The 55,689-nt window shown below is 56.5% G+C and carries 56 protein-coding genes, 1 tRNA gene and 1 pseudogene (2 of these 58 cut by a window edge); 26 read left to right on the top strand and 32 right to left on the bottom strand.

Going from position 1 to position 55,689, the window contains the following annotated elements; translation table 11 throughout:
- From hpaB to yjiA, 6 genes are all read left to right on the top strand, one after another.
- Positions 1-1,397 carry the 3' portion of a 4-hydroxyphenylacetate 3-monooxygenase, oxygenase component gene (hpaB, locus tag HV340_RS02740; protein ID WP_014168483.1) on the top strand. It extends 166 nt beyond the left edge of the window, so 1,397 of the gene's 1,563 nt are visible here — the last part of the coding sequence; its start codon lies off the left edge, out of view; the stop codon is at positions 1,395-1,397.
- Positions 1,398-1,414: 17 nt separating this feature from the next.
- Complete coding sequence (locus tag HV340_RS02735; protein WP_014168481.1) at positions 1,415-1,924, top strand: 4-hydroxyphenylacetate 3-monooxygenase reductase subunit; 510 nt, start codon at positions 1,415-1,417, stop codon at positions 1,922-1,924.
- 178 nt (positions 1,925-2,102) lie between these two features.
- Entirely contained in the window at positions 2,103-3,020 is a 918-nt protein-coding gene (locus tag HV340_RS02730) for a WYL domain-containing protein (protein ID WP_047955011.1), read from the top strand.
- A 190-nt stretch (positions 3,021-3,210) separates the two neighbouring features.
- Positions 3,211-5,364 carry a carbon starvation CstA family protein gene (locus tag HV340_RS02725; RefSeq protein WP_063925680.1) on the top strand — a complete coding sequence of 718 codons (2,154 nt, stop codon included), beginning with the start codon at positions 3,211-3,213 and terminating at the stop codon, positions 5,362-5,364.
- A gap of 96 nt (positions 5,365-5,460) precedes the next feature.
- Positions 5,461-5,664: a YbdD/YjiX family protein gene (locus HV340_RS02720; RefSeq protein WP_003856610.1), complete on the top strand. Its 204-nt coding sequence runs from the start codon at positions 5,461-5,463 to the stop codon at positions 5,662-5,664.
- A 10-nt stretch (positions 5,665-5,674) separates the two neighbouring features.
- Positions 5,675-6,628, top strand: a complete 954-nt coding sequence (gene yjiA / locus HV340_RS02715) for a GTPase (protein WP_020885316.1) — start codon at positions 5,675-5,677, stop codon at positions 6,626-6,628.
- 46 nt (positions 6,629-6,674) lie between these two features.
- Here the strand turns inward: yjiA and HV340_RS02710 are convergent, their stop codons facing one another.
- A complete protein-coding gene (locus HV340_RS02710) occupies positions 6,675-8,033 on the bottom strand; it encodes an esterase-like activity of phytase family protein (RefSeq protein WP_181216282.1) in 1,359 nt (452 codons plus the stop codon).
- 412 nt (positions 8,034-8,445) lie between these two features.
- On the opposite strand from HV340_RS02710, the gene HV340_RS02705 reads away from it, so the two are divergent.
- On the top strand, positions 8,446-8,991 hold the full coding sequence (locus HV340_RS02705; RefSeq protein ID WP_014168475.1) for a YfaZ family outer membrane protein: 546 nt from the start codon (positions 8,446-8,448) through the stop codon (positions 8,989-8,991).
- Complete coding sequence (locus tag HV340_RS02700; RefSeq protein WP_032679568.1) at positions 8,991-9,311, top strand: hypothetical protein; 321 nt, start codon at positions 8,991-8,993, stop codon at positions 9,309-9,311. Before HV340_RS02705 ends, HV340_RS02700 begins: the two co-directional genes overlap by 1 nt.
- Positions 9,312-9,355: 44 nt before the next feature.
- On the opposite strand, the gene HV340_RS02695 is transcribed toward HV340_RS02700, so the two are convergent.
- Positions 9,356-10,726, bottom strand: a complete 1,371-nt coding sequence (locus HV340_RS02695; protein WP_020885319.1) for an NAD-dependent succinate-semialdehyde dehydrogenase — start codon at positions 10,724-10,726, stop codon at positions 9,356-9,358.
- A gap of 154 nt (positions 10,727-10,880) precedes the next feature.
- On the opposite strand from HV340_RS02695, the gene HV340_RS02690 reads away from it, so the two are divergent.
- Genes HV340_RS02690 through HV340_RS02680 form a run of 3 tightly spaced genes read left to right on the top strand, consistent with a single transcriptional unit; the run spans position 10,881 to position 13,601 of the window.
- Entirely contained in the window at positions 10,881-11,633 is a 753-nt protein-coding gene (locus tag HV340_RS02690; protein ID WP_063925682.1) for an AraC family transcriptional regulator, read from the top strand.
- 39 nt (positions 11,634-11,672) lie between these two features.
- Complete coding sequence (locus HV340_RS02685; RefSeq protein ID WP_063925683.1) at positions 11,673-12,326, top strand: LysE family translocator; 654 nt, start codon at positions 11,673-11,675, stop codon at positions 12,324-12,326.
- A 3-nt stretch (positions 12,327-12,329) separates the two neighbouring features.
- Positions 12,330-13,601: a DUF445 domain-containing protein gene (locus HV340_RS02680; protein WP_063925684.1), complete on the top strand. Its 1,272-nt coding sequence runs from the start codon at positions 12,330-12,332 to the stop codon at positions 13,599-13,601.
- On the opposite strand, the gene HV340_RS02675 is transcribed toward HV340_RS02680, so the two are convergent.
- The 7 genes from HV340_RS02675 to HV340_RS02645 all read right to left on the bottom strand — a co-directional run bounded on the left by HV340_RS02675 (position 13,598) and on the right by HV340_RS02645 (position 19,239).
- The gene (locus tag HV340_RS02675) at positions 13,598-14,674 is read right to left on the bottom strand and encodes a DUF2955 domain-containing protein (RefSeq protein WP_063925685.1); all 1,077 of its coding nucleotides are present in this window, start codon (positions 14,672-14,674) and stop codon (positions 13,598-13,600) included. The genes HV340_RS02680 and HV340_RS02675 overlap by 4 nt on opposite strands.
- Entirely contained in the window at positions 14,664-15,731 is a 1,068-nt protein-coding gene (locus HV340_RS02670; RefSeq protein ID WP_086533213.1) for an HlyD family secretion protein, read from the bottom strand. The genes HV340_RS02675 and HV340_RS02670 overlap by 11 nt, the downstream gene beginning before the upstream one ends.
- Positions 15,728-16,198: a MarR family transcriptional regulator gene (locus HV340_RS02665; protein WP_025205651.1), complete on the bottom strand. Its 471-nt coding sequence runs from the start codon at positions 16,196-16,198 to the stop codon at positions 15,728-15,730. The genes HV340_RS02670 and HV340_RS02665 overlap by 4 nt, the downstream gene beginning before the upstream one ends.
- 135 nt (positions 16,199-16,333) lie before the next feature.
- A complete protein-coding gene (locus HV340_RS02660; RefSeq protein ID WP_063925686.1) occupies positions 16,334-17,029 on the bottom strand; it encodes a winged helix-turn-helix domain-containing protein in 696 nt (231 codons plus the stop codon).
- Entirely contained in the window at positions 17,022-17,399 is a 378-nt protein-coding gene (locus HV340_RS02655) for a hypothetical protein (RefSeq protein WP_041162412.1), read from the bottom strand. Before HV340_RS02655 ends, HV340_RS02660 begins: the two co-directional genes overlap by 8 nt.
- On the bottom strand, positions 17,392-17,715 hold the full coding sequence (locus HV340_RS02650) for an antibiotic biosynthesis monooxygenase (RefSeq protein WP_063925687.1): 324 nt from the start codon (positions 17,713-17,715) through the stop codon (positions 17,392-17,394). The genes HV340_RS02655 and HV340_RS02650 overlap by 8 nt, the downstream gene beginning before the upstream one ends.
- Positions 17,716-17,823: 108 nt before the next feature.
- Positions 17,824-19,239: an aldehyde dehydrogenase family protein gene (locus HV340_RS02645; RefSeq protein WP_063925688.1), complete on the bottom strand. Its 1,416-nt coding sequence runs from the start codon at positions 19,237-19,239 to the stop codon at positions 17,824-17,826.
- A gap of 100 nt (positions 19,240-19,339) precedes the next feature.
- On the opposite strand from HV340_RS02645, the gene HV340_RS02640 reads away from it, so the two are divergent.
- Positions 19,340-20,242, top strand: coding sequence for a LysR family transcriptional regulator (locus tag HV340_RS02640; RefSeq protein WP_020885327.1), 903 nt, complete (start codon positions 19,340-19,342; stop codon positions 20,240-20,242).
- Here HV340_RS02640 and HV340_RS02635 read toward each other — a convergent pair.
- On the bottom strand, positions 20,229-20,708 hold the full coding sequence (locus HV340_RS02635; protein WP_032679560.1) for a carboxymuconolactone decarboxylase family protein: 480 nt from the start codon (positions 20,706-20,708) through the stop codon (positions 20,229-20,231). The two genes, HV340_RS02640 and HV340_RS02635, sit on opposite strands and share 14 nt — an antisense overlap.
- Before the next feature lie 102 nt (positions 20,709-20,810).
- Between HV340_RS02635 and HV340_RS02630 the strand changes: the two genes are divergently transcribed.
- Complete coding sequence (locus HV340_RS02630) at positions 20,811-22,199, top strand: PLP-dependent aminotransferase family protein (RefSeq protein WP_014168459.1); 1,389 nt, start codon at positions 20,811-20,813, stop codon at positions 22,197-22,199.
- An 81-nt stretch (positions 22,200-22,280) separates the two neighbouring features.
- Positions 22,281-22,535 (top strand): DUF4282 domain-containing protein, encoded by a 255-nt coding sequence (locus HV340_RS02625; RefSeq protein ID WP_020885330.1) that lies wholly within the window; start codon positions 22,281-22,283, stop codon positions 22,533-22,535.
- 59 nt (positions 22,536-22,594) lie between these two features.
- Here the strand turns inward: HV340_RS02625 and HV340_RS02620 are convergent, their stop codons facing one another.
- Positions 22,595-22,756 carry a DUF1127 domain-containing protein gene (locus HV340_RS02620; RefSeq protein ID WP_014168457.1) on the bottom strand — a complete coding sequence of 54 codons (162 nt, stop codon included), beginning with the start codon at positions 22,754-22,756 and terminating at the stop codon, positions 22,595-22,597.
- Positions 22,757-22,932: 176 nt separating this feature from the next.
- On the opposite strand from HV340_RS02620, the gene HV340_RS02615 reads away from it, so the two are divergent.
- Positions 22,933-24,348, top strand: a complete 1,416-nt coding sequence (locus HV340_RS02615; protein ID WP_014168456.1) for a PLP-dependent aminotransferase family protein — start codon at positions 22,933-22,935, stop codon at positions 24,346-24,348.
- Positions 24,349-24,414: 66 nt separating this feature from the next.
- Here the strand turns inward: HV340_RS02615 and foxA are convergent, their stop codons facing one another.
- The 3 genes from foxA to HV340_RS02600 all read right to left on the bottom strand — a co-directional run bounded on the left by foxA (position 24,415) and on the right by HV340_RS02600 (position 27,970).
- Positions 24,415-26,523 carry a ferrioxamine B receptor FoxA gene (foxA, locus tag HV340_RS02610; protein ID WP_181216541.1) on the bottom strand — a complete coding sequence of 703 codons (2,109 nt, stop codon included), beginning with the start codon at positions 26,521-26,523 and terminating at the stop codon, positions 24,415-24,417.
- 121 nt (positions 26,524-26,644) lie between these two features.
- Entirely contained in the window at positions 26,645-27,598 is a 954-nt protein-coding gene (locus HV340_RS02605; protein ID WP_020885333.1) for an AraC family transcriptional regulator, read from the bottom strand.
- A 138-nt stretch (positions 27,599-27,736) separates the two neighbouring features.
- Positions 27,737-27,970, bottom strand: coding sequence for a DUF2171 domain-containing protein (locus HV340_RS02600; protein ID WP_020885334.1), 234 nt, complete (start codon positions 27,968-27,970; stop codon positions 27,737-27,739).
- Positions 27,971-28,199: 229 nt separating this feature from the next.
- Here HV340_RS02600 and HV340_RS02595 point away from each other — a divergent pair, with 229 nt between their 5' ends.
- Complete coding sequence (locus HV340_RS02595) at positions 28,200-28,394, top strand: DUF2767 family protein (protein ID WP_020885335.1); 195 nt, start codon at positions 28,200-28,202, stop codon at positions 28,392-28,394.
- A gap of 38 nt (positions 28,395-28,432) precedes the next feature.
- Here the strand turns inward: HV340_RS02595 and HV340_RS02590 are convergent, their stop codons facing one another.
- The 3 genes from HV340_RS02590 to HV340_RS02580 form a co-directional block, all read right to left on the bottom strand.
- A complete protein-coding gene (locus HV340_RS02590; protein WP_032679556.1) occupies positions 28,433-29,554 on the bottom strand; it encodes a cupin domain-containing protein in 1,122 nt (373 codons plus the stop codon).
- Between the two features lie 115 nt (positions 29,555-29,669).
- A complete protein-coding gene (locus tag HV340_RS02585; RefSeq protein ID WP_014168451.1) occupies positions 29,670-30,272 on the bottom strand; it encodes an ATP-dependent Clp protease proteolytic subunit in 603 nt (200 codons plus the stop codon).
- Between the two features lie 63 nt (positions 30,273-30,335).
- On the bottom strand, positions 30,336-31,106 hold the full coding sequence (locus tag HV340_RS02580; protein ID WP_020885337.1) for a DeoR/GlpR family DNA-binding transcription regulator: 771 nt from the start codon (positions 31,104-31,106) through the stop codon (positions 30,336-30,338).
- A 93-nt stretch (positions 31,107-31,199) separates the two neighbouring features.
- On the opposite strand from HV340_RS02580, the gene HV340_RS02575 reads away from it, so the two are divergent.
- The gene (locus HV340_RS02575) at positions 31,200-31,586 is read left to right on the top strand and encodes a VOC family protein (protein ID WP_032681743.1); all 387 of its coding nucleotides are present in this window, start codon (positions 31,200-31,202) and stop codon (positions 31,584-31,586) included.
- A gap of 33 nt (positions 31,587-31,619) precedes the next feature.
- On the opposite strand, the gene HV340_RS02570 is transcribed toward HV340_RS02575, so the two are convergent.
- Positions 31,620-33,014, bottom strand: a complete 1,395-nt coding sequence (locus HV340_RS02570; protein WP_020885339.1) for an MFS transporter — start codon at positions 33,012-33,014, stop codon at positions 31,620-31,622.
- A 45-nt stretch (positions 33,015-33,059) separates the two neighbouring features.
- On the bottom strand, positions 33,060-34,148 hold the full coding sequence (locus HV340_RS02565; protein WP_151887991.1) for a cellulase family glycosylhydrolase: 1,089 nt from the start codon (positions 34,146-34,148) through the stop codon (positions 33,060-33,062).
- A 185-nt stretch (positions 34,149-34,333) separates the two neighbouring features.
- Between HV340_RS02565 and HV340_RS02560 the strand changes: the two genes are divergently transcribed.
- The gene (locus HV340_RS02560; RefSeq protein WP_073397102.1) at positions 34,334-35,341 is read left to right on the top strand and encodes a LacI family DNA-binding transcriptional regulator; all 1,008 of its coding nucleotides are present in this window, start codon (positions 34,334-34,336) and stop codon (positions 35,339-35,341) included.
- Here the strand turns inward: HV340_RS02560 and fosA are convergent.
- Positions 35,327-35,752, bottom strand: coding sequence for a FosA/FosA2 family fosfomycin resistance glutathione transferase (gene fosA, locus HV340_RS02555; RefSeq protein ID WP_073397218.1), 426 nt, complete (start codon positions 35,750-35,752; stop codon positions 35,327-35,329). The two genes, HV340_RS02560 and fosA, sit on opposite strands and share 15 nt — an antisense overlap.
- 199 nt (positions 35,753-35,951) lie before the next feature.
- Here fosA and trpS point away from each other — a divergent pair, with 199 nt between their 5' ends.
- Positions 35,952-36,953 carry a tryptophan--tRNA ligase gene (gene trpS, locus HV340_RS02550; RefSeq protein ID WP_181216281.1) on the top strand — a complete coding sequence of 334 codons (1,002 nt, stop codon included), beginning with the start codon at positions 35,952-35,954 and terminating at the stop codon, positions 36,951-36,953.
- A gap of 210 nt (positions 36,954-37,163) precedes the next feature.
- On the opposite strand, the gene HV340_RS02545 is transcribed toward trpS, so the two are convergent.
- Positions 37,164-38,114 (bottom strand): aminoimidazole riboside kinase, encoded by a 951-nt coding sequence (locus HV340_RS02545; protein WP_113656626.1) that lies wholly within the window; start codon positions 38,112-38,114, stop codon positions 37,164-37,166.
- A 108-nt stretch (positions 38,115-38,222) separates the two neighbouring features.
- Positions 38,223-38,459 (bottom strand): annotated as a pseudogene (locus HV340_RS02540) (OmpG porin family protein); the annotation flags it as partial.
- Between the two features lie 591 nt (positions 38,460-39,050).
- Here HV340_RS02540 and HV340_RS02535 point away from each other — a divergent pair.
- Positions 39,051-39,605 (top strand): hypothetical protein, encoded by a 555-nt coding sequence (locus tag HV340_RS02535; protein WP_151887284.1) that lies wholly within the window; start codon positions 39,051-39,053, stop codon positions 39,603-39,605.
- A 357-nt stretch (positions 39,606-39,962) separates the two neighbouring features.
- On the opposite strand, the gene HV340_RS02530 is transcribed toward HV340_RS02535, so the two are convergent.
- The 5 genes from HV340_RS02530 to rraB form a co-directional block, all read right to left on the bottom strand.
- Positions 39,963-41,222 carry an integrase arm-type DNA-binding domain-containing protein gene (locus HV340_RS02530; protein WP_151887285.1) on the bottom strand — a complete coding sequence of 420 codons (1,260 nt, stop codon included), beginning with the start codon at positions 41,220-41,222 and terminating at the stop codon, positions 39,963-39,965.
- Positions 41,223-41,420: 198 nt separating this feature from the next.
- Positions 41,421-41,505, bottom strand: a tRNA-Leu gene (locus HV340_RS02525).
- Positions 41,506-41,609: 104 nt separating this feature from the next.
- A complete protein-coding gene (locus HV340_RS02520; RefSeq protein ID WP_181216280.1) occupies positions 41,610-42,338 on the bottom strand; it encodes a topoisomerase II in 729 nt (242 codons plus the stop codon).
- A gap of 30 nt (positions 42,339-42,368) precedes the next feature.
- Positions 42,369-43,127 (bottom strand): tRNA isopentenyl-2-thiomethyl-A-37 hydroxylase MiaE, encoded by a 759-nt coding sequence (gene miaE / locus HV340_RS02515; protein WP_151887286.1) that lies wholly within the window; start codon positions 43,125-43,127, stop codon positions 42,369-42,371.
- 46 nt (positions 43,128-43,173) lie between these two features.
- Complete coding sequence (rraB, locus tag HV340_RS02510) at positions 43,174-43,599, bottom strand: ribonuclease E inhibitor RraB (protein ID WP_014168417.1); 426 nt, start codon at positions 43,597-43,599, stop codon at positions 43,174-43,176.
- A gap of 120 nt (positions 43,600-43,719) precedes the next feature.
- Here rraB and HV340_RS24325 point away from each other — a divergent pair, with 120 nt between their 5' ends.
- The 3 genes from HV340_RS24325 to xynR all read left to right on the top strand — a co-directional run bounded on the left by HV340_RS24325 (position 43,720) and on the right by xynR (position 45,660).
- Positions 43,720-43,794, top strand: coding sequence for a hypothetical protein (locus tag HV340_RS24325; protein WP_223399268.1), 75 nt, complete (start codon positions 43,720-43,722; stop codon positions 43,792-43,794).
- The gene (gene argF, locus HV340_RS02505) at positions 43,764-44,768 is read left to right on the top strand and encodes an ornithine carbamoyltransferase (RefSeq protein ID WP_049023681.1); all 1,005 of its coding nucleotides are present in this window, start codon (positions 43,764-43,766) and stop codon (positions 44,766-44,768) included. Before HV340_RS24325 ends, argF (HV340_RS02505) begins: the two co-directional genes overlap by 31 nt.
- A gap of 133 nt (positions 44,769-44,901) precedes the next feature.
- Complete coding sequence (gene xynR / locus HV340_RS02500; protein ID WP_049023683.1) at positions 44,902-45,660, top strand: DNA-binding transcriptional repressor XynR; 759 nt, start codon at positions 44,902-44,904, stop codon at positions 45,658-45,660.
- A 4-nt stretch (positions 45,661-45,664) separates the two neighbouring features.
- Here the strand turns inward: xynR and HV340_RS02495 are convergent, their stop codons facing one another.
- The 5 genes from HV340_RS02495 to HV340_RS02475 all read right to left on the bottom strand — a co-directional run bounded on the left by HV340_RS02495 (position 45,665) and on the right by HV340_RS02475 (position 52,575).
- Complete coding sequence (locus HV340_RS02495) at positions 45,665-47,284, bottom strand: glycoside hydrolase family 43 protein (RefSeq protein ID WP_049023684.1); 1,620 nt, start codon at positions 47,282-47,284, stop codon at positions 45,665-45,667.
- 11 nt (positions 47,285-47,295) lie between these two features.
- Positions 47,296-48,678 (bottom strand): MFS transporter, encoded by a 1,383-nt coding sequence (locus tag HV340_RS02490; RefSeq protein ID WP_072126504.1) that lies wholly within the window; start codon positions 48,676-48,678, stop codon positions 47,296-47,298.
- 335 nt (positions 48,679-49,013) lie between these two features.
- On the bottom strand, positions 49,014-50,981 hold the full coding sequence (gene yagF, locus HV340_RS02485; RefSeq protein ID WP_049023685.1) for a xylonate dehydratase YagF: 1,968 nt from the start codon (positions 50,979-50,981) through the stop codon (positions 49,014-49,016).
- Positions 50,982-50,995: 14 nt separating this feature from the next.
- Positions 50,996-51,904, bottom strand: a complete 909-nt coding sequence (yagE, locus tag HV340_RS02480) for a 2-keto-3-deoxygluconate aldolase (protein ID WP_049023686.1) — start codon at positions 51,902-51,904, stop codon at positions 50,996-50,998.
- 218 nt (positions 51,905-52,122) lie between these two features.
- Positions 52,123-52,575: a YhcH/YjgK/YiaL family protein gene (locus tag HV340_RS02475; RefSeq protein ID WP_014168409.1), complete on the bottom strand. Its 453-nt coding sequence runs from the start codon at positions 52,573-52,575 to the stop codon at positions 52,123-52,125.
- A gap of 675 nt (positions 52,576-53,250) precedes the next feature.
- Here HV340_RS02475 and arcA point away from each other — a divergent pair.
- From arcA to argF (HV340_RS02460), 3 genes are all read left to right on the top strand, one after another.
- The gene (gene arcA / locus HV340_RS02470; protein ID WP_020885388.1) at positions 53,251-54,471 is read left to right on the top strand and encodes an arginine deiminase; all 1,221 of its coding nucleotides are present in this window, start codon (positions 53,251-53,253) and stop codon (positions 54,469-54,471) included.
- Positions 54,472-54,481: 10 nt separating this feature from the next.
- On the top strand, positions 54,482-55,393 hold the full coding sequence (gene arcC / locus HV340_RS02465) for a carbamate kinase (RefSeq protein ID WP_040018496.1): 912 nt from the start codon (positions 54,482-54,484) through the stop codon (positions 55,391-55,393).
- Between the two features lie 90 nt (positions 55,394-55,483).
- A protein-coding gene (gene argF, locus HV340_RS02460; protein ID WP_047356909.1) for an ornithine carbamoyltransferase crosses the window boundary here: on the top strand, positions 55,484-55,689 show its start. It continues 799 nt past the right edge of the window; only the first 206 of its 1,005 coding nucleotides appear in the window; it begins with the start codon at positions 55,484-55,486; its stop codon lies off the right edge, out of view.

The raw sequence follows: 55,689 nt of genomic DNA, 5'->3' as shown, positions 1-55,689 counted from the left end.
ACGATGCGCTGCACAAGCCTGACATGCAGGACACGCTGTGCTGGGGCACCGATACCGGCAGCGGCGGCTACACCCATAAGTTTTTCCGCGTGGCAAAAAGTGCCGACGACCTGCGTCAGCAGCGTGACGCCATCGCCGAGTGGTCGCGCCTGAGTTACGGCTGGATGGGCCGCACCCCGGACTACAAGGCGGCGTTTGGCTGCGCGCTCGGTGCCAATCCGGCGTTCTACGGCCAGTTCGAACAGAACGCCCGCAACTGGTACACCCGTATTCAGGAAACCGGGCTTTACTTCAACCACGCCATCGTTAACCCCCCCATCGACCGTCACAAACCGGCAGACGAAGTAAAAGACGTCTACATCAAGCTGGAAAAAGAGACCGACGCCGGGATCATCGTTAGCGGCGCAAAAGTGGTGGCAACCAACTCGGCGCTGACTCACTACAACATGATCGGTTTTGGCTCCGCGCAGGTCATGGGCGAAAACCCGGACTTCGCGCTGATGTTCGTTGCGCCAATGGACGCCGAAGGCGTGAAGCTGATCTCTCGCGCCTCTTACGAAATGGTGGCAGGTGCGACCGGCTCTCCGTACGACTACCCGCTCTCCAGCCGTTTCGACGAAAACGACGCGATCCTGGTGATGGATCATGTGTTGATCCCCTGGGAAAACGTGCTGATCTACCGCGATTTCGATCGCTGCCGTCGCTGGACCATGGAAGGCGGTTTTGCCCGCATGTACCCGCTGCAGGCCTGCGTACGTCTGGCGGTGAAGCTCGATTTCATTACCGCGCTGCTGAAGAAATCGCTGGAGTGTACCGGCACCCTGGAGTTCCGCGGCGTGCAGGCGGATCTCGGGGAAGTGGTGGCCTGGCGCAACATGTTCTGGGCGCTGAGCGACTCCATGTGTTCTGAAGCCACACCGTGGGTGAATGGTGCGTATCTGCCGGATCACGCGGCGCTGCAGACCTACCGCGTCATGGCCCCGATGGCCTATGCGAAGATCAAGAACATCATCGAGCGTAACGTCACCAGCGGCCTGATCTATCTGCCGTCCAGCGCGCGAGACCTGAACAATCCGCAGATCGACCAGTATCTGGCGAAATACGTGCGCGGCTCCAACGGCATGGATCACGTGGAACGCATTAAGATTTTGAAACTGATGTGGGATGCCATCGGCAGCGAGTTTGGTGGTCGTCACGAGCTGTATGAGATCAACTACTCCGGCAGCCAGGACGAAATCCGTCTGCAGTGTCTGCGTCAGGCACAGAGCTCTGGCAACATGGACAAAATGATGGCAATGGTCGACCGCTGCATGTCCGAGTACGACCAGCATGGCTGGACGGTGCCGCACCTGCACAATAATTCCGATATCAACATGCTGGATAAGCTGCTGAAATAACGCAGCGGGAGGTTTCAATGCATACAGAACAACGCCTGCGTTTTCGCGATGCGATGGCCAGCCTGTCGGCGGCGGTTAACGTTGTCACCACCGAGGGCGATGCAGGACGCTGCGGTATCACCGCCACCGCCGTCTGTTCGGTCACGGACACCCCGCCATCGCTGATGGTCTGCATCAATGCCAACAGCGCCATGAACCCGGTTTTCCAGGGTAACGGTAAGCTGTGCGTCAACGTGCTGAACCATGAGCAGGAGATCATGGCCCGCCACTTCGCCGGGATGACCGGCATGGCAATGGACGATCGCTTTGCCCTCTCCTGCTGGCAGAAAGGTCCGCAGGGGCAACCGGTGCTGAAGGGCGCGCTGGCAAGCCTTGAAGGCGAGATTAGCCAGGTGCAAACCATCGGCACCCATCTGGTTTATCTCGTTGAAATTAAAAATATCATTCTGAGCGAAGCGGGACACGGCCTGATCTATTTTAAACGCCGTTTCCACCCCGTCATGATGGAGACTGAAGCCGCAGTATGACCCCCTCCTGCGCTGGCCGTTTCCCGGCCAGCGCCAATTTCCACAAAAATTCCTAAGGTTTCCGCTTAATCACGCCGTTATATAGCCATAAGAGAAATTTTCTGTGTCTGAATACTGACAATACATGTCAGTGCGACCCGCATCATTCAGCGCATACCCTAATATACAGGAAGACCTTATGGCTAAATCGACGCGGAGCCGCTCGGCTGAACGTCTGGTCGATATTCTGGTTGAGTTACATTTAAATGGTGTGGTAAACCGCAGTGCGCTCATGGAAAAATTTAAAATTACCGAGCGCACCGTCTACCGGGATTTAAATGCGCTTTCACCTATTGTGGAACATACCGGTAACGGACTGTATCGTCTGATCCACTCCGCACAATCTCCCGGTGGACAAGGATTACATCACACGATTGCTAACTTCCTGAATGCCGATAGCTTTTTCCCGGAAAGAAATACGGAATTCTGGCAGAAACTTGAGACACGCGTTGACGAAAATCATATTCTTATTCTTGGCAACGAAGCAGAGCACACGGTAGAACGTGATATTCGTCGCTATTTATCGAAAATCGAGAAATCGATTAAGAATCGTAATGTATGCCAGATCGTTTATAAGGGTAAAACCCGCCTGATTAATCCCTATAAACTCATTAACAATAAAAATATATGGTATTTACAAGCCACCGAGAATAGCCGGCTAAAATCCTTCTCGTTGAGTCAGATTAGCTGGTTTGATATTCAACAAAAAACCTTCACGCCGGAAGAAAATGCGCTCGAACTGCTGGAAAAAAGCCTTGATCCGTGGGTGTCGGAAGACACTTTCGAAGTGAAAATATTCATTAAAGATACTATTTCACATTACTTTATGCGCCGCGACCTGCTGCCAGAACAAGAGCTTGTCGGTGAGCAGCACAACGGCGTCACGCTGCGCTGTCAGGCGGCACACGAGAACCAGATCCTGCCGCTGCTGTTCTACTGGCTGCCGAACATTCAAATCCTGGAGCCCAACTGGCTAAAAGAGAAGCTGCTTAAAACGCTGGAAAATTATCTGGCGGTAGAGCGCACAGCAGATAACCACGTGATCTCAATCACATAATTTCTCCCGGCGGCGGCGAGACGGAACCACTCGCCGCCCTCTTTGACCGCTCACCTGGCCCTTTCAACCGCTCATTCATTTACCTGTCTTTACACGCGCGTGGTTCTGGCACGATCGCTCCAGCATTAATCAATACCTCCTCATAACGAACCCTGACCCTTTTTCATTACATAAAAAACCAGGTCTTACTATGGATACGAAAAAACTACTGAAGCACGTGCCCTGGGCGTTACTCGGGATCCTCGGCGCTTTTTGTCTGGCGGTTGTCGCACTACGCCGGGGCGAACACGTAAGCGCCCTGTGGATCGTCGTTGCGTCTGTCTCCGTCTATCTTGTTGCTTATCGCTACTACAGCTTATACATCGCGCAGAAGGTCATGAAACTCGACCCGACGCGTGCCACTCCGGCGGTCATTAATAATGACGGTCTCAACTACGTGCCCACCAACCGCTACGTGTTGTTTGGTCACCACTTTGCCGCTATCGCCGGTGCGGGTCCGCTGGTCGGCCCGGTTCTGGCCGCGCAGATGGGCTACCTGCCTGGTACCCTGTGGCTGCTCGCGGGCGTAGTGCTGGCCGGGGCGGTGCAGGACTTTATGGTGCTGTTTATCTCTTCTCGCCGTAACGGCGCCTCTCTGGGTGAGATGGTGAAAGAGGAGATGGGCCGCGTGCCGGGGACCATCGCACTGTTCGGCTGCTTCCTGATTATGATCATCATCCTCGCGGTGCTGGCGTTAATCGTGGTGAAAGCGCTGGCCGAAAGTCCGTGGGGGGTCTTCACCGTCTGCTCTACCGTGCCGATTGCGCTGTTCATGGGTATCTACATGCGCTTTATCCGCCCGGGTCGCGTGGGTGAAGTATCGGTGATTGGTATTGTGCTGCTGGTTGCATCCATCTACTTCGGTGGCGTGATTGCGCACGACCCGTACTGGGGCCCGGCGCTGACCTTCAAGGACACCACCATCACCTTCGCGCTGATTGGGTATGCGTTTGTCTCCGCTCTGCTGCCGGTCTGGCTGATCCTGGCACCGCGTGACTACCTGGCGACCTTCCTGAAAATCGGCGTTATCGTCGGTCTGGCGATCGGCATCCTGGTGATTAACCCGGATCTGAAAATGCCGGCAGTGACCCAGTACATCGACGGTACCGGTCCTCTGTGGAAAGGTGCGCTGTTCCCGTTCCTGTTTATCACCATCGCCTGCGGTGCGGTCTCTGGCTTCCACGCCCTGATTGCTTCCGGTACCACACCGAAGCTGCTGGCTAACGAAAAAGACGCGCGTCTGATTGGCTACGGCGCAATGCTGATGGAGTCTTTCGTGGCGATCATGGCGCTGGTTGCCGCGTCCATCATCGAACCGGGTCTCTACTTCGCGATGAACACCCCTCCGGCAGGCCTGGGCATTACCATGCCAAACCTGCATGAGATGGGCGGTGATAACGCGGCGCTGATCATGGCGCAGCTGAAAGATGCGAGCGCACATGCTGCCGCAACCGTCAGCTCCTGGGGCTTCGTGATTTCGCCTGAGCAGATCATGCAGACCGCGAAAGACATTGGCGAACCGTCAGTCCTGAACCGCGCCGGTGGCGCACCGACGCTGGCAGTGGGTATCGCACACGTGTTCCACAAAGTGCTGCCGTGGGCGGACATGGGCTTCTGGTACCACTTCGGTATTCTCTTTGAAGCGCTGTTCATCCTCACCGCGCTGGACGCCGGTACCCGTGCAGGACGCTTTATGCTGCAGGACCTGCTGGGTAACTTCGTGCCGTTCCTGAAGAAAACCGACTCTCTGGTGGCGGGTATTCTGGGAACCGCGGGCTGCGTGGGTCTGTGGGGCTACCTGCTGTATCAGGGCGTTGTCGACCCGCTGGGCGGCGTGAAGAGCCTGTGGCCGCTGTTCGGTATCTCTAACCAGATGCTGGCCGCTGTCGCCCTGGTTCTTGGCACCGTTGTACTGGTGAAGATGAAACGCACCAAATACATCTGGGTCACCGTGATCCCTGCGCTGTGGCTGCTGCTCTGCACCACCTGGGCGCTTGGTCTGAAACTGTTCAGCGCCAATCCGCAGCTGGAAGGCTTCTTCTTCATGGCTAACCAGTACAAAGAGAAAATTGCCGCAGGCGGCGCGGACCTCACTGCCCAGCAGATTGCCAGCATGAACCACATCGTGGTGAACAACTACACCAACGCAGGTTTGAGTATTCTGTTCCTGGTGGTGGTGTACAGCATCATCTTCTACGGCATCAAAACCTGGCTGAACGTGCGTAACGCCGAGGGTCGTACGGATAAAGAAACCCCGTATGTCCCGGTACCGGAAGGCGGCGTGAAGACCTCTTCACACCACTAATCCGCCTTCGCATCCCTCTCCCTCCGGGAGAGGGTTAGGGTGAAGGGAAACTACGCCCGGCAGCCCCTGCCGGGCTTTTTCTATCTGGAAGGCATAATGTTTGGTAACTTAGGCGAAGCGAAAAAATACCTCGGTCAGGCGGCGAAAATGCTGATTGGCATTCCGGACTATGACAACTACGTTGAGCATATGAAGACCAACCATCCGGATAAACCGTACATGACCTATACCGAATTCTTCCGCGAGCGTCAGGAAGCGCGCTACGGCGGGAGTGGAGAAGGCGGCGTACGCTGCTGCTAAAGGAGAGACCATGACCCCGATTGCCGTCACCCTGCTGACCGGTTTCCTTGGCGCCGGTAAAACCACCCTGCTGCGCCACATTCTGAACGCGCAGCACGGCTTCAAAATCGCCGTGATCGAAAACGAATTCGGCGAAGTCTCGGTCGACGATCAGCTGATTGGCGATCGCGCCACGCAGATCAAAACCCTGACTAACGGCTGCATCTGCTGCACCCGCTCGAATGAATTAGAAGACGCCCTGCTGGATCTGCTCGACAGCCGCGATCGCGGTGAAATCGATTTTGACCGCCTGGTGATTGAATGCACCGGTATGGCTGACCCCGGCCCGATTATTCAGACCTTTTTCGCCCATGAGATCCTCTGCCAGCGCTACCTGCTGGACGGCGTCATTGCGCTGGTCGATGCGGTTCATGCCGACGAACAGATGAACCAGTTCACCCTCGCCCAGTCGCAGGTGGGCTACGCCGATCGCATCCTGCTGACCAAAACCGACGTGGCGGGCGACAGCGAAAAACTGCGCGAGCGCCTGACGCGTATCAACTCGCGGGCGCCGATTTACATCGCGACGCACGGTGATATCGATCTCTCGCAGCTGTTCAACACCAACGGCTTTATGCTGGAAGAGCATGTCACCTCAACGCCGCGCTTCCACTTTATGGCAGATAAGCAAAACGACGTCTCGTCGATTGTGGTCGAGCTGGATTACCCGGTGGATATCAGTGACGTCTCCCGCGTCATGGAAAATCTGCTGCTCTCTTTTGCCGACAGGCTGCTGCGCTACAAAGGGATGCTGTGGATTGATGGCGAACCGAACCGCCTGCTGTTCCAGGGCGTACAGCGGCTGTACAGTGCGGACTGGGACAGACCGTGGGGAGATGAAACGCCGCGAAGCGTGATGGTGTTTATTGGGCTACAGCTGCCGGAAGACGAGATCCGGACAGCGTTTGCAGCACTGCGCAAATAACCGTACGAACGCAGCCCTCTCCGCAGTTGAGGAGAGGGCTGGGAGATTATTTCAGCGCGTCGGGCAGCGTCACAATCCACAGTTCGCTTTCTGACGCCGGCTTCGCCAGCGGCTTCACGGCGAGGGTGGTCGCAACCGGTTTATCATCAATAGTGAGCGCACCTTGCGAATTCACCCGATAATCCTTGAGCTTCTTGCCCTCGACCGGATTTTCCATCGCCACCTTCACGCCAAAGTCGTTATCGTTCGCGACCGCCAGCGTGTTGTTGTCAATCAGCGCTAACCCTTCGGCCTTTTCATGCTGCCAGCCAAGCGCGCGCAAATCCACGACCTGGGTTTTAGCCGCCAGCGTAATGCCGCGCTGGGCCAGCGTCTTCTCGTCATCAAACTCCGGGTATTCGCCCGGCTTATCAAAGCGTGTCAGATCGCTCGCCTTGCTGAGGTCCACCTTGTAGATGAGGTTGCGCATGCCATCGTTTTTATCGCTGCCCTGCTCAATCAGCAGCAGGTGCTGGTTATCAAGCGCCACAATATCGCCGATTTTGGCGTCATTGTTTTTGCTGTAGGCTTCGCTGTCGATGGGATAACCGTACATCGCGGTTTTCCCGGTCGCCGGGTCGAAGCTCACCAGGCGGGTAAACAGCGCCTGTTTTTTGCTTTTGCCGTCGATATCCAGCGTGCTTTGCACCGCGGCAATGATACGCCCGTCCGGCATACGGGTCAGGCCTTCAAAGCCCCGGTTTGGTTGACGCCATTTAATAATATTCGGCAAGCCGCCCGCGATGGATTTCTCGCCTTCCGCCGCCTGCGGACCGTGAATCGCCAGGATCTTGCCTTTGCTGTCGACGTTAATCAGGAACGGACCGTACTCGTCACACAGCCAGTAACCGCCTTTACCGTCCGGCGTGATACCTTCCGTATCCAGCCCGCGATTGTCGCCCTTCAGCACCTTTAACGTGTCACTGAACGCCACTTCATTGGTCGAGCCAATCACGCCGCTTTGCAGCGGCAGACCGTTGATCTCGCCTTTATCGTCATGCAGAGGGCGCGCATCGACGGCCTCCGCTTTGCCATTTTGTACGCGAATCGTCATCAGCAGCGGAGCGAAATCGGGCGTGACAAAGATTTTGGCTTCATCTTTCCCCACTTTCGGCGAATCCGCATTCGCACCGCGATCGGTCACGGTCGCAAACGTCAGGGTATCGCCCTGTTTACCGGTAAACAGCAGGCCAGAGCCAATCCCGACCGGGAGTCCCTTCGGGAACGCACCGGCAAACGCGCCGCTGTAGCTCACGCGCGTGCCTTTGGGGAAGCTGACAACATAGTGCTCGGCCGTGGGCTGCGCCGCCAGGCCAGAGAAAGAGAGCGCACAACCGATAAGCACAGGAATAATTTTTCTTTTCATATTGTTAGTATCCAGAAAGTGAAGCCAACAACGTAAAGAACAAACGTGTCAGGAAAATGACACCGCAGAGAGACGCGGGCAGGCAATTGCAGGCGCATGAACCGCAAGAAATGTAAAACTAAACCACAAAGTGTAAAATTTGAAATGTTTCTAGAAATTATTAGAAAGCCAATTAATTCATGTCAAACGGTTATCCTCTGTCTCGTTCAGTGTCTATTTAGTCAAAAAACTAAACCTGTCCTAAACGTCCAGGCAATACATATTGACCCGGCGATAACTAAACATGAAAGCAACATTTCAAAAGCCGGCCATTAACAAAAACAGCATAAAAACACGACCTTAATCACATTTGCAGTCATAAACATCGCTTGTTAAGGTGGCCTCAGATGAAATTAATGACGAGGCACAAAACATGAAAAAACTGAATGTTCTTCTTCTTTCTGCTCTGACCGTCCTGTCGGGTTCCGCACTGGCTATGGGCGGCACGATTGAGCAAGGTAAAAACTTTACTAACCTTAATCTGGAAATGGGTAAATCCTCATCCGGTGTGTACCTTGAAAGCAACTGGCTCAAAAACACCGACGACGGCACGCAAACAGGTGGCGTTGGCGCCGGTTACAACCTGGAAGTGGGCCCGGTGATGCTGAATGCCGGTGCCAAAGCAATCTACCTTGGCCCAAAAAAAGGCGATAACGGCGTGGCATTCCCCATCGGTGGCGGTATTAACGTTGCGCTGACCGACAGTATCCACGTGTTTGGCGAAGGGTATGCCGCACCAGAAGGTCTGAACAACAGCGTGAAAAATTACGTGGAAGCCAACGGCGGTGTGAGCTGGACGCCAATCACGCCTGTGACGCTGAAAGTGGGTTATCGTCACGTAAGCGTTGACGGCAAAGACGGTCGTCCTGGCCACACGCTGATCGACGGCGCATATGTAGGCGGTGGAGTCACCTTCTGATGAAACACCGCATTACCGCGCTTTGCGTTCTGAGCATCACGCTTCTGCTCACCGGTTGCGTCCAGTATAAATGGGTGAAACCGGGAGTCAGTGACGCTGAGATGAATAAAAGGCTCACGGAATGCGAAGCACAGGCCCTGATTGATCTGCCCCCGGACAATGTTGTGACCGGTTCGAGCTCGGAAAAAATGGACAAATCGAAAAAGAAAAAGGATATTTCCACGAGCTACACGGTTGAAGACGCGAATGAATATCGCCGGGATACCTTAGTCGACAGCTGCATGTTCAAAAGCGGCTGGGACAAGATTGAAGTGCAATAACCCCAAAAAAAACCTGCCGAATGGCAGGTTTTTTATTCGCGGAGTTACTTACGCACCACCACCAGCTTCTGGTTCACAAACTCTTTGATCCCCAGGTCCGACAGTTCGCGTCCGTAACCGGATCGCTTCACGCCGCCAAACGGCAGCTCTGGCGCGGTATCGGTGAGCCAGTTGATATACACCATCCCGGTCTCAATACGCGACGCCATTTTCTTCGCCCGCTCGATATCCTTGCTGAACACCGCGCCGCCCAGACCATAGTGGGAATCGTTCGCCAGTGCGACCGCTTCGTCATCATTTTTCACCACATAGATCTGCGCCACCGGGCCGAAGAACTCCTCAAAGTAGGCCGGGTTGTCGCGCGAGATATGCGTCAGGATCGTCGGCTCAAAGAAGCACCCGTCACGCTGCACCGGTTTGCCACCGTAATGCAGCGTCGCGCCGTTTTTCACCGCCTCGTTGACCTGTGTGGTCAACGTGTCCAGCGCATCCTGAGAGGACAGCGGCCCCAGGGTGGTGCTCTCGTCCAGCGGATCGCCAATCTTCACCTGCTTAAATGCCTCGGTGAATTTCGCGAGGAAGGCATCCGCAATCTTCTCATGCACGATGAAACGCTTCGCCGCCGTACAGACCTGGCCGGCGTTATTGAGTCGGGCATTCACGCCCGTCTTCACGGCCTTCTCCAGATCGGCATCATCTAGCACCACAAAGACGTCGTTACCGCCCAGCTCCAGGGTCGATTTTTTGATGTGCTTCGCCGCCTGCGCCGCGACCACGCTACCCGCTTTTTCGGAACCGGTCAGCGCGGCACCCTGTACACGATCGTCGGCGATGATGTTCGCCACCTGATCCGACGAAATAAACAGGTTGGTCCACGCCCCTTCCGGTGCACCGGCCTCACGCACCAGATGTGCAAACGTCTCTGCACAGTGCGGCACGATGCTGGCGTGTTTGGCGATCACCGGGTTACCGGCCGCCAGGTTCGGGGCGAGGACACGCATCAGCTGGTAATAAGGGAAGTTCCACGGCTCAACGGCCATCAGCACGCCAATAGGGTGGTGCTCGACCCACGCTTCCCCGAGTTCGGAGTCGTACTTCACCGGGGCGAGGAACCGTTGGGCATTATCCGCGTAGTAGCGGGCGATTTGCGCGCACAGTTTCACTTCACCGCGGCTCTGCTCAATGAGCTTCCCCATCTCCTTGCTGGCAATTTTGGCCAGATCCTCCGTACGTTCGTCGATGAGGTCCGCAAGTTTACGCAGTACCGGCAGGCGCTGGTTAATGTCGCCTTTTGCCCAGTCCGAATGGTAAAGCGCATCGGCCGCCTTCAGCGCCGCTTCAACATCCGCGTCGGTATGGGAGGGATATTCTTTGATGAGCTGGTTTGTGGCAGGATTTACTGTCTGGTAAGCCATGTCGAATCTCCTTGTTTTACCGCTTAGGGTATTAAGGGTAGACAATATGACTGGCGATGGACGTAAAGTTGGGTATATCCGGAAGGTTCTTAGCGTGGTACTGCAACATGTCGCGCGGGCATGGTATAAAAAACGTTCCTGACAGGAGTCCCCCATGACCGAGACCCGACACATCCGCCAGACCTTTCATCGCGCCTGCGGCCACGAGCTGCGCAGCACGTGGCAGAGCACCCAGGCGTATAAACGTCATTGTCACCCACAGCTCTCTATTGGCGCGATCCTGGAAGGCCAGACGTGCTGCACAGTCCATGACAGTGAGTATATCCTGACCCCTGGCGACATCATCGTCATCCCGGCGCATGCGCCCCACAGCTGCAACCCGGTGGCGGGGAAGCCACGCAGCTACCATATGCTGTATATCGACACTGACCTTTCGCTGGCACTGCAGGTCATTCGCGACCAAACGCTGTTTAATCACTATCTTGACGTGGTTGAGAACATGACCGCGGCCTCCCTGAACGCACTGCTTTGCGCCCTTCCTCCCTCTACAGGCCGTACAGATAAGCCCCATTCATTGAGTCAGCAGGTGCAAGAGGCGTTTCTGTCGAACCTCACCGCTCCGCCTTCCCTTGACGACCTTGCCCGGCGATTTTCACTGCGCAAAGAGACGTTAATCCGCACCTTTAAACAGGACACCGGCCTGACGCCAGGACGCTTTCTCAACATCTCTCGCGTGGAATACGCCAAAGCGCGACTGCGTGCGGGAGATGATCTCGCCGATGTCGGTTACCAGAGCGGGTTTGCCGACCAGAGCCATTTCCATAAAACCTTCGTCAGCTACACGGCCGCCACGCCTCGCCAGTACGCGACGGGCCGATCAATATCAGACAATAATCAGGATACGTAACGCCGTAAGGTGATCTCCGTTTTTGCTCTGGAGGTCACGATGGAACTGTTCTTCCCTTCCGCTTTTCTCGCCCTGGCGCTGGCGCATTTTGTAGCCCTGTTAAGCCCCGGTCCGGATTTCTTTTTGCTGGTCGGTTACGCCGCACGTTACCGGCTGCGCGGCAGTGCCGGGTTGTGCCTCGGTATCGCCGCGGGTAACGCGCTCTATATTGTGCTGGTGATTATCGGCTGGAGCGCCCTGCGCACGTTTTCGTGGCTGTTCACCCTTATCGAATTATCCGGCGCGCTCTACCTGCTCTGGATTGGATCGCGGCTGGCGCGCAGCCGCCCGCAGACGCTTGCGCTCAATGAGACTCATCAGCGGTGCCCCTCATTGCGTAAGCAAATCCTGCTGGGGCTCGGTTCGGCACTGTTAAACCCGAAGAATGCGCTTTTTTATCTGGCGCTCATGACGGCGCTGTTAGGGCCGGATGTCACGCTGCTTCAGCAGTCAACCTGCGGTGTCTGGATGGTAATGGTGGTGCTGGTCTGGGATTTAGCGCTGGTGTCGCTGATGGGCTTGCCCGTGGTTCAGCGGACGCTCAGCCGTTCACTCTGGCTGATTGAGCGAGCCGCTGGCGTGGTGCTGATGGCGTTTGGTGGGTGGGTCGTGTGGCGTTTTTTGCATTTTCTTCCCGCCTCCCTCTATTCTTAAGCCATGGAAAAAATAGCTGAACTTAAACGCGCCAAGCTGCTGGCGCTGTCGCTGCTGCTGATTGCCGCCGCGGCGTTTATCACCACCCTGTTCCTGCCGCAAACCTTCTGGGTGCGCGGCGTAAAGGCCATTGCCGAGGCGGCGATGGTCGGCGCGCTGGCGGACTGGTTTGCCGTCGTCGCGCTGTTTCGCCGGGTGCCCATCCCGTTTATCTCACGCCATACGGCGATCATTCCGCGCAACAAAGACCGCATTGGCGACAATCTGGGTCAGTTCGTGCAGGAAAAGTTTCTCGATACCCAGTCGCTGGTGGCATTGATCCGCCGCTATGAACCGGCACAGATGATTGGCACCTGGTTCAGCCAGCCCGACAACGCCCGGCGCGTCGGGCTGCATCTGATTCAGGTAATGAGCGGTTTTCTTGAACTGACCGACGACGGACGCATTCAGCGGCTGCTCAAACGGGCGGTGCACAAAGCCATCGACAAGGTCGATTTCACCGAAACCAGCGCGGTGATGCTGGAGAGCATGACCCGGAACAATCGCCATCAGGTGCTGCTGGACGCCATCATCAACCGCCTGATCGCGCTTATCCAGCGTGACAGCACGCGGGACTTTATCGCCGACCAGATTGTGCACTGGCTGAAGACCGAGCATCCGCGCAAGGCCATGGTGCTGCCTACCGAGTGGCTCGGCGATCAGAGTGCGGAGATGGTGTCGAATGCGGTGAATACGCTGCTGGATGATATCAGCCACGACCGCACGCACCAGATCCGCCAGGCGTTTGACCGCGCCACGCTGAAGTTTATCGACAACCTGAAAAACGATCCGGAAATGGCCGCCAAAGCCGATAACATCAAGCACTACCTGAAGAACGACGAGGCGTTTAACCGTTATCTGGGCGAGATGTGGGCCGACCTGAGTCAGTGGCTGAAAGCGGATATGCAAAGCGAGGACTCGCGCGTCAGGCAGCGCATCGCCAACGCCGGACTGTGGTTTGGCGAAACGCTGTCGAACGATGCCAGCCTGCAGGCATCGCTGAACGAGCATCTGGAGCAGGCGGCGCACCGCGTAGCACCGGATTTTGCCGCGTTCCTCACGCGGCATATCAGCGACACGGTCAAGAGCTGGGATGCCAAAGACATGTCGCGCCAGATTGAGCTTAACATCGGCAAAGACCTGCAGTTCATCCGTGTGAACGGCACACTGGTGGGCGGAACGATTGGCCTGATCCTGTTTTTACTCTCGCAATTGCCTGCCGTGCTCGCGCATTAATTCGCCTCAGGCGGCACGATCACATAGCGCGTAGGGGCAAAGCGATTGAGGATCAAATGCACCAGGAAGACCATTGTCAGGGTCGCCACCAGCGCAAAGGTCACCGAGGTAATGCGATAGAGATCGCTGAACACCAGGTCGCTGTCCGGGTGCATGTTCTGCCCGAACATAATGCCGATGGTGGTGATGCTGGAAAACCCGACCCCGGCGCCAACCTTCTCCATCACGTGCAGCCGCGCGCCAAATGCCAGCCCAAGGCCGATAAGCGGCATCATCAGCAGCATATGGCTGCTGTGATCGTAAAGGATAAGCTGGACGACCAGAATGTAGAGGCAGCCCAGCACCACGCCGACCACGCGCCAGAGGGAACTCATCACCGCGCCGCGATAGTGCATGGGAAACAGAATCAATACCCCGGCCATCAGCGCGGACAGTGAGTCGCTCAGGTCGCTTATCTGGAAGATGACGAAAATCAGGGTGGCAACGGTCCCGGAAAGCAGCGACTCGTGGCGCACACGGGCGTCATCTTTTTCAATCAGCGGCGGCGGCTTGCGCGGCTCCACGTCCGGCAGCAGGTAATTCATCAGCGCGCTCAGGCACACCGCCATAACGCTCGCTTCGATATTGGAAAACAGCAACGTATGCCAGTCGGTGGTGGGATAGCTCATAAAGTTGAGCATCACGCTCTGGCAGACCACGCCCATCGAACCAAACAGAAACAGCGGCCCCTTACTCATAAAGCGAAAACGCATGACGTACAGGGCGAACACGACTACCGTCATGATCACCGGCCATTGTGACAGATAGCCGATGATAATGACCATTTCAACGCAGTTAAGCGAGGCGCTAAAGATAAATTGCTTCGCCACGTGGCGGTTAAAGACCGGTACCAGCGACAGCAGCATGATGGGGTAGACCACGAAAAACACGCCGTAGTGAGTGTTGTAAAAACTCGAAATGCTCAGCGCAATCATGCCGGCAAAGACGATGCGCAGGGTCTGACGAAAGTCGTTTGCCGTATAGACGATGTTGCCGTGCGGGGTAAACACCCGCGCCAGAGTGTTAATAGACATAGTGCAGCAGGCTCACCAGGTGGATCTGCATCCCGGAGAAGAAGCGCGCAAACGGCCCTTCGCTGTTATAGAGCTGCACGGTGGCACGCGCACCGGTCGGAAGCTGCTTCGGCAGCGCCTCGTCCAGCGCCACGTGGATTCGCATACGCTGGGCATCACGAACCCACCGGTTGGAGGTTTCTGGCTCGGACAGCTCGCCGTTCACCGCTTCCTGTCCGGCGAGGATCCCCGCATCGCTGCTGGTCACATGCGCACGGAAGACGTGTCCCGGGAAGGCGTCAAACACCACGGCGGCATCGGTTCCCTGATGGGTATGGCGCAGGCTCTTCTCGCGGAAGTCGGCCACGATATCGGCCTGATTATTCACCAGCGCCAGCGCGGCCGAGCCGGAGGAGGCGTAATAGCCGGGGCTGAGCTGCAGGTTACTGACCGTGCCGTCCGCCTGGGCGTAAACCTTCGTCCAGCCAAGATTCAGTTCCGCTTCATCCAGCGCGTTGCGGTATTTCTGCAGGGTGACGTTGCGGTGTTCTTCCCGCTCACCGCGCTGAATGCGCAGGTTACGGATGTTCGCCTGCAGCGAACTGACGGACTGCTCGCTGCTCTGCCAGGTGGTCCGGACTTTATCCAGATCCGCCTGCGACACGTTCTGCAGCGTGCTGAGTTTCTGATAACGATCGTAGGTCACCTTGTCGTTACGCGCGGTCAGCACGGCGGTTTTCAGGCTGGCCTGTGCGGCCGCGATCTGTGCATCCAGCTGTTCGTTAGAAAGACGTGCCTGCTCCAGCGCGATTTGCGCTGCTTCCACTTTATTGCGAAACGGCGTGTCATCCAGCTCAAACAGCAGGTCGCCTCGCTTCACCTGGCTGTTGTTGTGTACATGGACAGCCGCCACGTAGCCGGAGACGCGCGGAGAAACCGGTGTCACCACGCGCATGACGGTGGAGTCCGGCGTCAGCGGGATCCAGATGTCCGCGACGACAAAGTAGACAAACATCAGCAGGAAAGAGGCAATACTTACCCTTACCCAGCGGGCAAACTTTTGTTCAGGAGTCATTATTTTTCGGTCTTGTTATCTTCTTCGCGGATTTTCCGCAAATTGCAGGCGATTTGATTCAATGTGGCGCTGAAAATATCGAGATGCTCCGGCGCGATGTTTTGCGATACGCGCGCCTGAAATGTCTCGATCACCCGGGAGAGCGTCCTGAGTACGGCGTTCCCCTCCGGCGTCAGCGTGAGTAGCCGGATACGCTTGTCATAAGGCGATACAGTGCGTAACAGGTAACCCTGTTTTTCCAGCTGTGTCAGCGTGCGCATCAGCGGCGGCAGTTCAATACCCTGCACCTCCGCCAGTTCACTCACCGAGACGTTATCCCCAAGCTGTTGAAGCTGCATCATCACCGTCCAGCTCGACTGGGTTAACCCGGTCTCGAGAATGGCGTCGTCAATCACGGCGCGCCACTGACGCACGATCATGGCCATCCGCATCCCCATCGGTCTGCGGCTAAACAGTTCTTCTTCACGCATGGGATATCCTCTCGTAACACGCGGTCAAGATAATAGTTACCAGGGTAAGTATCAAGAAACGAGAGACAAAAGAGCAGGAATTGCGAAAGACGAATGCCCTCTCCCGGTGGGAAAGGGCATCAAACCGCGGAGAATTTAGCGGCTAAAACGTTTTTTAATGGCAACGTTTCCCGACGCGGTGACCACCACGTCCCGATATCCCGTCACCCGCTGGATCCAGCCGTTGCTGTCCAGGTACGCGAGGAGCGCCGCGCCCGCCTCGCCCCCAAGATGAAACCGCCGCTCGCTCCAGTCAAGACAGGCACAGCAGGCCTTACGGCGCGGATTGGCGCTTAATGAAATACCGAGCGTCAGGAACTGTTCGCGTCCATACACGGTCAGGGCTGACCCGTCCCTCTCCAGCCAGCCCTGCGCCTGCATAAAATCATAGATTTGAACGGCCACCGTCCCTGCCAGATGGTCGTAACAGGTGCGGGCTTCACGCAGGGCTTTCGGGGCGGTGGTTTCCGGCGGGGTGATGCGGCTCCACGACAGCCCCATCATCTGCTCGACCAGTTCCGCCACGTCGTGTCCTGCCAGGCGGTAATAGCGATGCCGCCCCTGTGACAGGCAGGTAATCAGCTTTCCGTCCAGCAGACGGGTCAGGTGCCCGCTGGCGGTGGAGGGGGCGACATCCGCCGCCGCGCTCAGCTCGGTGGCGGTCCATGCCCTGCCATCCATCAGCGCACAGAGCATTTTCACACGCGACGGATCCGCCATGGCGGCGGCCACTGCCGCCATGGCCTGCTCCAGCAGCGCGCTGTTGTCAGGGGGTAAACGGGTCTTAAGCATTGACTGCCCATGGTCTGGTGATCTCTGCCGCCAGCTTATCATTATCCGTCAGCAGAATGAGGTGATTCGCATGGTCGCTGTACTGGGTCAGTACAGACACACCGTGAGCCGCTAACGCCGCGGCAATCTCGCCCAGCTCACCGGGGCGCGCCTGCTGCAGTTTTCTGATCAGCGGTTTACGGACTGACCGGACGTTAAACCCGCCCTCAAGCAGCACGCGACGGGCTTTTTCGCCCTCTTCCACCAGGAAATGGGCTTCGGTACCAAACACGCCACCGCCCTCCAGCCCCACACCATTGCGCCCAAGCAGCTGGCCGAATCGCGCCAGTTCCCCTGGCGTAGCGTCGAAAATCACATGAACGTCATACATCCGCATGCCCTCCGGTTTCTGAGGCGTATTCCCGCACCACCTGCGCCACCCGAATGCGGTAGTAGGTAAAGATGGCCTCCCGCCCCTCCCTCTGCGCCGCCTGATGAAAGACGTTCTGCTTCCAGCGGCGGACCGCTTCTTCGTCCCGCCACCAGGAGAGGGAGAGAATTTTGCCGTCGGTGGTCAGGCTCTGAAAACGCTCGATATCAATAAACCCGTCGATATCCGCCAGCAGGGGCTTGAGTTCGGCTGCGAGCTGCAGGTAACGCGCCTGGTGGGCAGGCGCGGTCTGGGCTTCGAAAAGGACTGCAATCATGGTTGTCTCTCCGTTGTGAGGGTGCGAAGAGCATGCAGGAAAGAAAATGCGGATGCTTCGGTGAAGGGCGAAGTATTGTCGCCCGCTTCCCGGGAGGGCGACAAACGGTTATCCCAGAATCGACTTCGGCTCCATAAACGCACGGATCCCCCACTCGCCCATCTCACGCCCCACGCCGGAGTGCCTGAATCCGCCAAACGGCGCTTTAGGCTCATGGGCCAGCGTGTTCACCAGCACGCGGCCCGCGACAATCTGCTGCGCCACGCGACGCGCACGTTCGACATCCCTGCCCAGCACCATCGCACTCAGGCCATACTCGGTGTCGTTGGCAATGGCGACGGCTTCGGCCTCGTCCTGATAAGGGATCACACACAGTACCGGGCCGAAGATCTCTTCCCGGGCAATCGCCATCTGGTTAGTGACGTCAGCAAACAGCGTCGGGCGCACAAACCAGCCGTCCTGCGTCCCTTCTGGACGCCCTTCCCCCCCCACCAGCAGGTTTGCCCCCTCGTCGAGACCTTTACGGATATAGCCCTGCACCCGCAGCCACTGTTTTTCACTGACCATCGGGCCAATTTCTGTCGCGTTATCCCGCGGATCGCCGGATTTCACGGCCGCGACGGCCTGCGCCAGCGCAGTTTCGATTTCCGCCTTACGCGACTGCGGTACCAGAATGCGCGTTCCGGCCACGCACGCCTGCCCGCTGTTCATAAACCCGGCCTGCACCACCAGCGGGATAGCCTGCGCCAAATTGACATCATCAAGCAGGATCGTCGGCGATTTACCGCCTAACTCCAGCGTCACTCGCTTAACACTCTGCGCCGCGTTGCGCAGTATCGCTTTGCCGGTAACGGTCGAACCGGTAAACGAAATTTTCGCCACGTCCGGATGGCGGCTGAGGGTCTCACCGACCGTATCGCCCCGTCCGGTGACAATGTTAAACACGCCCGGCGGTAACCCGGCATCGCGCAGCGCCTCGGTGACAATGCGGGTTTGCAGCGCGCTCATCTCGCTCGGTTTAATCACCGCCGTGCAGCCCGCCGCGAGCGCAGCCGCCAGTTTGCCGCAGATAAACCCCGCGTCGCTGTTCCACGGGGTAATAAGCCCGGCGACACCAAGCGGCGTCATCTGCACCGTTGCCGCCCCCGCCGTGGTCACAAACTCAAAGGCTTCCAGCGCCTCGATGGCCTGGGCAATGACATCTGCCGGGTAGCGGGCCATCCACGCCGAGCGCGAGGCTGGCGCGCCGTACTCTTCAATCACCGCGTCCAGCAGCGCATCATGACGGGCGGCCACGGCGGCATGCATGCGTTTCAGCGCGGCAATACGTTCCTGTCGGGGGGTTTGCGACCACGCCGGAAATGCCGCTTTCGCGGCCGCGATGGCATGCTCCGCGTCTACCTCATCGGCCAGGCGAACCTGGCCGATCACCCGCGCCGTCGCCGGATTGTATAAATCAAAACGTTCGGTGCCGTGCGGGGTAACAAATTCGCCGTTGATAAAGATCTGTTCGATGTTGTGCATATAAACCTCCTCAGGCTGTATGGACACAGTCTGGCACGGCTTCTCCGTTGCGATAATCCACGCTATGCTGCAAGGGTTGTTTCGATTTTCAGGATAATCTATGCATCGTTCGGGTCTGACAGAGCTGGAAGTGGTCATGGCGGTGGTGCGGCGCGGCAGTTTTCGCGGTGCGGCACAGGAGCTGGGCATGTCCGCCACGGCGGTAAGTAACGCTATCGCCGGGCTGGAGAGCCGCCTGGAGACGCGCCTGTTTAACCGCACGACCCGCAGCGTGGCGCTTACCGACGCGGGGCAGCGCTACGTGGCGCGTATCGGCCCGGCACTGCAGGCGATACGCCAGGCCAGCGAAGAGATCCACAGTGATACCGGCGAACCTGCCGGCACCCTGCGCTTAAACGTACCGAACCATATCGGTGCGCTCTTTTTGGATCAATTGCTGATCGACTTTATGATCCGCTACCCGAAAATGCGCGTCGAGACGCTAAGCGAAGCACGAATGATCGACATCGTCGCAGAAGGTTACGACGCTGGGATCCGTCTTGAAGAATCCGTGCCGCAGGACATGATCGCCGTGCCGCTGACCGGTGAGATCCGCCAGCTTGTCACCGCCACGCCGGATTACTTTGCCCGCCACGGCACGCCGCACACGCCGGAGGATCTGCTCTTACATCAGGGGATCGGTATGCGCATGGCGCACGGTGGGATCTACCGCTGGGAGCTGGCGCGTCACGGGGAACAGTACGCCCTGGCGGTACCGCCGCGCTTTGCCACGTCCGATCTCTTCGCCTCGATCCGGGCCGTGAAGGCGGGATTAGGGATAGGGTTTTTACCGGAACTGTATATCCGGGAAGAGCTTGAAAGCGGGGAACTGGTGAGCGTGTTAAACGACTGGACGCAGCCGTTTGCCGGGCTGCGCTTGTACTATCCGGGGCATCGCCACGTCCCGCCAGGGTTACGGGCGCTGGTGGCGATGATCCGTGAGCGCGGGGTTATTCGAGGTTAGCTTTATTCAGCCCGTAAGCCGCGTCCAGCGAGCCCGGCGCCATGCGGGACGTGATCCCCAGACGGTTCCAGGCGTTGATCGCCACAATGGCAAAGTTCAGCTCTGAAATCTCCACGTCCGAGAAGTGCTCCGCCACGCTGCGGTAGAGCGCATCGCTCACGCCATGCACGCTAATTTGCGTCAGCGCTTCGGCGAAGGCCAGCGCCGCTTTCTCACGGGCGCTGAACAGCGGGGACTCGCGCCATGCCGCGAGATGGTACAGACGCAGCTCGCGCTCTCCGGCGATTTTGGCCTCTTTCGAGTGCATATCCAGGCAGAAGGTACAGCCGTTCAGCTGTGAGACACGAATGTCGATCAGGTGCTTCAGCGCCGGGTCGAGAGAGGTTTTCGCCACTTCCATGCTCAGGTTGGACAGCGCGTTGGCGAGGGCAGGTGTGATCTTATGGTGGTTGACGCGAGTGCTCATTGTCTTTCCTCTTTTTTGTGCGGCATATGTCATGCGATGAGGACAATCTACGCGGATAATGACATAGTAAAAAGATACAAAAACCGTCAAACGAGGTAGGACATGAAGCCGGGCTATCACGCTATTTATACCCGCTATCGCGACAACATCACGCGTGGCGTGCTAAAGCCTGGCGACAAAGTCCCCGCCATTCGCGTGCTGGCGGAAGAGCTGAAGGTGGCGCGCAAAACCGTTGAAACCGCTTACGCCATCCTGACGGGCGAAGGGTATCTGGTAAGCCAGGGGGCACGCGGCACGCGGGTCAATCCGGACCTGTTACTGCCCGCGCAGCACGCCCCTGCGGAGCAGACCACCGGCACGCTTCCGGCCTCGCTGATCGGCCAGCGCGAACGGGCAGGTTTTCTGCGCCCCGGCATTCCCTCCCTCGACAGCTTTCCCTATAAAAAATGGCTGCTGCTTTCAGGCCAGGCGACGCGCGCCATGCGCCAGGAAGAGATGCTGAATCCGCCCGTGCTGGGCTGGTATCCGCTGCGCCAGGCGATTGCCAGCTACCTTAATATTTCACGCGGACTCGCCTGCACTGCCGAGCAGGTGCTGATCACCAGCGGCTACAGCGGTAGCCTGCGCCTGATCCTCGATACGCTGGCCAGCCGCAGCGACAAGGTGGTGTTTGAAGATCCGGGCTACTTTATGGGCCAGCAGTTGCTCAAGCGGATCGTGCCGCGCCTGCACACCGTGCCGGTCGATCGCGCCGGGATCGATACGGAATACCTGCTGCGCCACCATCGCGATGCCCGCTTCGCCATCGTCACCCCGTCGCACCAGAGCCCGCTGGCGGTCACCCTCTCTCTGCCGCGTAAACAACAGCTTCTCGACTGGGCGAGTCAGAACGAGGCCTGGATTATTGAGGATGACTACGACGGGGAATTTCACTACACCCGCAAGGTGCTGCCGTCGCTAAAAAGCCTCGACCGGCACGACCGGGTCATTTTTATGGGCACCTTCAGCAAAACCATTATGCCGTCGCTGCGCATGGGCTACGTGGTGATGCCCGCCAGCACCCTCGGGGCGTTTACCGACTGCGCGGACATCGTTACCAGCGGCCAGCCGGTGCTGACGCAAAAGATCCTCACCGCCTTTCTCAACGAAGGCCATTTTTTCCGACATCTTAAGAAGATGCGGGCCCTGTATCAGACCCGGCGGGAGTGGATGATTAAGGCTTTACAGGAGGTGTATGGCGACCTGTTTTTCACCGAGCAAAACGACGGTGGGATGCACATCGTGGCATTCCTTTCGAAGGGGAGTTGTGACCGGGAAATCGCGCACTGCTGGCAAGCGCAGCAGCTGCAGGTTAACGCGCTCTCGGAGTGGTATCGCGGCTCGGGCAAGCGGTACGGCCTGGTGATGGGCTATAACAATGTGCGCACGTATCAGGAGGCGGTGGCACTACTTGAAAGGCCAAAACAAGAAACGCTGGAATTACTACTCTGAAATCAGATAGCTATCCACGCCATAAAAGAACGTGATAAAGATACAATCTTGAGCCTTTTTTATATTTCTAAGGAAAAGAAAATGAAAGCCATTCTGGGATTTGACTACTTATTAACGCCACGCGTGCTGGTCTTCTTCTACTGGATCGTCATGCTGGTGATTTTGATTGCCGGCGTGTATTCCATGTTTACCGATCATCTGATCACCGGATTTATCGGGATGATTTTCAGCCTGATCGGCTGTCGCGTGACGTTCGAACTGATCATGGTTGCGTTTAAGAATAACGAATATCTGCGCCGCATCGCTGAAAACACCGCGGTGAAATCAGTCGAATAATCTCTCCGTTGCGCCGGGTAGGGGTTTCTCCTTACCCGGCCAGCGCCGACCCTGCCCGCTTACACATCATAGCGCGACAACCCGACATCCTTAAGCTGCTCGTCACTCATCTTACTCAGGATGCGACGGGTGCGGTGAATACGGTACCAATTGCGTAGCGTTTTGCCGATCCAGACAAAAACAATAAACGGACGTTTTGAACGGTTCTCGTAAAATTCCATGATGCTCTCCTCACTGTGCCAGTAGCGTTATCATCGTGGAATTCAGGGCGTACAATACAGATTCAAAAACATCTTTTGTTTAACATACAGATCCGCTAAAACTGTATCTGCATGCCGTTTTTTGCGGCAATCTGTACTGGTTTTACAATCTGTATGGTGAAAACAAAGGATACAGCATGACGCGCTACCAACATCTCGCCAACCTTCTGGCGGAACGCATTCAACAAGGGCTGTATCGCAGCGGTGAACGTCTGCCGTCGGTGCGCGCGCTGAGCCAGGAGCATGGCGTTAGCATCAGCACCATACAGCAGGCCTACCAGATCCTCGAAAATCTGCAGCTGATCACGCCTCAGCCACGCTCCGGCTATTTTGTCTCGCAACGTAAGGCCATGCCGCCCGTACCGGCAATGACGCGTCCGGTGCAGCGTCCGGTAGACGTCACCCAGTGGGATGAAGTGATGATGCTGCTGGATGCCCGTGCCGACAAAGAGATGATCTCCTTTGGCGGCGGCTCGCCGGACGTCAATCAACCGAGCCTGAAACCGCTGTGGCGTGAAATGAGCCGCATCGCGCAGCACAATCCGGGCGAGATGCTGAGCTATGACGTGCTCGACGGTCGGCTCGAGCTGCGCGAGCAGATCGCACGGCTGATGCTGGACGGCGGCTCTACCGTGGCCGCGAATGAGATTGTCATCACCAATGGCTGCCACGGCGCGCTGTCGATTGCCCTGCTCTCGATATGCAAACCGGGCGATATTGTGGCCGTGGAATCTCCGTCGTTTCACGGCACCATGCAGATGCTGCGCGGGTTCAACATCAAAGCCATCGAAATTCCCACCGATCCCGAAACCGGGATCAGCATTGAAGCGTTAGAGCTGGCGCTGGAGCAGTGGCCCATTAAAGCGGTGATCCTGGTGCCCAACTGCAATAACCCGCTGGGTTTTATCATGCCGGAAGCGCGGAAGAAGCAGGTGCTGGCTCTCGCCCAGCGGCACGATATCGTGATCGTGGAGGATGATATTTACGGCGAGCTGGCGGCGGAATACCCGCGCCCGCGCACCATTCACTCCATGGACATTGATGGCCGCGTGCTCCTGTGCAGCTCGTTTACCAAGACCGTGGCACCGGGCCTGCGCGTCGGCTGGATTGTGCCGGGGCGCTATTACGACCGGGTGATGCACATGAAATACGCCGCAGGCGGCTTTAACGTGCCGGGAACGCAGATGGCGGTGGCGGCGTTTATTCGCGACGGCCATTATCATCGTCACGTTCGCCGTATGCGCCAGATTTATCAGCAGAATATGGAAACCTATACCTGCTGGGTGCGGCAGTACTTCCCGGCGGAGATCTGCGTGACGCGTCCGCAGGGCAGTTTTTTGCTGTGGGTGGAGTTACCGGAAAACGTCGACATGGTGTGCGTCAGCAAGCAGCTGTGCCGGCTGAAGATCCAGGCGGCAGCCGGGTCGCTGTTCTCTGCGTCCGGCAAGTACCGCAACTGCCTGCGGATCAACGTTGCGTTACCGCCAACGGAGAAGCATCGCGAGGCGCTGAAGAAGATGGGTGAGGCAATTGTGATTGCGATGGAGGAGTAGTGCGGCCTGATGCCCTCCTCCACCAGGCCGGGCAAGGCGTCACCGCCGCCCGGCACTGTCACCGACTCAAAACGTCCATGAAACGCTGCCAACGATACTGCGTTCCGCGCCGAAATAGCAGTAGGAGAGCGAGTTACACGCCGCCACATAGCGTTTATCGGTCAGATTATTGACGTTCAGCTGCGCGCTCATACCCGTGAGCCCCACCTTCGACAGGTCATACCCCACCACCATATCCACCAGCGTATACGACGGCAGCGTATGGGTGTTCTGGCGATCGCTGGTAATGCCGTTGACGTAACGAACGCCGGAGCCGACGGTCAGGCCGTCCAGCGGGCCCGTTTTCACGTCGTAGCTGAGCCAGGCACTGGCCATATTCCGCGGCGCATAGACGGCGCGCTTGCCCTCCTCTTCCGGGCTGCTCTTCTTGTAGCGAATGTCGGTATAGGTATACGCCGCCTGCATGCGCAGGCTGTCGGTCAGTTGACCCACCGCTTCCAGCTCAACGCCCTCGGACTCGATCTCACCGATGGAACGGTACGGATCGGTCGGCTCCTCTTTGGTGGCGATATTCTTCTGGTTGATGCGGAACACCGAGGCGCTGAACTGGCTGTTCATCCCCTCGGGTTCATACTTCACGCCCGCTTCCCACTGCTTGCCTTTCATCGGGTCCAGAATGTTGCCCTGCTCATCGGCGAAGCTGGTCGGCGTAAAGGCCGTGGAGTAGCTGACGTACGGCGCGACACCGTTATCAAACAGATACAGCAACGCCGCGCGGCTGCTGACGTTGTTCTTATCCAGGTCGCTGCGGGTATGGTTAACGTTATCAACGTTCGACACGCTTACCTGGTCATAGCGCCCGCCCAGCGTCAGGCGCCAGCAGTCAATGGACATCTGATCCTGCAGGTAGTATCCGGTCTGGCGCAGCTTATGTTTTTCCTTGCTGTACTGGGTGATGTAATCCGGTTTCGCACCGTAAACCGGGTGGAACGCGTCGATGGGCGGGAAACCGCCGTAGTAGCCGGTCACGTTATTGGTACGGTCCTGATAATCCAGGCCAATCAGCACGCGGTGGTTAACTGCCCCGGTATCGAAACTGCCGTCGACCTGGTTATCCAGCGTGATGGCATTCATCTTCTCGTCAGAACCAGAATAGCCGCGGTTGAGCTCGGTATCGTTCAGCCAGCCCGCGGCATATACCTGATTCAGCTCCACTTTGGTGTGCAGATAGCGCAGCTTCTGGCGCACCGTCCAGCCGCTGTCGAACATGTGCTCAATGTTGTAGCCCACCATGTTTTCCCGACGATCGTACTTGTCGTAATCATCCTCACCTTCAAAGAAGGTGTTGGTGATTTTCTTACCGTTATGCGGCACCACGGTGCCGTCATAAGGCAGGCCGGAGTGGCTCCCCCCTTCCGGATCGCGGTGCAGATAGGCCATCAGATCCAGACGCGTGTTATCAGTGATGCGCCAGGTCAGGCTCGGCATCAGCGCGTAGCGCGCTTCCTTCAGCGGATCAAACTGGGAATCGGCATAGCGGGTCATCCCGCTGAGGCGCACCGCCACGCGGTCGTTATCATCGACCGGACCGGTAACGTCGAACATCGCCCCGCGCTGGTTATTGTTCCCGGCAAATAGCTTAATCTCCCCGCCCGGATCGAACGACGGCTTGCGGGAGGTCAGCGCCACGATACCGCCCGGCGATGAACGGCCGTACAGCACGGAGGCCGGGCCACGCACCACCTCGATATTGTCGAGGAACCAGGGATCCACCACCAGCGAGCTGTGAGAGTTGGTGTCTCCCATCATCTTCAGGCCGTCGAGGTAGACATTATCCAGACTGCCGTCGGAGAAACCGCGCAGCACCATGTAGTCGAAGCGGTTTGACGCGCCAATCTGGTTGCTGTAAACCCCCGGCGTATAACTCACCGCCTGGCGCACGCTGGTCGCGCCCTGCTCTTCAAACTGCTCGCGGGTAACGATAGAGACCGACTGCGGAGTCTCTATATCCGGCGTTTCAAGCTTGGTGGCAGCAGATTGCATCTGCGACGTGACCACAACGGTGTCCGTTTTTTGGGCATCCTGCGCCAGTAAAGGAAAAGCGACGCTACCGGTAACCCATCCCACCAGCAGTGCCAGACGTGACTTAGCAAACATAACCCTCTCCAAAGGTATTTCTTATTGTTAATAAGAATTATTACCTTTTTGAGAGGGCAAACAGCTATGCGCGCCGCCAGGATACGTATGCGCGGTGCTAAACCGCACGGGTTGCGTTCGCGCGAAGAGAGAAAGTAGGTTAGCGGCGTTTGCGCACGTCGCCCGGTGCAATACCGTAATGGCGACGAAACGCGGTAGCGAAATTGGTGGCGTGCTGATAGCCACACATCCACGCCGCCTGCTGCACGCTATAGCCTTCAAGCAGATAGCGACGCGCCAGCGCGAGCCGACACTCGCGCAGGTAATCGAAAAGGGTGCAGCCGTAGCGTTGACGAAATTTGCTGCGCAGGCTGCTCGGGCTCATGGCGGCGAGGGCGGCCAGCTGCGCAAGAGTATGATCCTGCTCCGGTGATTGTTCCAGCCTGCTGCGCACGCGTTCAAGACGCGCATGTTCAGGCCGGCACGGGAAGGATTGCTGGCGCTGCGCCAAACCCTGGCCCAGAAGCTGATACATCAGCCCTTCCAGCAACAGCTGACGGGATAACGCGCTTAGACCCTGCTGCTGAGCATGCTGGATCCCCGCAAGGACAAACTCAGGAACGTGCCAGACCAGGGTGGGCGCATTCAGGCTTTGCCATTCCTGGAGCAGCGACTCAAGCAGGGTCTCGCGCCTGGCATCGTGTGGGAATAGACCAAACGAGAGCGTTTTCAGCGTGCTGTCGGCATCGTGACGCGCGCACATTATCTGCTCTTCACTCAGGCGGGAGCTGAAGGCCATGCCGGATCGTACGACATATTCAACGCCATTGAGCGCGATCGTGACGCCCCCTTCCAGCACCACCAGCATATAGAGTGGGCTGCTATGGCGAGAGGTGGTTTCGTAAGGTTGTAAAACGCGAACGTTGGAGTGGGTCAGTGAAATGCCGGATGAAAGCGTCATCTCTTCCACATTCCCCTGCAACACGGCGCGGTTGTTGACCTGCGCATCTTTTAACTGCGGGAACCGGTAGTCGATGCCGTAGCGCTCACCGAATATCTGAAAATCCTCAACAAAAAACAGGCGTTTCGCTGATCTATTTTCACGCTGGAGCATATGACGGTGCCTGCATCGGGGAAAGGACAAACGAAACAGTACCATTCATTGGTGGTGGCAGCAATCACTGGGCATAAAACGTATTACGCTCCGGTCTGAGCCGGAGCGAAGAAATATATTTCAGTTAAAGAGATATATTTATGCTTGCTGCCACTCAGCAAAAACCTCTTTATGGTTTTTGGTCAGGACAACTTTATTATCATCCACTTTGTCCACCCAACCGAGCGGTATAAAGTGGTGCTTCCCACCGGATTCCGGATCGCTTTTCGCAAGCTTGATGCGCTCACCATCCAGATGGTCCACAACACCGACGTGTGTTCCGCAGCTGGCGACAACCTGAGCGTGATCCATAATTGCGTTTTTATCTACCATAATAATTCTCCCGTTTTGGTTATTTGGCCGTTGCACGGAATTAACTGTAGCGCATAAATTTGACTTGCGGGCGCTTATTAGCATTTTGAAACATCATTGACACAACAGGATATTATGGCTACCGCGAGGCATAGCGAAGCATAATGAAAAAATAAGAATAAGATGAATTATTCTCGACGTTTATTTTTTATTTCATAATTACATTATCGCAACCAACGAGGAGGCATTAATGACGATTCGTAATATTCGTAATAATCGTACAGAAATTTCACTGGCTCTTGGTGAAGCGGTTTTAGACATTGTGCAAAAAGGCCACGAGCTGTCGCGTGAAAATCTGGCGCAGGCGATGAAAACAAAAGCAGAGAAGGAGCGCGACGATGAGCGGCTCCTGAATTACTGGAAAGCCTGTAATATGCTGGTCTGAACGAGGCGGCGTTTAGCCTGGCTAAACGCCGCCAGCCGTTACTCGTCGAAGAACCAGTAGCCCTGGTTAATCAGTCCGGTCAGTTCGTCAATAAACGCCGGATTGTTCAGCGCCTCGCCCAGCTCAGCCTGGCCGAGTTCCGTGTAGCGACACAGCACGTCCGCAGCCTTCGCATCTACCGTTTCCAGCAGTTCGCTGTTGATGAAGACGCTGCCGTTGATATTCAACACGCGCAGACCGCTCAGGCGAGACAGCGTTTCGCCACCCTGCAATGCATCAAGCACTTCTTCTGCCGTGTACGGCGGTTCCGCGGTGGCAATATCCAGCTCATGGCGCGGCGTCGAGACAAAGCTACCGAACCATTTCGTGAAATCATCAGGCTTGCTGATCATGTCGATCATCATCTGGCGAATACGATCCAGCTCGTACTGTTCCACGCGTCCAGGGTGTTCGCGGCAGGTCAGATCCGGATCGCTGTAGTGCTCGCCGCCCAGATCGTTTTCCAGCGCGTAATCGGCAAAGCTGCTGATCAGATCGCGGCCGTTCGGCCCGCGGAAACCGACGGAGTAGTTGAGCGCCGTTTCGTGGGTAAAGCCGTCGTGCGGGAAGCCTGGTGGAATGTAGAGGATATCGCCCGGGGCCAGATCTTCGTCGATGATCGGCTCAAACGGATCAACGTGCAGCAGTGCCGGATGCGGGCAGAACTGGCGCATTGGCAGCTTGTCACCCACGCGCCAGCGGCGGCTTCCCATCCCCTGAATGATAAACACATCGTACTGATCGATATGCGGGCCCACGCCGCCGCCAGGGACAGAGAAGGAGATCATCAGATCATCCAGACGCCAGTCTGGCAAGACGCGGAACGGGCGCACCAGCTCCGCTGCAGGCATGTGCCAGTGGTTCACCGCCTGCGCCAGCAGCGACCAGCCGGTTTCGCCCAGGCCATCGAAGTGCTCAAACGGACCATTGCTGGCCTGCCATTTACCGTTGGAATGGCTGACCAGACGGCTATCGACTTCAGGCTCCATCGCCAGCCCTGCCAGTTCGTCCGGGGTAATCGGGTCGACAAAATTGGGGAAGGCATTTTTCAGCACTACGGGTTGTTTCTGCCAGTATTTTTCAAGAAATTCCGGCCAGTTCAGGTTCAGTTGATACGCCATGGGTAGCACCAGTGAGAGGGTAAACAGGCGCGATTATAGGGGAGACGGTCAAGGGGGAACTTGTCATGGGTCAAACGAGAGGAGAAGGCCGGCGCAAACGTCCGGCCCTGAGGGATCAATCCAGCTTCAGATCGTCATAATGCGTAATCAGTTTACCCACAATGCCGTAGTCCAGCGCTTCTGCCGGAGACATCCAGAAGTTGCGGTCGGTGTCTTTTTTCACTTTTTCCAGCGGCTGGCCGGTGGCGTCAGCGATCAGCTTGTTCACGCGATCCAGCATGCGGATGATCTCGCGCGCTTCAATCTCAATATCCGTCGCCTGACCACGCACGCCACCCAGCGGCTGGTGGATCATAAAGCGGGTGTTGGGCAGAGAGTAGCGGTGCTCTTTTTTCGCCGCCAGGAAGATGGTGATCCCGGCGCTCGCCACCCAGCCGGTACCGATGATGTGTACGTCCGGACGGATGAACTTGATGAAGTCATGGATGGTATCACCCGCTTCCACGTGGCCACCCTGGCTGTTGATGTACAGCTTGATCGGATCGTTGCTCACGCTTTGCAGCAGGATCAGCTGGGTAATGACTTTTTGCGCCAGTTCCTGGTTGATCTCACCGGAGATAACAATCGAGCGGGACTCGAGCAGTTTTTGCTGCAGCGCGCCCGCGCCGTTTGACCCTTCCGCTTTATCCTTATCGCCTTCTTTCAGTGTGTAGTGCATTGTTATGTCCTCAGCATTTAGCGCTCAAAACCAGAGTGTAGCCTGTTTTACCGGTCAAAGTCCTCAGGCGCACACAATGCGAACATCCTGCGCCGCAAACGCGTCGATAACGTCCTGTTTAATATTCGCGTCCACCACCAGCACATCAATGTCGCGGCTCTTTGCCACGACAAAGCGCGCCACGCCGGGAAGCTTGTCAGCAGTCAACGCCACGATGGTCTGGTTGCTCTGGGCGATCACCGCTTTTTTGAACGCACAGTCGGCAAAATCAAAGCCGGTCAGCCCCATCTCAGGATCCATCGCACAGCCACCGATAAAGGCCTGATCAAAGATAATCCCCTCAAGCTGGCTTGCAGCCGTGGCACCCACCGTCGCGCCGGACGCCCGCTGGATCTGCCCGCCGGTGATGATCACCTCGCACAGCGGATGTTGCAGCAGCGCGGTCGCGATGGCCGGGGAGTTGGTCACCACCGTCACGCTGAGTTCGGCAGGAAGGGCTTTCGCCAGCGCCAGATTGGTGGTGCCCGTATCCATAAAGATACAGCCACCTGCCTTGATCAGCGTTGCCGCTTTCTGCGCGATTGTGGCTTTTTGTGCACTGTTTTCCTGCTCGCGGCGGCTAAATGTCCCCGCATCCGGAAGCTGAAGTACCGCGCCACCGTAGACCTTTTTACAGAAGCCCTCTTTGCTAAGCTCATGTAAATCACGGCGAATGGTGTGCTCGGAGACCTTCATTTGTGTCGCCAGTTCGGTGCACACCACCCTTCCGCTCTCCTGAAGGATCTGACGGATCAGCGCTTGTCGTTGCTCCGGAAAAGCAGCATAATCGAGCATTATAAGTCCTTTAAAATAACAAAACCGAGCATCAAAGCGCATAATGTTGCACTGCGCGTGCTCTGTCAATCAGCACTCACCGCGAGGATAACAATGAACATTGCCCATGTTGCACTCTGGACCCGACACCTTGATGCACAGGTACAGTTCTGGGAAACGGTTTTTGGCGGACGCCGTAATGAACGCTACCTCAGCAAAAATCGCCCGGGCTTTGCGTCACATTTTATTACCCTGGATGGCGGTCCAACCCTTGAACTGATGACGGTTCCGGACCTGCCCGACGCCCCGGCTCATCCGGAGTTTATTGGCTGGGCACATATCGCCATTCACGTCGGCAGCCAGGCTGAGGTGGACCGTATGGCGGCGCAGGCGCAGTCAAACGGCACCCTGCTCAGCGCCCCCCGCATGACCGGGGATGGGTTTTATGAGGCGGTGATTGCGGACCCGGACGGCAACCGGATTGAGCTCACAGGAGAGTAAAAGACATAACGCCTGCCATGCAGGCGTTAATGTTTAATTCACCGTGGCCGGGCGCGCCAGATTTTCCTCGCCCTCACGTTGCTGCGCTTTCTCGTGCTGACGTTCCGCCAGCAACCGGCAAATCTCCGCATGCTTCTCCTCGGTAAAGGTAAAGCGCGACATAAACCCAAGCCGGATCAGCGAGCCGATGGCGGGCAGCAGACAGATACCAAAGAACAGCCCCGACAGCACGCCGTCACTCTGGGTTTGTGCCTGCGGGACATAGCCGATCATCGTCAGAAACACGCCGATTAACCCACCGCCGACCGCCACCGACATCTTGCCGGTAAAGGTCTGTCCGGAGAAAGTGATCGCCGCACAGCGCTTGTGGGTGTGGTACTCCGCATACTCGATGGTGTCGGCAATCATCGACGAGGTGAGAATGTTGGACATCATCACAAACAGCGTACTCAGGCCAAGCAGGATAAACAGCATCGCCGTCTGCTGATAGCCCACAAACCACATCACCACGCGTACCGCGACATCCAGTCCGCAGAGGATCATAAACAGCTTCCGCTTCTGCATTCTGCGCGTCAGCATCGGGGCGACGAGACACACCACCGCCGCCATAATCCCCATCACACCGATCGCCATCTGCAGGCTGCCGTCACCCATATTGTTGATAAAGAAGTAGATGTAGAGGCCGCCGGCCACGTTATGGAACACGCAGAAGAAGAACGACAGCAGAACGATAAACAGCGGCTTGTTCTGGCGCAGGTTATGGAAAGTGTCACGTATCGTCACCTTTTCCGGACTCGGCGGCACACGCTCCTTAATCTGCATAAAGCCGTTGAGCATCAGCGGCAGGCCGACCAGCATCATCACCAGCGCCGCCATAAAATAGCCTTTGTCGTTGCTGTACTGGGCGAAGAACGCCGCCAGTTTTGGGAAGAAAATATTGGCGCAGGCGATTCCGGCGTTAACCCCCAGCATGGCCGCCGTCACCGCGCGGGTGCGCTGCCCGGAGTCATTAGTCATCACCGACGACATCGACCAGAACGGGATATCAGAGATGGCGTACAGCGTTCCCCACAGAATGTACGTCACCCCGGCGTAGAGAATTTTGGTGGTCATGTCCGCTTCGATTTTATAGAACGACAGCAGCGTGACGCCGGTAATGAGTAACGGGGCGATCAGCAAAAAGTGGCGAAACTTGCCGAACCGGGTGTTAATGGTGTCCATTATGCTGGCAAATAGCGGGTCGTGAACCGCATCCCACGCGCGGGCAATCAGGAAGATGGTACTCGCCGCCAGCGCCGAAATCCCGAGCACGTCGGTATAAAAATAGTTAATAAACGAACCCACTAGACCAAAGCTAAAACACTGACCTAATCCATAACCAAAATAAGACCACAACTCGCGAGACGGTATTTTCATTGTCATTGCCATAGTGCGTACCTGGTTGCCCGGCGGCAGGCCGCCGGGTCGATATTATTAGCCCTGCGCTTTCGGGGCGATCTTACGGAGCTTCTTCATTAAGGCCATTTCACTGCGCGAGAACGGGATACCGTTCTCCTCAAAGACGTCGTGGAACCAGAGGCGGCAGTAGTCCGTAGACTCCTTCATCACCACCGGCCACGGCAGCCACGTCTGGGTTTTACCGCGCACCAGCCCCCACTGATACGGCGCGACCTTCGCCGTGTACATCAACGGGAGCTGCTCCTCGAGGGTGCTGCCCACGTGGCGGGCCAGCCATTCGGTGCAGAAGATTGGTCGCCCAAGCGCCTGCAGCTGCTGGATAATCGCGGTCATGCGTCCGGTGTTGGTGTAAGCGTGGAAGCTCACCACATCGGATAGCGCCAGCGCGGTTTGATCCAGCGGATGCTGATAAAACGTCTCGCCCTCCTCTTCCGCCGGCAGACGCCACGCGCAGACGGTGAGCGGCTGAGTGGGATCCTCTTCACGCACCCACCGGAACGCCAGCTTCATCAGCTCATGCGCGCAGGTCTCCAGCTTCGCGTCGTACTGCACCTCCTGCGTACCGGTCGCAAAAATGCCGCGGTTGCCCGGCTCGTTATACAGATCCCACAGCAGTACGCGCTCATCGTTGCGGAACTGGCGGATAACGTCGCGGATATAGCGCTCAATCTGCGGCCAGCAGTCGGGATCGCAGACTTTATCGCGCCCCGGGCTCGCTGCCGCCTGGCTGTTGTGCTTGCCCGGTACCGGCGGTTTTTGCGGCCCCAGATACGGTTCATCGCCGGAGAAACCGCAGTCGTCCATCAGGGTCAGCATGGTGCTGAACCCGTGGCTGTCGGCCATCGCCAGAAACGCGTCGATGCGCGCCATCAGGCCGTCGCGGTCGTGTTCCCAGACAATAAACGGCAGGTTGATGCGCAGGGTGTTGTAGCCCGCCTCCGCCGCCCAGCCCAGTTCGCGATCGATGGTATCGGCATCGAAGGTCTCTTCCTGCCAGATATCAGTCCAGTTCACCGCCGTCGACGGTAAATAGTTAAACCCACACAGCCAGCCTTTTTGCTGATACCACGCCTGTGCCTGCTCCCTGCTCCACTGCTCTTTCATTACGCGTCCTCTTACTGATAATATTTAGCTAATAAATATTAGTTGCGGGATAAATGCGCAATTCATGACGCTCCGAAAAGCGACAGCCTTCACAAAGTTCATGCAGGCGCGAATAAGAAACGTGATCGACGGCGCGTAAGCGAACAGTTAGGGTATGATGCGGTGTCGCGAGAGGGAGAGGACGGATGAAGCGAAAAACAAAAGTCACGATGAACGATATTGCGCGGGCGGCGGGGGTGTCGCAGGCGACGGTATCGCTGGTGCTCAACCAGTCCCGTAACATCAAGCTCAGCGACGAGACCCGCCAGCGGGTGATCGGCGTGGCGACCGAGCTCGGTTATGACCGCCTGCCTGCCATTCACGCCCCGCGCAACCAGGAGGAAATCGCCCTGCTGGTAAGTTCCCTGCAAAGCTTTGATCCGTTTATCGATGCCATCAGCCAGGCGCGGGAAGCCGCATGGCGCAACGAAGCGCTGCTGACGGTGTACGACTACGGTGATGACGTAGAGCTGGCGCTGAACATTATCCGCCAGCTGGAGAAGCGTAACTGCGTGGGGATCATCCTCGCCTCCCCCGTTACCACCCTTGTCGACATGACCGCTTTTCAGGACTGCACCCGCATTCCACTGGTGCTGCTCAATCAGCGCGATCCCGGCTCGCCGCTGCTGCCGTCGTTTATTCCGGACGACTACGCCAACGCCTTCCAGGTGACCAAACACCTGATCGCCTGCGGTGCTACGCGTATCGCCCACATCACCGGCGAGAGCTGGATGGAGGCCTCCCGCCAGCGGCTGGCCGGCTATCAGGCCGCCTTACAGCAGGCCGGTTTAGCCTGTGACGAGGGTCTGGTGCGCCAGACCAACTGGCAGTTCAGCGAATCCTTTACCGCCACCACCTCTCTGCTGGCGCTGGACAAACGCCCGGACGCCATCTTCTGCGCCAGCGACTGGCTGGCGATCGGCTGCTATCAGGCGCTGGCGGTAAACGGCGTGCGCATCCCGCAGGATATGCTGCTGGCGGGCTACGACGACCAGAAGATCTCCGAGCAACTCACCCCACCGCTGACCAGTATCCAGCTCCCCTACAGCGAACTCGGACGGCTGGCGGTGGAGTACCTGTGCAATCAGGAAGATGCCGCCACCCATGTGACGCTGGCGGGCAGGCTGAAGGTACGGACATCAAGCCTCGTCTGAGGTGAAGACCATTCCGGCATAGGGTTTCTCCCGGCACGCCGCCAGCCGCGCGGCGAGGCTGCCCACGTGCAGTTCCAGCTTGTGCCCGTCCGGGTCGAGAAAATAGAACGATGCCCCCTCGCTTTTGTTTTGCTTCCAGACGGTAACGCCCGCCTGCTCCAGCTTGTGCGAGAACGGCTCAAAATCTTCCGCCGCAACGGTAAACGCGTAGTGGGTATAGTCGCTCTCCTGCGGCGGCACATACTGGCGCGCCTCGTCGTACGACAGGCAGACCCACAGATCGCCGCTGGTAAGATAGGCCCCGGTATTCCAGCGGGCGTGCAGCGTCAGCCCCAGCAGCTCGTGCCAGAAGGTGATGCTTTTTTGCAGGTCGCTGACCGCGAGGGTCAGATGGTTGAGTGATTGCAGCATGACGTGCCCTTTTGTTTTTTGCGCCAGACATGGTACGGTAACTTCATGAACATAAACCACGCCGTGCTCACCATAAACCGCTGGTGGCTGCCTTCTTAAAGGCGGCACGGAGTAGTTTTCCCCATTTTCAGATAGCCGCCGAAAGGCGGCTTTTACATTTCTAAGACCCCTTTCGGCACTTGCACATTAAGGAGTCTTTATGAACGTTCAAACCATCCTCACCGGCGACCGCCCAACCGGCCCGCTGCACCTGGGCCATTTCGTCGGTTCGCTGCGCCAGCGCGTGGCGCTTCAGCAGACGCATAACCAGTATGTCTTGATTGCCGATCTGCAGGGGCTGACCGACAACGGCAGCAACCCGCAAAAAATCCGCGACAACATCCCTGAAGTGCTCGCCGACTACCTCGCCGCCGGCATCGACCCGAACCTGACGACACTCTGCCTGCAGTCCGCCCTGCCCGCTCTCGCCGAGCTGACAATGTTGTATATGAACATCGTCACCGTCGCCCGCGTCGAGCGTAACCCGACGGTGAAAAATGAGATTGCGCAGAAAGGCTTTGCCCGCTCGCTGCCGGTCGGTTTTATGGCCTACCCCATCAGCCAGGCGGCGGACATCACTGCGTTCAAAGCCGAGTGCGTCCCCGTCGGCGACGACCAGCTGCCGATGATTGAGCAGACCAATGAGATTGTGCACAAGATGAACAGCCTGTTGCCTGCCCCGGTGCTGCGCCACTGCAAAGCGATGCTCAGCGACACCGGCCGCCTGCCCGGCATCGACGGCAGCGCCAAGATGTCGAAATCACTGGGCAACACCCTGCACCTTTCTGCCAGTGAAGAGACGATTCACCGTGCGGTCAGTGCCATGTACACCGACCCGAACCACCTGAAGGTGAGCGACCCGGGGCAGATTGAGGGAAACGTGGTGTTTACCTACCTCGACGCGTTTCATCCGGACAAAGCGAAAGTGGAAGCGATGAAGGCGCATTATCAGGCGGGCGGACTGGGTGACCGGACATGCAAGAACGAGCTGGAAGCGTGCCTGCAGGAGCTGATTGCACCGATGCGGGAACGCAGAGCGATGTACATGCAGGATAAAGGGGAGCTGATGGCGATGCTGAAGCGCGGCACGGAACGGGCGCAGGCGGTGACACAGGGGACGCTGAGGGAGGTGAAGGTTGGGCTGGGGGTGCCGGTGTTTTGAACTCGCGATTACAGTCGTCTTCTCCTCAGTCGACGCCTGCATCTGTGGCCTTCACAACCAGAACCACCGCACTCTCGCAGCAGTGGCGGCGGTAGTGAGTCTGGAGGGATGGCGTCAGGGGATATCTCTACCGATGCGGCTAGCCGCCCTGCTCAATGGTCTGGACGGCGCTGATATCCAGGATGTGAACAAAACATGTTCTCACCCTGTTTAGCCCTTTTTCACCTCGTAATCCGGTAGCGAGAATCGAGTGATAAAGTTATTAAGTGCGTTGGTATCAGGTAACGCGGTCAGCGCCCCTTTGCGCGTTGTCGCGAGGGCACCGCAGGCGCTGGCCTGAGCAATGGACTGGTGGAGTTGTTCAACATTCTGCGGCATCCCGCGATGTGCAATCCAGGCCAGCAACCCTGCGACAAACGCGTCGCCAGCCCCGGTTGTATCAATACTGTTGACGGTATAACCGTCGAAATGAATAACGCTGTCGCGCCACAGCACCATGGCACCTTGCTCACCGTAGGTCACGACTTTAAGTTGCGCGGGCAGAGCATTGAGAGCATTAAGCGCATGGGAAAAATCGTGAGAGCCTGTCATCCAGTGCCATTCTTCTTCCGAGAGTTTAAGAATGTCGGCCTGGGCGGCGAAATGACGCACCGTCTCGAGCATTTCATGCTTATCGGGCCACATTTGCTCCCGTAAATTCACGTCGAAACTCAGTAATCCCCCACGCTGTTTTACATGGCTGATGGCGGTGACGAGCGTATGACGACACGTTTCGGCGACCAGGGCCAGAGAGCAGAAGTGCAGAATATCGTCGCTAAAGTCGGGCAGCGCATCGGGTGTTAAAAATTGATCCGCGGAAGGGTTGGTTAAAAACGTAAATCCACGCTCGCCAGCGCGGCCCAGAGAGACCAATACCGTGCTGGTTCTGTGCTGATTATCCAACTGCAGACTTTCGGTTGAAACGCCTGCGTCAGACAGCGTTTTCTTCAGAAAATAACCAAAGTCATCCTCACCGACCCGGCCAATAAAACCACTCTGGCAGCCCAGACGCGCAGCGCCAATTGCCACATTGAACGGGGCTCCTCCTGCGCAGGCCTGATATTGCATGTCTGAAAGCGGTAGAAGATCCACCACTGCATCGCCAAGAGTCCAGATATTCATGACATTTCCTCAATAATAATTAACTTTTTAAATGCGACCTGCGGGAAGGTCAGTTTTTTAATAGTGCTTAAGCGTGAACAGGTGCCATGGATTATCCAGGCATACGGTTTAAAAGTTATAATCCAGCATCAGCTTATATTCGGTGGTAACAGCCTCACCGTGGGTCACCCAGCTTCCGTCCTGTTTTATCAACGAGCCAGTAACTTCTCCGGACACGGTAAAACGAGAGGTCAAAGGGTAATTCGCCGATACCTTCAGGAAGCGGTTGCGGGTATTCTGGAAGACTTCGCCATCTTCAGGCTGCGCATTGTATTTCTTATAATGGCCATACCCGCCGCTGAGCGTTGGAGCATTTGGGCCAAGCTACTGCGATGGTTAAGTTAGGGTGAGGGCTTCAAAAGCCTTTCATTTTGCTTCGGTTGCTTACTGGGCACGGATCAATTAATGCATTTTTTATAAGGAGATAACTGCAACCGTCAACAGTATTTATCGGAAATTATCAAAACCAGATGTGTTTTAGTACTTAAATATTCGGGGCAGATGATACACCCAGAATTTAAACATCGACAATTAGCACGTTAAGGAAAACCCAAAAGGCAGCTTATTCAACATGCCGTCTTTCTGAGCAAAATGTGGGTATGTCTAATCATTTTAACTTTGGATCCATTTAATGTGTTGCGTGATGCCTTGCTCTAAGTTGAAAAGTACAAGCTGAAGTTTAGATCCAGAAATTGACATTGCTCAAAAAAATATTTTTATCATTGTGCAGTTCGTCATGATCGTCACAAACCTACAGAAACAAATTAAGGAGGTAATGAGCTGTTTCTCTTAGGGTATATTTTAGTTAGCCTCATGTTCATATGATAGTCAAACAAAATTAGATTAAAAGTTTAGTTAATACTGTTTTATTTAAAATGATATAGAGGAGTAATGTAAATGATTAAATGGATGCGGAAAGTTTTATTGTCAGATTGCACCCCCTCAGTTATATGCTTTTTTTTACTATTAAAAATGGATTATTCAATATTATCTAGTTGGCCGCAGAATCAATCAATTGATAATAGAGTTAAGCTAGCTTTGTTATTTATACACTTGATTATGATATTTGCAATTCTTTCCCCACTTATAAGTCGGTTATTATCACGTGTAGGTAATGAAAGGTTAAATAAATTTATCGCTCTACCAAAATCGGATAAAAACATCACGTATATTGATTTATATGACTTTTTAAGCGGCCTTGCTTTATCTGCGTTTTACTTGTCCATCCTACTTTTTACAATGAAGGAAGTTTACGAGGTAACTGGATGGGTTATTTCCGGCATATATGTTTTTTTAATGTTTATTTCTGCCATTTCAATTGCCTCACTTTCATTAATGAGATTTATATGGATGTTTGTTAAATATAATAAATATACCTATTCAGTTGTTGCTTTACTTGCGAGTAGTATGTGTATGGCAGTTCTAGGTGTAGCCATGAGAATGGCCTCATAATGCTCAACTCGCACTTATTGTAGAAAAATCACAATAGCAAATAGGAAAAAATAGTTTTACGACAGGGTACTTTATTAGTTTTCATTCCTGTCTTTATAGATAATAGGGTTAAAAATAGTACTTATTAATTGTCAAATAAACAGTCTAGGCGCAACGACGACTTTGTGTTGAGATTTTACCTTCGCTATAAAGTCGAAAATTACATGGGCGTAAAGTCCGTTTCACGCCCTAAAATGTTCAACGAGATCCAGTAAAGACGAGTTTTGCAATTCTAGTACCAGAATTATTTCGTTTCTTCATGGCGAATTCTGATCCGCCCGCATTGTTAAATGATCCACATCTATTTAACAATTATTTTTATCTTAGAAACTGTTTCCCGAAGTCAAACGGACTAACCCCCCTCTCCCGATTGGCATCCAGATAATCCGCCCACCACTGTAGCATCAGCCTCCTCTCTCCCAAATGCTCCGCCTTATGGATGTAAGCTGCCCGAACAGAGCTACGCTCCTGATGGCTCATCTGCCTCTCCACCGCATCCCTCGACCACAATCCTGATTCAATAAGTGAACTACACGCCATAGTCCTGAATCCATGCCCACAAATTTCCGTTTTCGTGTCATAGCCCATCACTCGTAGAGCCTTGTTCACCGTGTTCTCACTCATGGGTTTACGCGGATCGTGATCTCCTACGAAGATCAGGTCACGGTTCCCACTCATACTTCTGATCTTTTCCAGAATGGCCAGCGCCTGGCGCGACAAGGGAACAAGATGTGGAGTACGCATCTTCGAACCGCGCTGAGAATGCTTGACTCCTTCCAGTGGCTCACGCTCACCGGGGATCGTCCACATGGCCGTTTCAAAGTCTACTTCTGACCAACGGGCAAAACGCAGCTCACTTGAACGGATGAAGACCAACAAAGTGAGTTCAGCAGCCAATCGAGTTAAGGGTCTGCCAGAATAGTGATCTATGCGGTGAAGTAATTCGGGAATACGTTCAAGATCCAGAGCCGCACGGTGCTTTCTTTTAACCGTAGCAACCGCACCAGCAATCTCTTGCGCGGGGTTGTAGTCGATTAAGCCGCTCTGAACGGCAAACCGCATAATCGCAGTAGTTCGCTGTTGCAAACGAGCCGCAACTTCGAGTCGTCCGGATGACTCCACCGCTTTGATGGGTACAAGCAGATCCCGAGTCTTCAGTTCCGCAATATTCCGCTTACCAATGGCAGCAAAGAGATTATCCTCTAGGCTCTTCAATACACGAGCGCTATGCGATGCCGACCATTTCTGGTTGCTGGCATGCCAGTCTCTGGCGACCACTTCAAACGTTATCGCCTCTTGCTCCTGCTCTACCTTAACGGCTTTCTTGTTCTCACTGGGATCAACACCATTAGCTAATAGCTTACGGGCCTCATCCCGGCGTGCCCTGGCATCCGCAAGCGAAACTTCAGGATATTTTCCCAATGCCAGCATTTTCTCTTTGCCGCCGAAGCGATAGCGAAGCCGCCAGTATTTGGAGCCGTTCGGGTGAACCAGCAATATCATGCCGTCGCCGTCAGTTAGCTTATAGGCTTTTACTTCAGGCTTAGCCGAACGAACCTTCACATCACTCAGAGCCATGATGAGTATCCTTTCAAGGGTTCTGTGTGGGTACAAGCATAATCGAACCGGTATATACCCGCAGTTGTACCCGCATCAGTAAGTTGATGTAGATTGAATCAGGTTGACTTAGGTTGAGTGAAAAAGCGAGGAAAGCCTTGCGGATACTGGATTTCAGGCACAAAAAAAGACGTCCGTTGACGTCTATTGATGTTCCGATGGTGCCGAAGGCCGGACTCGAACCGGCACGTATTTCTACGGTTGATTTTGAATCAACTGCGTCTACCGATTTCGCCACTTCGGCACTGAAGGGGATGCGGAAACGTTGTGGATTATACCTGTCGCGCGCCGCCATGCAAGCGGCGACGCGCTAAACCTACGCTAAGTGCCCAAAAAACCAGCGCCCTGTCATTCTACCTCGGAAACCGCCAGTCGAATCACGCCTGCCGCCTTCTGCTCTGGCAGCGCCAGCACCTTCGCCCACATCTCCTGCACCATGTCGCAGGAGAGCTTCTCTTTGCCCACCGCCTTCTCCGGCATCAGCAGCAGCTGGATGTCCTCGCCGTATTTGTCGGCCAGCGTTTTCATAATCGGGCGGACATCCGTCACCGCGGCTTCGCGTTCTTCCGGGGTCACGGTATGGCGATTTTTGCCATAGGCCGCGCGCATCATGTCGGCGTCGGCCTGCATGCGCCGCGTCATCAGGTCTTTATCCAGCATGCGCATCGGGTTGACGCCCCCTTTTACCGCCGGGTAGAGGAAACGGAAACAGGCGTCGTCGCTCACCTTCTGGATGGCGGCGGTCTGCTCCATGTTGATCGTCATATAGTTCACCACGTTAGCGTCCGGCGCGTTTTGCAGACGCGACATCTGCAGATGCAGGATCTGCGGCTGGATGGTGTCGATAATCTTCTGTTCCGGCTCGCCGGCTTTTTGCAGGGCCGCCATCTGGTCAAGAATGCGCTGATGAAGCACAGGCTCCTGCTCTTTAATCACCTGCCAGGCGGGCATTGCGTTGAGGGTGGTATCAAGCTGCTGTTCGGGGGTGTGCTGGCGTTGTTTGTCGAAGTAGACCCAGAACGCCACGACGGCGGCCAGGAGAGTCACCACGACTATACGGATCCACGTTTTATTCATCTCGCATCCTTTTCTTTTCGCTATGCCGGTTTACACCGGCACGCCGCTGTGAAAGCGAAACTCGTGGTCCGGTGTCGAGATAAGTGTGGCTTCAATTTCGCCAAAAAGCTGTATGCGCGGTGAGATATCGTCGTCGCTCACCTGTTGGGCAAGCGTCAGGTAGTCCTGATAGTGGCGCGCTTCCGAGCGCAGCAGCGAGAGATAGAACTTCTGCAGGTCTTCGTCGAGGAACGGGGCCAGCGCGGCGAAACGCTCGCAGGAGCGGGCTTCGATGTAGGCACCGCAGATGAGCTTGTCGATAAGCGTCAGCGGTTCGTGCGTGCGCACCGCTTTCAGCATCCCTTTGGCGTAGCGGCTGGCGGTGATTTTGACGTACGGAATGTCGCGCGCCAGCATCGCCTCGCGCACCTGCCAGAAGTGATGCAGCTCTTCTTTGATCAGCAGCACCATGCTGTCGATAAGCGCCTGGCCCCACGGATCGTCGGTTTTTGGCATGACGCTTTTGCCAATCTGCTTGTGCAGGGCCACAAAATCCGGTTCCGGGCCTTCGCGGAAGGTGAACGCTTCGTAGGGTCTGAGCCAGTCGAGCAGCGCGTCGGCACCGCTTTCATCGGCGACGTATTTGCGCACCAGCAGCAGCGCGGTCTGGGCGGCCTTGAGCTCGCACACCATGTGGTCGGTGAGCAACAGCGGCAGGTTTGCCGGGTCGCGGGCGTGATCAATCCATGCTGGCGGGGTCGGGCACTGGAGGAAGTTAAGAACGGGGGCGAGTATCTGCGGGTAATCCATGGTTCTGCCTTGAAAAAGCGGTGGCACGCGCCACCGCCTGAAACGCTTAGTGACGCACGCCGTCGTCGTCTTCGTCGATGAAATCTTCGTCGTCGCCTTCTTCGCCGTCTTCACCGTTCGGATCTTCGAAGTAGGTTCCCCAGCCGTCGTATTCCACTTCAAACTTCTCGGCCAGGTTCATCAGCTGTTCAACCTGAGCGTCGATCAGCTCTGCTTTCAGCGCGCCTTCGCTCAGAATATCGCAGCAGATGACGGTGTCGCCCTCTTCCACTTCCAGCTCTTCCGGCTCGGTCACTTCGTAACCCAGTTTGAAAGCTTCTACCGCCAGTTTTTCCAGCGCGTCGAAATCGTCAGCAGAGAAATGGTGCTCGATGGTGTACAGCGCGTCCGGATCGCTACCGTCTTCCAGCAGTTCTTCGATAATCAGGCGCGTCTCTTCGCGTTGCTCTTCCAGGTGTTCCGGGTTTGCCATGGCTCATTCCTCTTTAAAGTGCGGCAGATACTTCTATTTTCACACACGGACGGGTTTGCCTCCACCTTTGTTGGAAAGATTTGTGAAACGGGGTTGCAAATGAATAATTAGACATATAAAGTGAATTTTAATTCAATAAGTGGCGTTTGCCATGTGAGGATAAAATGTCTGATCTGTACAAGAAACACTTTCTGAAATTGCTCGATTTTACCCCTGCACAGCTCAATTCCCTGCTGACCCTTGCCGCTCAGCTTAAAGCCGATAAAAAAAAGGGTAAGGAAGTACAAAAGCTTACTGGCAAAAACATCGCGCTCATCTTCGAAAAAGACTCAACCCGTACACGATGCTCTTTCGAAGTTGCCGCATTTGACCAGGGCGCGCGCGTCACGTATTTAGGGCCTAGCGGCAGCCAGATTGGGCATAAAGAATCAATTAAGGACACCGCGCGGGTACTCGGGCGGATGTACGATGGCATTCAGTATCGCGGTCACGGCCAGGACGTGGTCGAAACGCTGGCGCAGTATGCAGGCGTGCCGGTGTGGAACGGGCTGACCAACGAGTTCCACCCGACGCAGCTGCTGGCGGATCTGCTGACCATGCAGGAGCACCTGCCGGGCAAAGCGTTTAACGAGATGACGCTGGTTTATGCGGGCGATGCGCGTAACAACATGGGTAACTCGATGCTGGAAGCGGCAGCGTTAACCGGGCTGGATCTGCGTCTCGTGGCACCGAAAGCCTGCTGGCCGGAAGAGCGCCTGGTGGCGGAGTGCAGCGCGCTGGCGGAGAAGAATGGCGGGAAGATCACCCTGACGGAAGAGGTAGCGGCCGGCGTGAAAGGGGCGGACTTCATCTATACCGATGTGTGGGTGTCGATGGGCGAGGCCAAAGAGAAGTGGGCCGAGCGGATTGCCCTGCTGCGCGGGTATCAGGTGAACGCGCAGATGATGGCGCTGACCGGTAACCCGGACGTGAAGTTCCTGCACTGTCTGCCGGCATTCCATGACGACCAGACCACGCTGGGTAAGCAGATGGCGAAAGAGTTCGATCTGCACGGCGGGATGGAAGTGACGGACGGGGTGTTTGAATCGGCGGCGAGCATTGTGTTTGACCAGGCGGAAAACCGGATGCATACCATTAAGGCGGTGATGGTGGCGACGCTTGGGGAGTGATCCTCTGTAGTCTTGTGCCCTCCCCCCGGCCCTCTTCCACCGGGAGAGGGCGTAAACCGGCGCCACTTCATTGATTTTTCCGCCTGAAAAAGGTACGTTTTCGCCTTAATTCCTGCGTGGACATACCAGCATTATGCCGATTATTCAGTCTGTTGAACGTGCGTTGCAGATCCTCGACCTGTTTAACGAGCAGGCCACCGAGCTTAAGATCACCGACATCAGCAAACTGATGGGGCTGAGCAAAAGTACCCTCCACTCGCTGCTGAAAACCCTGCAGCTTCACGGCTATATCGATCAGAACCCGGAAAACGGTAAATATCGCCTCGGCATGAAGCTGGTTGAGCGCGGCCATTTTGTGGTGGGCTCAATCGATATTCGTCAAAAGGCGAAAGGCTGGCTGACGGAGCTGTCGCAGCGTACCGGGCAGACCACCCATCTGGGGATCCTGGACGGTCGTGAAGGCGTTTATATCGAGAAGATCGAAGGCAAGCTGGCGGCTATCGCCTATTCACGCATTGGTCGTCGGCTGCCTGTTCACGCCACCGCCATCGGCAAGGTGTTGATTGCCTGGCTTGGCGAGGCCGAGCTGAACGCCCTGCTTGAGGGCTATCAGTACACCACCTATACCCCTTCCACCCTTGCCTCCCGCGACGCGTTGCTGGACGCCCTCGCCAAGACCCGCGAGCAGGGTTACGCCTTCGACCGCGAAGAGAACGAGCAGGGCGTGCGCTGCGTGGCGGTACCGGTGTGGAACCATGAATCCCGCGTGATTGCCGCCCTGAGTCTGTCGACGCTGACGTCACGGGTGGATGACGCCGAACTGGCCAGCTTCCGCGAGCAGCTTCAGCAGGCCGGGCTCCAGCTCTCACGCGCGCTGGGTTACCCGGCCTGAGCCGCTATTTCGTGAGCGGTTCGTAGGTGAAGTAATCAAAGTCAGCGTGGCAGCCGTCACCGCTGATGTCTTCGCAGTGCAGGCCGACAAACGCGCCGGTAAAGAAGCCGCGCCCACCGATGTAGTCATCCGACAGTTTCCACGCTTCATACGTCACCGGCACGGTGTGCCACGTCTCACCGTCAAACGAGTAGCTGTAGCGGTAAACCAGGGTATCGACGTCAACCCGTAACCAGATGCTCTCTGCGCTGTCCGGTACCGGGATCGGCTGTTCATGCAGAGGCCACGACGGCACGTTGTGGTCAAGCTGGATCACTTTAATCGTCCTGCCCTGCCCCTCTTCGTAGTCCACAAAGCAGTAGCTCCAGTTTTTACTGTTGTAGTAGCAGGTCAGCCCGGCACTTTGCTGGAAGTGAACCGGCGAGAACTGCATGCGCGTCTCTGCCCGGAAGGCGAAGTGCTGCCAGCGGCGTGCCACGGTCGACTGGGTAAAGGTCGAGTTGAGCGAGTCGTTGCCGTATAGCCGCAAATACCCCGGGCGCACGCTGAGCGAGCCGAGGGTGTCGTCGAACGGAATGCGCAGGGTCTGCAGCTCGGGGTCAAGCGTGCTGCCGTCGAAATCCTCCCGCCAGCTGTCCCGGGAGGCGGCGGGCTGCTCCGCTATCTGCGGGCCGGGGACGGTCAGTTGCGCGTGTTTGCCGCAGTCAACGTACGGCCAGCCGTCGCGCCATTCGATGCGCGCAATGCCGGTCTCGCGTCCCAGCGGGCAGTAGCCGCGCCCGCCCGAGGCCAGCAGCGGTATGCCCGGCAGGCGCAGCGGTCGGCTGGTGAGGTAGGCCATATACCACTCCCCGGTGTGGGTCTGCAGCAGCGAGCCGTGGCCGCTCTTCTGCAGCGGGTTCTCCGGCAGATGCCAGCTGGTCATCATCGTCACGTCCGGATGCAGCTCGTACGGCCCGTCGAGCGTTTTTGAGCGCAGCACCACCACCGCGTGTTCATAGCTGGTGCCGCCTTCGGCGACCATCAGGTAGTACCAGCCCTCTTTACGATAAAGGTGCGCCCCTTCGGTGTAGCAGAGCGGCGTGCCGGTAAACAGGGTTTTGCGCTCGGGCGAAAGGGTACCGGTCTGCGGGTCAAACTCCTGCATCACGATGGTGTTATGCGGGTTACTGTGATGGCGCGGCCCCCACGGCCGGTAGAGGTAGTATTTGCGGCCATCGTCGTCGTGGAACAGCGACGGGTCAAACCCTCCGTTGCCCATCGGGATCGGTTCGCTCCACGGCCCCTCGATGGAGGGCGCAGTGACGAGGAAGTTACGGCCATTTTTCCACGGCGAATCGACAATTTTCACGTCGGTGTACAGTAGCCAGAATTGGCCATCGGCGTAGCTCAGACACGGTGCCCAGATGCCGCCGGAGTCCGGGTTGCCCTTCATGTCCAGCATCGACACCCTGTCCAGCGGCGTGCTGACCAGCGACCAGTTCTTCATGTCGCGGGAGTGGTAGATGCGCACGCCCGGAAACCATTCAAACGTCGAGGTGGCGATGTAGTAATCCTCCCCCTGACGGCACAGGGACGGATCCGGGTTGAAGCCGGTGAGGATCGGGTTTGTTATCGTTGTCATGTTGCCTCCTGTTAATGGGATGCGGCTGTCGCAGCGTCGGGCACGGCGTCACCCTGCGTTGCACGGTGCTTAATCAGCTGCTGGCTGATGGCCGCCACGCGGGCGTCGGTGAGTTTGTAGAACGACAGCATGATGAACATGCCCACGTAGAGCACCACCGGCACCACGCAGAACAGAATTTTAATGGTGGTCAGCACTTCGACCGGCTGCACGCTGCTGCTGGCGGAGTAGTTCACATACGCCAGGATCCAACCCACCACCGCACCGCCAATCGCCAGACCGATCTTCAGGCTGAACAGATAGGTGGAGAACACCAGCCCGTCGAGGCGGCGACCGCTGCGGCTCTCCTCGTAATCCACCACGTCAGAGGCCATCAGCCACTGCAGAGGCGTGGTGGTGTTAAAGACGAACAGGAACAGAATGTTAAGGGCGAAAATCAGGGCGATATGTTCGGCCGGGATGAAGAAAATCAGCAGGCTGATCAGGGAGTAGGCCACGATTATCCACTTGAAGGCGGTCACCCGGTCAAAGCGCCCCAGCAGGCGGGATGAGCAGAGCGAACCAAACATGGTGGCGAGACTGCCGTAAAGCAGAAACTGCGTCGCCATCTCCGGGTGATCCATGACGTACTTCACGAAGTAGAGCGTCGCCCCGCCGCGGACCACGTTGGAGCAGGTCGCCATCATTTTGAACGCACACATAATGCGCCACTGGGTATTGCCGAACAGAAGCTTGAGGTCTTTCGACACCGACGAGCCCGGCTGCACCTCAAAGGTGTAGCGCTCTTTGGTGGTGAAGAAGCAGACGTAGAGCAGCACCACGCCGCTCAGCCCCAGCACGCACATGGCGCCGAAATAGCCGACCTGCTCATCGCCTTTACCAATGATGCTCACCAGCGGCAGGGCAATGCCACTGATGGCCAGCGAACCCGCCGCCGCGAGGAAAAAGCGCCAGGACTGCAGCGCGTGGCGCTCTTTCGGGTCAGCGGTGATGACGCCCGGCATGGCGCAGTAAGGGACGTTAACGAAGGTGTAGACCAGGGTCAGCAGAATGTAGGTTATGCAGGCGTAGATGATTTTACCCTGCGCGGAGAAGTCCGGCGTGTAGAAGGTCAACACGCAGACAATCCCAAACGGGATCGCGCCCCACAGCAGGAACGGACGGAACTGGCCGTGACGCGTGCGGGTGCGGTCAACCAGCAGCCCCATCAGCGGATCGGTGACGGCATCCAGCACGCGGGAAACTAAAAACAGCGTCCCCATAATGCCCGCCGACAGGCCAAACACGTCGGTATAGAAATAGGCCAGCAGGAACATGGTGGCCTGCCAGACAAAGCCGCAGGCGGTGTCACCCAGCCCGTAGCCAATTTTATCTTTCATGGTTAATTGCATCATTACCCCCAACGGCAGTACGTGGAACAGTGCAAACGCCAGGGTCCTGATTCAGGCAAATAAATGCCCGGTGCATCATCAGGAATACACCCTTATTTCGTGTGCTGAATTCACAACATCGTGTTAATAGAGTGTAATTAAGTGTTCAATTAACCGACAATGGTCATATCTTATTTCTGAATTATGATATTTTGCTTTTGTGACGCCACTCGACATCCTGATATCATTTAAAGACTTTGTTTTTCATGCAATTACATTATTTTCGAAATAATAAAAAACAGACATGCAAAAGCCGTCCACGGAATATTTTCCGTAGACGACAAGAGCCAGAAATATAATTAAAGGCCGAGCGCTTTTTTACCGGCGTTAATTACCTCGATGATTTTATCGGTGTCATAGATACACCCTTTCCAGGTGCCGCCGCTCACCGACTGCAGAGCCGCCCACAGGCGGGTATCGTCCGGCAAAAATGCATGGGCGTGCAGGTCAGGATGCACCGGACGCGACGCCAGCACGCGCGCCCCCTCTTCCGGCGTCAGCGGCTGTTCCGCCGTGCCGATAAAGTTAACGCTGCCCGTTAAGGACAGGCGGTCGACGCTGATCTCAATGATATCGTTGTCGCGCAGCTTGCCGATGGGGCCACCTGCCAGCGCTTCCGGCGACACATGGCCGAAGCACGCCCCGGTTGATACCCCCGAGAAGCGCGCATCGGTGATCAGCGAGACCGTCTTGCCCCACGAGATATGTTTCAGTGCGGAGGTCAGCTGGTAGGTCTCTTCCATGCCGGTGCCGGACGGGCCTCCGCCAATCACCACCATAATATCGCCCTGCTGGATCGCTTCCTGCTTAATGGCCTTGATGGCCTGCGCTTCAGAGACAAACACCCGCACCCGGCCGGTATGGCGGTAAACGCCATCGTCATCCACAACAGACGGGTCGATGGCCGTGGCTTTGATCACCGACCCTTCGGGCGCGATATTGCCGGTCGGGAAGCAGACCGTCGAGGTCAGGCCTTTCGCGTGGGCGCGCTCAGGCGGCAGGATCACGTCATCCGGATCGACGCCATCCTGCTCGCGCAGGCACTGACGAAAACGCGCCCGACGCGCTGAGTTTTCCCACCAGTCGAGGTTATCCCCGACCGTCTGGCCGGTAACGGTCATGGCATCTTCATGCAGCAGCCCCAGCTTGCGCAGATGGAGCATCACCTCCGGCACGCCGCCCGCCAGGAAAGCACGCACAGTCGGGTGGTAGTCCGGGCCGTTTGGCAGCACGCTCACCAGACGCGGAACCTTACGGTTGATGCGCGTCCAGTGCGCCACATCCGGAATGGTGCAGCCCGCCGCATGGGCAATCGCCGGGATGTGCAGCAGCAGGTTGGTGGAGCCGCCAAACGCCGCGTGAAGCACCATGGCGTTTTCAATGGCTTTGTCGGTCAGGATATCGCGGGTCGTGATCCCACGGTTATCCAGCTCGCTCACCGCCCGCGCAGACTGACGGGCAATCTCCAGCCACACGGCCTGCCCGGACGGGGCTAGCGCGGAGTGCGGCAGCGCCAGACCCAGCGCTTCGGCCACCACCTGTGACGTTCCCGCGGTGCCGAGAAACTGACAGCCGCCGCCGGGTGATGCGCAGGCGCGGCACCCCAGCTCGGCGGCTTCCTGCAGCGACAGCTCATGGTTAGCGAAACGCGCACCAATGGTCTGCACTTTTCCGGCATCTTCCCCCACGGTAGGCGGCAGCGTCGCCCCACCCGGCACCAGAATGGTCGGCAGATCATGCATGGAGGCCAGCGCAATCATGGTCGCGGGCAGCCCTTTATCGCAGGTTGCCACGCCGATCACCGCGCGCCGCGTCGGCAGGGAGCGGATCAGACGACGAAACACGATCGCCGCGTCATTACGGTACGGCAGGGAGTCGAACATGCCGTGGGTGCCCTGAGAGCGTCCGTCGCACGGATCGCTGACGAAGGCCGCAAACGGGATCCCACCATTACGGGTGATCTCCTTCGCCGCCGCCTGCATCTGCATGCCAATCTCCCAGTGCCCGGTGTGGTAGCCCAGCGCAACAGGTCGTCCGTCCCCGGCGCGAATGCCGCCCTGCGTACCGATAATCAGCACCTCTTTGCCGGTCAGCTTGTTGGCGTCCCAGCCCATACCGGCGTTTTGCGTCATGCCAAACAGGTTACCGCTGGGGGATTCCATAAGCATTTGCGGCGTCAGCGGCAGCGCCCCCTGCGGCCCGGCCGCATGGGTGATGACGGCATAAAACGCATCGTCCTGTGGGGTGAAAATTTTCTCAATGGTCATCGTCATCTTCCGGCTCAGCAGAGCTTGAGCTGTTGCAACAGGGTTTTCAGCTGCGCCTTACGCGGTTCATCCAGTGGCGACGCGGGCGGCAGCACGTATGTGGAGATCGGGCGGCCGCACAGCACAATCGCCTCTTTAATGACGTTCACAAACGGCGTATCGAGCTGATACATCTGCGGTATTTGCAGCAGGATCTGGTGGTATTCGGCCGCCTTCGCCACCTCCTGGTCACGCCAGGCCTTCAGCAGATTCACCGACACCTGCGGAGCAAAGTTACCGCTGGCCGAGATCGCGCCATCGCCCCCCAGCAGCAGCGTATTAAACAGATGATCGTCATAGCCGCACAGCACCGTGAAGTGCGGATGGGCAGATTTGACGTTGTGGATCATGCTGCGCAGATGGGCGACGGAATCGATCGTGTCTTTGATGCCGACAATATTGCTCCGCGAGTCGGCCAGGGTTTTGACCAGCGCCGGAGTCAGATCCTGCCCGGTCAGCGCCGGGAAGTTATACAGCATTACCGGCAGCGTGACGCTGTCTGCCACCTGTTCGAAATAGCGGATCAGATTCGATTCAGACACTTTCCAGTAGTACGGGTTGATCACCACGATCCCGTCGGCGCCGGCCTGCTGCGCATGCTGGCTCAGTTCAAGGGTTTCCCGGGCGTTGGTGCCACCGGTGCCGATCAGCACCGGCACCCGGCGATCGACATGATCGATAGCAAACCGGGCAATGGTTTTACGCTCTTCGGCGTTTAGCTGGGAGAACTCGCCGCCGCTGCCCAAAAAGAACAGGCCATCGACGCCTGCGGCGATCAGGTCGTCGATCAACGCGGCAGTGCCGTGTTTATCAAGCTGTCCATCGGCGGTAAAGATGGTGGAGACAGGGGGAATGATTCCCGTGAACAACGCGGTCTGCGGCATGAGATCTCCTTGCTGAATTATTTTGTTCTACATTATAGAACAGCGTTCATTAATTTAACGATCATACTATGACGCAGAAAAAGCGCAGGTAAATGGGAGGCGAGGAGGGAGTGCGGAAAATATAAGCTGGATCACATAATGACGGGCTGCGGCCTGATGCTTTCACCCTCTCCCACCGGGAGAGGGAACATTTCACCCTTCTCTTACGCTAACAGGGCTTACCCCACCAGCATTTTCACTACCACTTTACGCACCTTCGCAGGCGCGCCCACCGCGCACAGCGGCTTATGCACTTCACCCGGATAGAACACCACAAAATCACCTTCACTTAACACCACCGTTTTCTCCTGCCCGCCCTCGGGCAAAAACGCGATGTCTTTATCCGCCAGCCAGTCGGTGTCCGGCGTACCGTGCGGCAGGGTACTGAAGGTCATCCCCTCCTGGCCTTTCATGATTATCTGAATATCCAGATAGCGGGCGTGATACTCAGCGCGGCGCTCGGCAAACGGCTGGGTCATATCTTCAGACACCAGATAAAACAGGCTGTTGCCGTCGATGTCGTGTTTGCCGCAGGGGGTAGCATCGGTAACGTGCGCCTTGACGTACTCGATAGCCTGACGCAGTTCTTCAGGTAGCCAGGACTGCAGATGATGGATGTTGCCAGCGATCATAAATAAACCCTCAATATAAAACAGCGTTTCATTTTAATCTTTTATACGAGAATTCAGACTGTCCTACCACCGCTTTTTCGATGAGTTTTGCGCGAGCGCATGTTTATCGGGAAATGTGTTACTTCACTGTTAATCGCTCACAGGCATTTATGCAGTCTTTATGCATAACCTCAGCCCTCCGCTTTCAGGCCGTGATGCTAACTTACTGATCGTATACGCTTCATAGCAAAACTCTCTGTGACTTCACACTTTATCATTTTGGTAATTTGCTATTAAATCCCATAATTATTTATTGATTTTTCTTAAGTCGAAAATAGTTAATGGATAATAGTGCATAGTCATTCTGCGCGCCGTTTAATTATCATTAAAATCAATAGCATAACTAAATATGTCAAAACATTAAATTCTACAAAATAATAACAACTCCAAATAATGCCAACGGATCCTGCTTAGCTATTCACCCGCAAATATAATCAAATTAATCATTATCTGATACGAATCATGCAAATGAAAACAAACTCCTTAATAGCTATTCTCACGTGAGCGACGTCACAATATTCATTATTTAAGCGCCTACTATAAATCTCGAAATCAATTGAGCTTAGCCGCCATGTAAATAAACACATCACATGGCGCATGCCCTTTTTATTCTGAAAAACAGTTAAAGGAATAATTATGGAAAAGCATTACGTCGGTTCTGAAATTGGTCAATTGCGTAGCGTTATGCTGCACCGCCCAAATTTAAGTCTGAAACGTTTAACGCCATCGAACTGCCAGGAGCTGCTATTCGATGATGTGCTCTCGGTTGAGCGGGCGGGTGAGGAGCATGACATCTTCGCTAACACCCTGCGCGAACAGGGTGTGGAAGTCCTGCTGTTGACCGACCTTCTCACGCAAACCCTTGATATTGCAGAGGCCAAAACCTGGCTGCTGGAGACGCAAATCTCTGACTATCGCCTCGGGCCAACCTTTGCCGGCGACGTGCGCGGCTGGCTGGCAGATATGCCACACCGCGAACTGGCACGCAGATTAAGCGGCGGATTAACCTACGGTGAAATTCCGGCTGCCTTTAAAAATATGGTGGTGGATACCCACACGGCAAATGATTTTATTATGAAGCCACTGCCTAACCATTTATTTACCCGCGATACCTCGTGCTGGATTTATAACGGCGTGTCAATTAACCCGATGGCCAAAGCGGCCCGCCAGCGTGAAACCAATAATCTCCGGGCCATATATCGCTGGCACCCTGCATTTGCCGATGGCGATTTTATTAAGTATTTCGGCGATGAAAACATTAATTACGACCACGCCACGTTAGAGGGCGGCGACGTATTAGTCATTGGCCGCGGCGCAGTGTTAATCGGCATGTCTGAACGCACCACGCCGCAGGGCGTTGAGTTCCTCGCCAATAGCCTGTTCAAACACCGCCAGGCCGAGCGCGTCATCGCTGTGGAACTGCCAAAACACCGCTCCTGCATGCACCTCGATACCGTCATGACCCACATCGACGTGGACACTTTCTCCGTCTACCCGGAAGTGGTGCGCAAAGACGCTCAGTGCTGGACGCTCACCCCGGACGGCCGCGGTGGCCTGCTGCGCACCCAGGAAACGGATCTGCTGCACGCCATTGAAAAAGCGCTCGGCATTAATCAGGTACGCCTGATCACCACCGGCGGCGACGCCTTTGAAGCCGAACGCGAACAGTGGAATGACGCGAATAACGTGCTGACCATCCGCCCGGGCGTGGTGATTGGCTACGAGCGTAACGTCTGGACCAACGAGAAATATGACAAAGCGGGTATCACCGTGCTGCCTATCCCGGGTGACGAACTGGGACGCGGCCGCGGCGGCGCGCGCTGCATGAGCTGCCCACTGGAACGCGACGGAATTTAAAGGAGCCATCATGGAACGAAAACCCACTCTGGTTGTGGCGCTTGGCGGTAACGCATTGCTGAAACGCGGCGAGCCTCTGGAAGCGGAGATCCAGCGCCAGAACATCGAGCTAGCGGCTCGCACCATCGCCGGGCTGACGGAACAGTGGCGCGTGGTACTGGTTCACGGCAACGGGCCGCAGGTTGGGCTGCTGGCGCTGCAAAACAGCGCGTACGACAAAGTCACCCCCTACCCGCTGGACATCCTCGGCGCCGAAAGTCAGGGAATGATCGGCTACATGCTCCAGCAGGCGCTGAAAAACAATCTGCCCCAGCGTGAGGTGAGCGTCCTGCTCACCCAGGTGGAAGTGGACGCCGCCGATCCGGCATTTACTAACCCGACCAAATACATCGGCCCGGTCTACAGCGAAGCCCAGGCAAACACGCTGCAGGCGGAGAAAGGCTGGGTGTTCAAGGCCGACGGCAGCTATTTCCGCCGGGTGGTTCCCTCTCCACAGCCGAAACGCATCGTTGAGAGCGACGCCATCACGGCTCTGATACAGCGCGATCACCTGGTGATCTGCAACGGCGGCGGCGGCGTGCCGGTGGTGGAAAACGCCAATGGGTACCACGGCATTGAAGCGGTGATCGACAAAGACCTCTCTGCCGCCCTGCTGGCGCGCCAGATTGAAGCCGATGCCCTGCTGATCCTGACCGATGCCGACGCGGTGTACCTCGACTGGGGCAAACCAACCCAGCGTCCGCTGGCACAGGTCACGCCGGAACTGCTCAGGGGCATGCAGTTTGACGCCGGTTCGATGGGGCCGAAAGTGGCCGCCTGCCGCGAGTTTGTCGAGGCCTGCAACGGCATCGCCGGGATCGGCGCGCTGGCCGACGGGGCAGACATTCTGGCGGGCGAGAAAGGCACGTTGATTCGCCACTGAACCGTATTTTCCCCTCACCTTCCCTCTCTCCCTGTGGGCGAGGGTCGGGGTGAGGGCACCAGACAACACCATTTTAAAAGGGACGACCCAATGACCATCAATCTGAAAAACCGTAACTTCCTCAAACTGCTGGACTACACCCCGGCAGAAATCCAATACCTGATCGACCTGGCCATCGAACTCAAAGCCGCCAAAAAAGCCGGACGTGAAAAACAAACCCTGGTCGGGAAAAACATCGCCCTGATTTTTGAAAAAACGTCCACGCGCACCCGCTGCGCCTTTGAAGTCGGTGCCTT

It is taken from the genome of Enterobacter sp. RHBSTW-00975, from assembly GCF_013615235.1.
In the GTDB taxonomy this organism is placed as follows: Bacteria; Pseudomonadota; Gammaproteobacteria; order Enterobacterales; family Enterobacteriaceae; genus Enterobacter; species Enterobacter ludwigii.
This window is presented reverse-complemented; position numbering and strand designations above follow the sequence as displayed.

Coding starts and splice junctions, on each gene's coding strand:
- HV340_RS02735 (WP_014168481.1), top strand. CDS start 1,415: ATGCATACAGAACAACGCCTGCGTTTTCGCGATGCGATGGCCAGCCTG.
- HV340_RS02730 (WP_047955011.1), top strand. CDS start 2,103: ATGGCTAAATCGACGCGGAGCCGCTCGGCTGAACGTCTGGTCGATATT.
- HV340_RS02725 (WP_063925680.1), top strand. CDS start 3,211: ATGGATACGAAAAAACTACTGAAGCACGTGCCCTGGGCGTTACTCGGG.
- HV340_RS02720 (WP_003856610.1), top strand. CDS start 5,461: ATGTTTGGTAACTTAGGCGAAGCGAAAAAATACCTCGGTCAGGCGGCG.
- yjiA (WP_020885316.1), top strand. CDS start 5,675: ATGACCCCGATTGCCGTCACCCTGCTGACCGGTTTCCTTGGCGCCGGT.
- HV340_RS02710 (WP_181216282.1), bottom strand. CDS start 8,033: ATGAAAAGAAAAATTATTCCTGTGCTTATCGGTTGTGCGCTCTCTTTC.
- HV340_RS02705 (WP_014168475.1), top strand. CDS start 8,446: ATGAAAAAACTGAATGTTCTTCTTCTTTCTGCTCTGACCGTCCTGTCG.
- HV340_RS02700 (WP_032679568.1), top strand. CDS start 8,991: ATGAAACACCGCATTACCGCGCTTTGCGTTCTGAGCATCACGCTTCTG.
- HV340_RS02695 (WP_020885319.1), bottom strand. CDS start 10,726: ATGGCTTACCAGACAGTAAATCCTGCCACAAACCAGCTCATCAAAGAA.
- HV340_RS02690 (WP_063925682.1), top strand. CDS start 10,881: ATGACCGAGACCCGACACATCCGCCAGACCTTTCATCGCGCCTGCGGC.
- HV340_RS02685 (WP_063925683.1), top strand. CDS start 11,673: ATGGAACTGTTCTTCCCTTCCGCTTTTCTCGCCCTGGCGCTGGCGCAT.
- HV340_RS02680 (WP_063925684.1), top strand. CDS start 12,330: ATGGAAAAAATAGCTGAACTTAAACGCGCCAAGCTGCTGGCGCTGTCG.
- HV340_RS02675 (WP_063925685.1), bottom strand. CDS start 14,674: ATGTCTATTAACACTCTGGCGCGGGTGTTTACCCCGCACGGCAACATC.
- HV340_RS02665 (WP_025205651.1), bottom strand. CDS start 16,198: ATGCGTGAAGAAGAACTGTTTAGCCGCAGACCGATGGGGATGCGGATG.
- HV340_RS02660 (WP_063925686.1), bottom strand. CDS start 17,029: ATGCTTAAGACCCGTTTACCCCCTGACAACAGCGCGCTGCTGGAGCAG.
- HV340_RS02655 (WP_041162412.1), bottom strand. CDS start 17,399: ATGTATGACGTTCATGTGATTTTCGACGCTACGCCAGGGGAACTGGCG.
- HV340_RS02650 (WP_063925687.1), bottom strand. CDS start 17,715: ATGATTGCAGTCCTTTTCGAAGCCCAGACCGCGCCTGCCCACCAGGCG.
- HV340_RS02645 (WP_063925688.1), bottom strand. CDS start 19,239: ATGCACAACATCGAACAGATCTTTATCAACGGCGAATTTGTTACCCCG.
- HV340_RS02640 (WP_020885327.1), top strand. CDS start 19,340: ATGCATCGTTCGGGTCTGACAGAGCTGGAAGTGGTCATGGCGGTGGTG.
- HV340_RS02635 (WP_032679560.1), bottom strand. CDS start 20,708: ATGAGCACTCGCGTCAACCACCATAAGATCACACCTGCCCTCGCCAAC.
- HV340_RS02630 (WP_014168459.1), top strand. CDS start 20,811: ATGAAGCCGGGCTATCACGCTATTTATACCCGCTATCGCGACAACATC.
- HV340_RS02625 (WP_020885330.1), top strand. CDS start 22,281: ATGAAAGCCATTCTGGGATTTGACTACTTATTAACGCCACGCGTGCTG.
- HV340_RS02620 (WP_014168457.1), bottom strand. CDS start 22,756: ATGGAATTTTACGAGAACCGTTCAAAACGTCCGTTTATTGTTTTTGTC.
- HV340_RS02615 (WP_014168456.1), top strand. CDS start 22,933: ATGACGCGCTACCAACATCTCGCCAACCTTCTGGCGGAACGCATTCAA.
- HV340_RS02605 (WP_020885333.1), bottom strand. CDS start 27,598: ATGCTCCAGCGTGAAAATAGATCAGCGAAACGCCTGTTTTTTGTTGAG.
- HV340_RS02600 (WP_020885334.1), bottom strand. CDS start 27,970: ATGGTAGATAAAAACGCAATTATGGATCACGCTCAGGTTGTCGCCAGC.
- HV340_RS02595 (WP_020885335.1), top strand. CDS start 28,200: ATGACGATTCGTAATATTCGTAATAATCGTACAGAAATTTCACTGGCT.
- HV340_RS02590 (WP_032679556.1), bottom strand. CDS start 29,554: ATGGCGTATCAACTGAACCTGAACTGGCCGGAATTTCTTGAAAAATAC.
- HV340_RS02585 (WP_014168451.1), bottom strand. CDS start 30,272: ATGCACTACACACTGAAAGAAGGCGATAAGGATAAAGCGGAAGGGTCA.
- HV340_RS02580 (WP_020885337.1), bottom strand. CDS start 31,106: ATGCTCGATTATGCTGCTTTTCCGGAGCAACGACAAGCGCTGATCCGT.
- HV340_RS02575 (WP_032681743.1), top strand. CDS start 31,200: ATGAACATTGCCCATGTTGCACTCTGGACCCGACACCTTGATGCACAG.
- HV340_RS02570 (WP_020885339.1), bottom strand. CDS start 33,014: ATGGCAATGACAATGAAAATACCGTCTCGCGAGTTGTGGTCTTATTTT.
- HV340_RS02565 (WP_151887991.1), bottom strand. CDS start 34,148: ATGAAAGAGCAGTGGAGCAGGGAGCAGGCACAGGCGTGGTATCAGCAA.
- HV340_RS02560 (WP_073397102.1), top strand. CDS start 34,334: ATGAAGCGAAAAACAAAAGTCACGATGAACGATATTGCGCGGGCGGCG.
- fosA (WP_073397218.1), bottom strand. CDS start 35,752: ATGCTGCAATCACTCAACCATCTGACCCTCGCGGTCAGCGACCTGCAA.
- trpS (WP_181216281.1), top strand. CDS start 35,952: ATGAACGTTCAAACCATCCTCACCGGCGACCGCCCAACCGGCCCGCTG.
- HV340_RS02545 (WP_113656626.1), bottom strand. CDS start 38,114: ATGAATATCTGGACTCTTGGCGATGCAGTGGTGGATCTTCTACCGCTT.
- HV340_RS02535 (WP_151887284.1), top strand. CDS start 39,051: ATGATTAAATGGATGCGGAAAGTTTTATTGTCAGATTGCACCCCCTCA.
- HV340_RS02530 (WP_151887285.1), bottom strand. CDS start 41,222: ATGGCTCTGAGTGATGTGAAGGTTCGTTCGGCTAAGCCTGAAGTAAAA.
- HV340_RS02520 (WP_181216280.1), bottom strand. CDS start 42,338: ATGAATAAAACGTGGATCCGTATAGTCGTGGTGACTCTCCTGGCCGCC.
- miaE (WP_151887286.1), bottom strand. CDS start 43,127: ATGGATTACCCGCAGATACTCGCCCCCGTTCTTAACTTCCTCCAGTGC.
- rraB (WP_014168417.1), bottom strand. CDS start 43,599: ATGGCAAACCCGGAACACCTGGAAGAGCAACGCGAAGAGACGCGCCTG.
- argF (WP_049023681.1), top strand. CDS start 43,764: ATGTCTGATCTGTACAAGAAACACTTTCTGAAATTGCTCGATTTTACC.
- xynR (WP_049023683.1), top strand. CDS start 44,902: ATGCCGATTATTCAGTCTGTTGAACGTGCGTTGCAGATCCTCGACCTG.
- HV340_RS02495 (WP_049023684.1), bottom strand. CDS start 47,284: ATGACAACGATAACAAACCCGATCCTCACCGGCTTCAACCCGGATCCG.
- HV340_RS02490 (WP_072126504.1), bottom strand. CDS start 48,678: ATGATGCAATTAACCATGAAAGATAAAATTGGCTACGGGCTGGGTGAC.
- yagF (WP_049023685.1), bottom strand. CDS start 50,981: ATGACCATTGAGAAAATTTTCACCCCACAGGACGATGCGTTTTATGCC.
- yagE (WP_049023686.1), bottom strand. CDS start 51,904: ATGCCGCAGACCGCGTTGTTCACGGGAATCATTCCCCCTGTCTCCACC.
- HV340_RS02475 (WP_014168409.1), bottom strand. CDS start 52,575: ATGATCGCTGGCAACATCCATCATCTGCAGTCCTGGCTACCTGAAGAA.
- arcA (WP_020885388.1), top strand. CDS start 53,251: ATGGAAAAGCATTACGTCGGTTCTGAAATTGGTCAATTGCGTAGCGTT.
- arcC (WP_040018496.1), top strand. CDS start 54,482: ATGGAACGAAAACCCACTCTGGTTGTGGCGCTTGGCGGTAACGCATTG.